This window comes from Fervidobacterium gondwanense DSM 13020 (assembly GCF_900143265.1).
Lineage (GTDB): Bacteria > Thermotogota > Thermotogae > Thermotogales > Fervidobacteriaceae > Fervidobacterium > Fervidobacterium gondwanense.
Genome location: NZ_FRDJ01000012.1, coordinates 1 through 45,719, shown reverse-complemented (window position 1 = coordinate 45,719; position 45,719 = coordinate 1). Strand labels below are relative to the sequence as shown.

The 45,719-nt window shown below is 37.7% G+C and carries 46 protein-coding genes, 3 pseudogenes and 3 riboswitches; of the genes and pseudogenes, 15 read left to right on the top strand and 34 right to left on the bottom strand.

Going from position 1 to position 45,719, the window contains the following annotated elements:
- Positions 1–237: pseudogene (locus tag BUA11_RS08905) on the bottom strand (IS110 family transposase); the annotation flags it as partial.
- A 335-nt stretch (positions 238–572) separates the two neighbouring features.
- Positions 573–701: riboswitch (FMN riboswitch) on the top strand.
- 117 nt (positions 702–818) lie between these two features.
- Here BUA11_RS08905 and ribD point away from each other — a divergent pair.
- From ribD to ribH, 4 genes are read left to right on the top strand one after another with little or no spacing between them, the layout of a single operon-like run.
- Positions 819–1,964, top strand: coding sequence for a bifunctional diaminohydroxyphosphoribosylaminopyrimidine deaminase/5-amino-6-(5-phosphoribosylamino)uracil reductase RibD (ribD, locus tag BUA11_RS08900; protein WP_072760688.1), 1,146 nt, complete (start codon positions 819–821; stop codon positions 1,962–1,964).
- A complete protein-coding gene (locus tag BUA11_RS08895; RefSeq protein WP_072760686.1) occupies positions 1,946–2,533 on the top strand; it encodes a riboflavin synthase in 588 nt (195 codons plus the stop codon). The genes ribD and BUA11_RS08895 overlap by 19 nt, the downstream gene beginning before the upstream one ends.
- A complete protein-coding gene (locus BUA11_RS08890; protein WP_245789658.1) occupies positions 2,494–3,705 on the top strand; it encodes a bifunctional 3,4-dihydroxy-2-butanone-4-phosphate synthase/GTP cyclohydrolase II in 1,212 nt (403 codons plus the stop codon). The genes BUA11_RS08895 and BUA11_RS08890 overlap by 40 nt, the downstream gene beginning before the upstream one ends.
- A gap of 24 nt (positions 3,706–3,729) precedes the next feature.
- Positions 3,730–4,203: a 6,7-dimethyl-8-ribityllumazine synthase gene (gene ribH, locus BUA11_RS08885; RefSeq protein WP_072760684.1), complete on the top strand. Its 474-nt coding sequence runs from the start codon at positions 3,730–3,732 to the stop codon at positions 4,201–4,203.
- Positions 4,204–4,294: 91 nt separating this feature from the next.
- On the opposite strand, the gene BUA11_RS08880 is transcribed toward ribH, so the two are convergent.
- The 11 genes and pseudogenes from BUA11_RS08880 to cobT all read right to left on the bottom strand — a co-directional run bounded on the left by BUA11_RS08880 (position 4,295) and on the right by cobT (position 14,272).
- Entirely contained in the window at positions 4,295–5,545 is a 1,251-nt protein-coding gene (locus BUA11_RS08880; protein WP_072760671.1) for a thiamine-phosphate synthase family protein, read from the bottom strand.
- Positions 5,545–6,321 (bottom strand): sugar phosphate isomerase/epimerase family protein, encoded by a 777-nt coding sequence (locus tag BUA11_RS08875; protein ID WP_342742947.1) that lies wholly within the window; start codon positions 6,319–6,321, stop codon positions 5,545–5,547. Before BUA11_RS08875 ends, BUA11_RS08880 begins: the two co-directional genes overlap by 1 nt.
- Positions 6,322–6,342: 21 nt before the next feature.
- Positions 6,343–7,626, bottom strand: a complete 1,284-nt coding sequence (gene thiC / locus BUA11_RS08870) for a phosphomethylpyrimidine synthase ThiC (protein ID WP_072760669.1) — start codon at positions 7,624–7,626, stop codon at positions 6,343–6,345.
- 30 nt (positions 7,627–7,656) lie between these two features.
- Positions 7,657–8,475: a sulfide-dependent adenosine diphosphate thiazole synthase gene (locus BUA11_RS08865; protein WP_072760667.1), complete on the bottom strand. Its 819-nt coding sequence runs from the start codon at positions 8,473–8,475 to the stop codon at positions 7,657–7,659.
- Between the two features lie 98 nt (positions 8,476–8,573).
- Positions 8,574–8,686, bottom strand: a riboswitch (TPP riboswitch).
- Positions 8,687–8,775: 89 nt separating this feature from the next.
- On the bottom strand, positions 8,776–9,285 hold the full coding sequence (gene cobO, locus BUA11_RS08860) for a cob(I)yrinic acid a,c-diamide adenosyltransferase (protein ID WP_072760665.1): 510 nt from the start codon (positions 9,283–9,285) through the stop codon (positions 8,776–8,778).
- Positions 9,286–9,299: 14 nt separating this feature from the next.
- Complete coding sequence (locus BUA11_RS08855) at positions 9,300–10,325, bottom strand: aminotransferase class I/II-fold pyridoxal phosphate-dependent enzyme (RefSeq protein ID WP_072760663.1); 1,026 nt, start codon at positions 10,323–10,325, stop codon at positions 9,300–9,302.
- A complete protein-coding gene (gene cbiB / locus BUA11_RS08850; RefSeq protein WP_072760661.1) occupies positions 10,322–11,248 on the bottom strand; it encodes an adenosylcobinamide-phosphate synthase CbiB in 927 nt (308 codons plus the stop codon). Before cbiB ends, BUA11_RS08855 begins: the two co-directional genes overlap by 4 nt.
- 43 nt (positions 11,249–11,291) lie before the next feature.
- Complete coding sequence (locus tag BUA11_RS08845; protein WP_072760659.1) at positions 11,292–12,026, bottom strand: adenosylcobinamide-GDP ribazoletransferase; 735 nt, start codon at positions 12,024–12,026, stop codon at positions 11,292–11,294.
- Between the two features lie 20 nt (positions 12,027–12,046).
- The gene (gene cbiR / locus BUA11_RS08840; protein ID WP_072760657.1) at positions 12,047–12,697 is read right to left on the bottom strand and encodes a cobamide remodeling phosphodiesterase CbiR; all 651 of its coding nucleotides are present in this window, start codon (positions 12,695–12,697) and stop codon (positions 12,047–12,049) included.
- Positions 12,694–13,200: a bifunctional adenosylcobinamide kinase/adenosylcobinamide-phosphate guanylyltransferase gene (gene cobU, locus BUA11_RS08835; protein ID WP_072760655.1), complete on the bottom strand. Its 507-nt coding sequence runs from the start codon at positions 13,198–13,200 to the stop codon at positions 12,694–12,696. The genes cbiR and cobU overlap by 4 nt, the downstream gene beginning before the upstream one ends.
- Positions 13,197–14,272, bottom strand: a pseudogene (gene cobT, locus BUA11_RS08830) (nicotinate-nucleotide--dimethylbenzimidazole phosphoribosyltransferase). Before cobT ends, cobU begins: the two are co-directional and overlap by 4 nt.
- A gap of 70 nt (positions 14,273–14,342) precedes the next feature.
- Positions 14,343–14,534: riboswitch (cobalamin riboswitch) on the bottom strand.
- 180 nt (positions 14,535–14,714) lie between these two features.
- On the opposite strand from cobT, the gene BUA11_RS08825 reads away from it, so the two are divergent.
- From BUA11_RS08825 to BUA11_RS08805, 5 genes are read left to right on the top strand one after another with little or no spacing between them, the layout of a single operon-like run.
- Positions 14,715–15,365: a Dph6-related ATP pyrophosphatase gene (locus tag BUA11_RS08825; RefSeq protein WP_072760652.1), complete on the top strand. Its 651-nt coding sequence runs from the start codon at positions 14,715–14,717 to the stop codon at positions 15,363–15,365.
- Between the two features lie 13 nt (positions 15,366–15,378).
- The gene (locus BUA11_RS08820) at positions 15,379–16,251 is read left to right on the top strand and encodes a cobyric acid synthase (RefSeq protein WP_072760650.1); all 873 of its coding nucleotides are present in this window, start codon (positions 15,379–15,381) and stop codon (positions 16,249–16,251) included.
- Positions 16,242–18,101, top strand: a complete 1,860-nt coding sequence (locus tag BUA11_RS08815; protein ID WP_072760647.1) for a beta-N-acetylhexosaminidase — start codon at positions 16,242–16,244, stop codon at positions 18,099–18,101. The genes BUA11_RS08820 and BUA11_RS08815 overlap by 10 nt, the downstream gene beginning before the upstream one ends.
- A 15-nt stretch (positions 18,102–18,116) precedes the next feature.
- A complete protein-coding gene (locus BUA11_RS08810) occupies positions 18,117–19,661 on the top strand; it encodes an ABC transporter permease (RefSeq protein WP_072760645.1) in 1,545 nt (514 codons plus the stop codon).
- Positions 19,661–21,109 (top strand): phospho-sugar mutase, encoded by a 1,449-nt coding sequence (locus BUA11_RS08805; RefSeq protein ID WP_072760643.1) that lies wholly within the window; start codon positions 19,661–19,663, stop codon positions 21,107–21,109. Before BUA11_RS08810 ends, BUA11_RS08805 begins: the two co-directional genes overlap by 1 nt.
- 43 nt (positions 21,110–21,152) lie before the next feature.
- Here the strand turns inward: BUA11_RS08805 and BUA11_RS08800 are convergent, their stop codons facing one another.
- A complete protein-coding gene (locus tag BUA11_RS08800; RefSeq protein WP_072760640.1) occupies positions 21,153–22,034 on the bottom strand; it encodes a PhzF family phenazine biosynthesis protein in 882 nt (293 codons plus the stop codon).
- 154 nt (positions 22,035–22,188) lie between these two features.
- Here BUA11_RS08800 and BUA11_RS08795 point away from each other — a divergent pair, with 154 nt between their 5' ends.
- From BUA11_RS08795 to BUA11_RS08785, 3 genes are all read left to right on the top strand, one after another.
- On the top strand, positions 22,189–22,977 hold the full coding sequence (locus tag BUA11_RS08795) for a metallophosphoesterase family protein (protein ID WP_072760638.1): 789 nt from the start codon (positions 22,189–22,191) through the stop codon (positions 22,975–22,977).
- A 110-nt stretch (positions 22,978–23,087) separates the two neighbouring features.
- Complete coding sequence (locus tag BUA11_RS08790) at positions 23,088–23,804, top strand: DUF3298 and DUF4163 domain-containing protein (RefSeq protein WP_072760636.1); 717 nt, start codon at positions 23,088–23,090, stop codon at positions 23,802–23,804.
- Between the two features lie 1,637 nt (positions 23,805–25,441).
- A complete protein-coding gene (locus BUA11_RS08785; protein ID WP_072760634.1) occupies positions 25,442–26,227 on the top strand; it encodes an MBL fold metallo-hydrolase in 786 nt (261 codons plus the stop codon).
- 128 nt (positions 26,228–26,355) lie between these two features.
- Here the strand turns inward: BUA11_RS08785 and BUA11_RS08780 are convergent, their stop codons facing one another.
- From BUA11_RS08780 to BUA11_RS08735, 10 genes are all read right to left on the bottom strand, one after another.
- Entirely contained in the window at positions 26,356–26,922 is a 567-nt protein-coding gene (locus BUA11_RS08780; protein ID WP_072760632.1) for a DUF7424 family protein, read from the bottom strand.
- Between the two features lie 97 nt (positions 26,923–27,019).
- A complete protein-coding gene (locus BUA11_RS08775) occupies positions 27,020–27,718 on the bottom strand; it encodes a macro domain-containing protein (RefSeq protein ID WP_084634429.1) in 699 nt (232 codons plus the stop codon).
- A gap of 5 nt (positions 27,719–27,723) precedes the next feature.
- Positions 27,724–28,329: a DarT ssDNA thymidine ADP-ribosyltransferase family protein gene (locus tag BUA11_RS08770; RefSeq protein ID WP_245789660.1), complete on the bottom strand. Its 606-nt coding sequence runs from the start codon at positions 28,327–28,329 to the stop codon at positions 27,724–27,726.
- Positions 28,330–28,504: 175 nt separating this feature from the next.
- Positions 28,505–28,978 (bottom strand): tetratricopeptide repeat protein, encoded by a 474-nt coding sequence (locus tag BUA11_RS10285; RefSeq protein WP_143145317.1) that lies wholly within the window; start codon positions 28,976–28,978, stop codon positions 28,505–28,507.
- Entirely contained in the window at positions 28,941–29,042 is a 102-nt protein-coding gene (locus tag BUA11_RS10585; protein ID WP_072760623.1) for a DUF4236 domain-containing protein, read from the bottom strand. The genes BUA11_RS10285 and BUA11_RS10585 overlap by 38 nt, the downstream gene beginning before the upstream one ends.
- Positions 29,043–29,151: 109 nt before the next feature.
- Positions 29,152–29,391, bottom strand: a complete 240-nt coding sequence (locus tag BUA11_RS08755; RefSeq protein WP_072760620.1) for a thioredoxin family protein — start codon at positions 29,389–29,391, stop codon at positions 29,152–29,154.
- Positions 29,392–29,423: 32 nt separating this feature from the next.
- Entirely contained in the window at positions 29,424–30,524 is a 1,101-nt protein-coding gene (locus BUA11_RS08750) for a permease (RefSeq protein WP_072760618.1), read from the bottom strand.
- A gap of 1 nt (position 30,525) precedes the next feature.
- Positions 30,526–30,819: an ArsR/SmtB family transcription factor gene (locus tag BUA11_RS08745; RefSeq protein ID WP_072760616.1), complete on the bottom strand. Its 294-nt coding sequence runs from the start codon at positions 30,817–30,819 to the stop codon at positions 30,526–30,528.
- Between the two features lie 145 nt (positions 30,820–30,964).
- Positions 30,965–32,020 (bottom strand): SpoIIE family protein phosphatase, encoded by a 1,056-nt coding sequence (locus BUA11_RS08740; RefSeq protein WP_072760614.1) that lies wholly within the window; start codon positions 32,018–32,020, stop codon positions 30,965–30,967.
- A 13-nt stretch (positions 32,021–32,033) separates the two neighbouring features.
- Positions 32,034–33,314: a S41 family peptidase gene (locus BUA11_RS08735; RefSeq protein ID WP_072760612.1), complete on the bottom strand. Its 1,281-nt coding sequence runs from the start codon at positions 33,312–33,314 to the stop codon at positions 32,034–32,036.
- A 139-nt stretch (positions 33,315–33,453) separates the two neighbouring features.
- On the opposite strand from BUA11_RS08735, the gene BUA11_RS08730 reads away from it, so the two are divergent.
- Positions 33,454–34,080 (top strand): phosphatase PAP2 family protein, encoded by a 627-nt coding sequence (locus BUA11_RS08730; protein WP_072760610.1) that lies wholly within the window; start codon positions 33,454–33,456, stop codon positions 34,078–34,080.
- 24 nt (positions 34,081–34,104) lie between these two features.
- On the top strand, positions 34,105–35,079 hold the full coding sequence (locus tag BUA11_RS08725; RefSeq protein WP_084634427.1) for an alpha/beta hydrolase: 975 nt from the start codon (positions 34,105–34,107) through the stop codon (positions 35,077–35,079).
- Positions 35,080–35,094: 15 nt separating this feature from the next.
- Here BUA11_RS08725 and BUA11_RS10345 read toward each other — a convergent pair whose 3' ends face one another.
- The 8 genes from BUA11_RS10345 to BUA11_RS08690 all read right to left on the bottom strand — a co-directional run bounded on the left by BUA11_RS10345 (position 35,095) and on the right by BUA11_RS08690 (position 41,536).
- Positions 35,095–35,232, bottom strand: coding sequence for a hypothetical protein (locus tag BUA11_RS10345; RefSeq protein WP_178137764.1), 138 nt, complete (start codon positions 35,230–35,232; stop codon positions 35,095–35,097).
- A gap of 122 nt (positions 35,233–35,354) precedes the next feature.
- A complete protein-coding gene (locus BUA11_RS08720; protein ID WP_072760608.1) occupies positions 35,355–36,710 on the bottom strand; it encodes an NCS2 family permease in 1,356 nt (451 codons plus the stop codon).
- Between the two features lie 60 nt (positions 36,711–36,770).
- Positions 36,771–37,004 carry a hypothetical protein gene (locus tag BUA11_RS08715; protein ID WP_072760606.1) on the bottom strand — a complete coding sequence of 78 codons (234 nt, stop codon included), beginning with the start codon at positions 37,002–37,004 and terminating at the stop codon, positions 36,771–36,773.
- Positions 37,005–38,135, bottom strand: a complete 1,131-nt coding sequence (locus tag BUA11_RS08710) for a DegT/DnrJ/EryC1/StrS family aminotransferase (protein WP_072760604.1) — start codon at positions 38,133–38,135, stop codon at positions 37,005–37,007. It abuts the gene before it with no gap.
- Between the two features lie 13 nt (positions 38,136–38,148).
- Positions 38,149–39,333: a hypothetical protein gene (locus BUA11_RS08705; protein ID WP_143145316.1), complete on the bottom strand. Its 1,185-nt coding sequence runs from the start codon at positions 39,331–39,333 to the stop codon at positions 38,149–38,151.
- A gap of 13 nt (positions 39,334–39,346) precedes the next feature.
- On the bottom strand, positions 39,347–40,009 hold the full coding sequence (gene radC / locus BUA11_RS08700; RefSeq protein ID WP_072760599.1) for a RadC family protein: 663 nt from the start codon (positions 40,007–40,009) through the stop codon (positions 39,347–39,349).
- Positions 39,969–40,589 carry a Maf family protein gene (locus tag BUA11_RS08695; RefSeq protein WP_072760597.1) on the bottom strand — a complete coding sequence of 207 codons (621 nt, stop codon included), beginning with the start codon at positions 40,587–40,589 and terminating at the stop codon, positions 39,969–39,971. Before BUA11_RS08695 ends, radC begins: the two co-directional genes overlap by 41 nt.
- A gap of 17 nt (positions 40,590–40,606) precedes the next feature.
- Positions 40,607–41,536 (bottom strand): ribonuclease, encoded by a 930-nt coding sequence (locus BUA11_RS08690; RefSeq protein WP_072760595.1) that lies wholly within the window; start codon positions 41,534–41,536, stop codon positions 40,607–40,609.
- A gap of 274 nt (positions 41,537–41,810) precedes the next feature.
- Here BUA11_RS08690 and BUA11_RS08685 point away from each other — a divergent pair, with 274 nt between their 5' ends.
- A complete protein-coding gene (locus tag BUA11_RS08685) occupies positions 41,811–43,337 on the top strand; it encodes a GGDEF domain-containing protein (protein ID WP_072760593.1) in 1,527 nt (508 codons plus the stop codon).
- Positions 43,338–43,382: 45 nt separating this feature from the next.
- On the opposite strand, the gene BUA11_RS08680 is transcribed toward BUA11_RS08685, so the two are convergent.
- The 3 genes and pseudogenes from BUA11_RS08680 to BUA11_RS08670 form a co-directional block, all read right to left on the bottom strand.
- On the bottom strand, positions 43,383–43,988 hold the full coding sequence (locus tag BUA11_RS08680; protein ID WP_072760591.1) for an MBL fold metallo-hydrolase: 606 nt from the start codon (positions 43,986–43,988) through the stop codon (positions 43,383–43,385).
- Between the two features lie 53 nt (positions 43,989–44,041).
- On the bottom strand, positions 44,042–45,178 hold the full coding sequence (locus BUA11_RS08675) for a CD0519/CD1768 family membrane protein (protein WP_072760589.1): 1,137 nt from the start codon (positions 45,176–45,178) through the stop codon (positions 44,042–44,044).
- Positions 45,179–45,492: 314 nt separating this feature from the next.
- A pseudogene (locus BUA11_RS08670) lies at positions 45,493–45,719 on the bottom strand (IS110 family transposase); the annotation flags it as partial.

Below are 45,719 nucleotides of genomic sequence, written 5' to 3'. Positions count from 1 at the left end.
TGGTTCCATGCCTAAGATTACGTTGTTTAACCCTTCCTTTTGCTTAATAATTCTTATTTTTTCCTCTAACATTTTAATACCATCTATGGTATTATTAATCTTGAAAGGGCTAATCAAATCAATTCCACGATAATCAGTCATCCTAACCCAATGATTTCTTTTAGCAACATCAATACCGACAATTAGAGTGTCTTGAGAAATTCTTGAAACTTTTGGATTAACATACTTTTGTTCCATGGTATCGCCTCCTGATTTTAGTGTGATGGGGTAATTATATATTATCAGGAGGCGATACTTTTTTCAAAATCTATTTTTCCTTACAGGAATGCTCGTTTAAGCACTCTGTTTATAATGGACTTATTTTGATTACCATTATAATTAACTACAACAAATGCTGTAATTAAACTAAATTTGGAAAGAAAAGAAGAATAGAAATTCTAAAATAGTATCCATAATTATACTTATCCAAAAGGATAAGACATATTACATTCTATTTTTCATTTTCCCTAAATGAATAAATTTTGAGCTCGCAAAGAAGTTATGGTATAATGAAGTTACTATACACATATCAAGAGTACTCTCGGGGCAGGGTGAAATTCCCGACCGGCGGTAAAGCCCGCGAGCCTCTTAGAATGTTTTAAGAGGTTGATCCGGTGAAATTCCGGAGCCGACGGTGAAAGTCCGGATGGGAGAGAGTGCTCTAATAGGCACAAGAAACTTATGTGTTTCTTTAACCTATTAGAACGTAATTTAAATAACCCCGAGAGTCATCTCGGGGTTTTATTTTTTACTAAAACCTTCGGAAGGTGGTGAGCAAGTTGGGACAGTATGGTGAATTTACAAAAGCAGACTATTATTACATAAAAAGAGCCTTATCTCTTGCCAGGAAAGGTGTTGGATATGTTAACCCGAATCCACCTGTTGGGGCTGTGATTGTAAAGGGTGGCGAAATCATAGGTTCAGGATACCACAGAGCATACGGGCAATACCACGCAGAAAGAATTGCAATAATGGATGCAAAGAGCAATGGCGCAGACCTTCGAGGTGCAACGATGTACGTGACATTGGAGCCGTGCGATCACTATGGTAAAACACCACCATGTACCGATGCAATAATCGAGGCCGGTATTTCAAAGGTCATAATAGCAACGCGTGATCCTAATCCTGTAAGTGGTGATGGTATAACAAAACTTAGGAACGCTGGGATTGATGTACAAATTGGACTCATGGAAGAAGAAGCTAAGGATATCATGAGATTCTTCATTAAATCTGTGACAAAGAAGATACCATATGTAACACTTAAGTACGCTGCAACGTTAGATGGAAAGATAGCAGACTTGGAAGGTAACTCGAAATGGATCACGAATAACATGAAGAATATCGTTCACAAACTAAGGCATGAACACATGGCTATACTTGTTGGTGCGAATACTATTTTGAAAGATAATCCTTACTTAAACACAAGAGTATCCGGAAATACAAAATACCTGAATCCAATAAAGGTAGTCTTAGACCGTGAAGGTAGGATTTTAAAATTGAAGAATCTTCATGACCTGAACATATTCAAAACAGTTGATAACCATGGTTTTGGTAAAGTAATATTGTTTACATCAAGCAAAGACAAATTCTGTTTGAAAGTATCTGAAGATAAACTTCAAATTATACATTCCGAAGAAATCACACCCGAATTTGTTCTCGAAACTCTGCACAATCTTAAGATTAACTCACTACTTGTTGAAGGAGGCTCAGAGATTTTCTCGCAATTCTTAGACTTTGCAGACGAGATATACGCCTTCTATGCTTTGAAAGTACTTGGGAAAGGTTTATATGTATTTTCATGTATTAGCAACTCATTGGAAGATTCAGGTAAACAATTCAAAGATTTTGAAATATCAAAGCTTAATGTCTCTCAAGACAAGAAAGAGTTCATGGTGGTGATTAAAAGATGTTCACTGGAATTGTAGAGAGAGTTGAGCAGGGAGAATTCTTAGGAGATGTTATAAGATTAAGAAAATGTTGGGATGATGTTATCTTGGGCGAAAGCATTTCGGTAAATGGTGTTTGCTTGACAGTAAGTAAGATAGATTCTCAATATCTATACTTTGATGTTGGAAAAGAAACTCAAATATTGACAAATCTTCGCAAATCAAGATACTACAACCTTGAAAGAGCGATAAGAGTCGGTGATAGGTTGTCGGGCCACTATGTAACTGGGCACGTTGACGGAATGGTTAGATTCGTCTTAAAGAATAGAGTTTCTAACACGATTTATATGTATTTTTCTTTACCTAAGGAGTACTGGGGAATTGTGAATAAGGGGGCGATAACGTTGAACGGGATAAGTTTGACAATTGCATCTGTTTCCATTGACACGTTCAGTATCCAAGTTATACCCCACACATATGAAAATACTAATCTCAAATATCTGAAATCAGGCGAAGAAGTCAATTATGAAATCGATATCTTGGCGAAATACACTTGGAGGTGTTTAGAGTGGAAGAAAGAACTCTACAAAGACAATTTAGAACTTTAGAAGAATTGCTCTCAAAAGTTAGGGACCAATTCTTACAAGGCAAGCCAGTAATTTTGATAGACAGTGAAAGAGAGATCGAAGGAGATTTTATCTTTCCTGCTGAGATATGCACCACTGAAGTTATGAATTTCATAACTACCGTCGGTAAAGGATTGCTTTGTGTCGTTGGACCAGAAGAAGCATTACTCAAGAGAGGATTCTTTAGATTACCGTCGAATTTCGGTGGTAATTACTTCATACCTATCGATTATATTGATTCATCAAGTAGGTATAAAACTGGTATTCCAGCTTGTGAAAGAGCTCTAAGTTGTAGAATGTTCTCAGATGAAAAATTAGATCTTTCAGAATTCAAGTATCCAGGTCATGTGACGGTTATAGGAGCAAAGGAGTTTCCGATTAGAAAAGGACATAGTGAAGCATCTGTAGAGCTTGTGAGACTTTCAGGGTTTAAGCCATATTCAGTCATAATCGAGATTTTAGACTTAGACGGTGAATCACATAATATAGATTATCTGTATACACTATCCGAAAAATACGGGTTGCTCGTGCTAGATATCCAGGATGTATGGGAAATGTATGTGAAAAATACGCAGTTAATTAATCCACTTGCACGAGCAAAGCTACCTACAAAATATGGAATCTTCGAAATTATTTCTTTCAACAACACACTTGATCACAAAGAACACTTTGCTATTATCAAAGACTGGCGTGATAGAACCCCGCTTGTCAGAATCCATTCAGAGTGTGTAACAGGTGATTGTTTAAGCTCTTTAAGATGTGACTGCGGTTCGCAATTGGAAAAGGCTTTAAAAGCTATTGCTGATAATGGCGGAGTACTAATATACTTACGCCAAGAAGGACGAGGAATTGGCATTTCGAGAAAGATAGAAGCTTACCGACTTCAAGATACCGGACTTGATACATACGATGCGAATGTTGAAATCGGTAGGAAACCAGATGAACGTGAATACAGCGCAGCGTATCAGATATTAAAGAGTCTCCATATCGATAGATTAAAGCTTCTGACCAACAATCCTCGTAAGAAGCAAGAATTAGAAAGATATGGAATTATTGTCGAAGATGTGATCAATCTATATGGAGAGGTAAACGAGTTCAATATCAAATATCTCTTAACTAAGAAAGTTAGATTTAAGCACGATATAAAACTGTGATATTCATTCGAAAGGGGTGTTACTATGACACTAAAAACATTTGAAGGTCACTACGATGGTAAAGGTCTCAAATTTGGAATAGTGGTTTCGAGATTCAATTCGACGGTAACAGAAAGATTATTGGAAGGTGCACTTGACTGCCTTTTGCGTCACGGTGTAGACGAGAACGACATTGAAGTGGTAAGAGTTCCTGGAAGTCTGGAAGTTATATACACTCTAAACTTGCTTACAAAGAGTGATAAATATGATGCAATCATTGTTCTTGCGGCTGTTATTCAGGGCGACACATATCACTTCAATATCGTTGCAAACGAAATAGGAAAAGCAGTAGCTCAGTTCAATATGAATTCTAACATGCCCATAACCTTTGGAGTCATCACAACAGAAACTGTTGAGCAAGCACTTAATAGAGCTGGTATAAAAAGTGGCAATAAAGGGTTTGAAGCTGCGATGGCAGCTCTTGAAATGGCTAATTTGAGACGCAAGATATGTGTTTGAAATCCCCTCCCCTCTCGGAGGGGATTTAGCAAGAAAATCATTATTACTATTGTTTCTGTCAATATTAGTCATTTTAATTTTCCAAATTTACTCATTGATCATGACATAGCATTTTCATAATCTTATGAATAACATCCTTTGGGTTTCTTCCAAAAATTCTTATCATCGCTTCCTTTCCATACCAACCTTCATCGTAAATTATGTCAGGAACTTTCCCTAATGCTTCGATAGCACTTTTTATCATATGCTGCATCGATTTTCCGTCTTCATTTCTCACTTCTTCAGGTTCGCTATTTCTGTCATATTTGAAGACATTGAGACCAGCTCTGAGAGCATTTTCGATATATTTCGGTTCGTACCTTATATTGCTCGCACATCTAATGTGCGGAGCAAATTCCTTAATTGTCAAAACCATCCTTGCAGTATGAGACTTATCCTTGAATGAAGGTCCTGAAACAAATGTTGGTTTCCCTTCTTTTAAACGTATTCTGCCAGGAAACTTAGCAACTTCGTATTCACTTTTAGACCATGGGAGAGCATAAGAAATATTCTGCCCAACTTCAGGTACGGTCTTACTTCCTATTTCTTCGACTTCTTTTACAACAGCTTCGAGTTCTTCCAAAATTTCGTACTTCATCCATTCCCTCGAGAGTTTTTCGCTTTGGACTTGTTTTGGATATCCTGATTGTGCACTCCGGCTAAGTATCTTATTCATAACTTTCATTGATTCATTGATAGCCGTTTCAACCGGATATTTAAGATACAAAAAACCTGCGAATAGACTGCTAAAAGCACAGCCTGTGCCATGAAATTGAGAATTACCATCAACAATTACTTTTTCCTCCTCAAAATATCTACCAGAATAAAAGAGTTTAATTTTCTCACAATCATCTTCTGAGTGTCCGAATGTTATTATGTATTTTTCATTTCCACCTTCGAACGACAAATTAAGCTTTTGAGCTTCAATGTTGTTTAGTATTATATAGTCAGCGTATTTTAAATGCTCCTTGACAACTTCTTCTGACTCAAAGAAATAACCAGAGCTTGAACTAAGAATGATGTTCCATACTATCTTTGAATTGGGAAACTTCTCTCTTATAAGTCTGACAAACTCCGGAGAGATAAGCCCAATTTTTACAACTTCCGGTTCAGGCAGAACAGAAAGCTCTCTATCAATCTCTTCCCATTTTCTGAATGTGACAGAATACACCCTTTCTGAATTTTGCACTGTGTGACAACTGACAACTCCGAATGCTGTAATCCCAAGTAATGAGAGTGATTTAATATCTTGTAAAATACCAGCCCCAGCAGAAGGGTCAAAGCCGGATATGACTAAGAACATCATAATCCCTCCCAGTATTCGAAAAGTTTCTCGAGTCCAGATTTGCAATCATTTGAAGCCTCTATTGTGAAATCACAGTCTAAGTACCTTATTCTGTCGAGAAGTCTTAGAAATTCTTTTGAATCCCCCCACGGTGCATGGTGGCATTTTTGGTATGTTTCAATATCAGCATAGTATATATGAACTTCTGAAATATACTCTTCGAGAGTGTCTATAAACTTAACAACATCAAATTCGTACTGTTCACTATCTAAGAGCAAGTGCCCTATATCTAAGCAAAGTGTAGCGTTTGACTCTTTAAGCAACCATGAAAAATCTTCTGCTGAGTGGAAGCTATCGTTGAAGTATACGTTCTCAATCCGAATGTCTATAATCTCTCTCAGCTCGGTTAAGTGTTTAGTGGAACTATCTACAACCTTTTTCTCGGCTCTCCAGTCTTCTTTTTGCATTGCGTTTGGATAATGGATGACAATGTATTGCGCTCCCATGTTTTTCGCAAGATGAGCACATTCGATATTCTTCTTGAATGTATCATCTCTTAGTTCATCATTTAGAGAAGTTGGATTTGGGTGAATTTCTTTGTACCGGAATATAAATGGTGCATGTATACCAAATGTTGAGTTACGTTCATTCAAGAATCTTTGGATGATTTCTATATCCTCACTTTTGAAAAATGTGAGCTCGTAGTGCTTCGCATATGGCAACGTGTAAATCAATTCTTTATTCGCCCTGATCAAGCTTGTAGATATACATTTTCTTTTCATTTTCTTCTTCAATAAGCCCACTACCTCTTTTCTTTACTGATTCGCAAATTCTTTTGTTATCTTTATTGCACAAAACGGTCCACACATTGAACAACCATCAGACTCATATGGTCTACTTTCAAGTTTTTTCTTTGCATCTTCTGGGTGTATCGCAATTTCAAACATCTTATTCCAGTCAAAGTTTGCTCTGGCAAGTGCCATATTGTATTCAAGTTCCAATGCCTTCTTATTTCCCTTCGCAACATCTGCAATTACTGCAGCTATTCTTGAAGCGATCACGCCATACTTTACATCATTTTCGTCAGGCAAAGCAACGTGTTCTGCTGGTGTTACGTAGCAAATGAAATCACAGCCATGATAAGCGGCTAAAGCAGCGCCTACTGCACTGACTATGTGGTCGTGTCCAACGCCTCTATCTGTTGGAAGTGGACCAAGCAAGAATACAGGAGCACCTTTACCAATTTTCTTCATCAGTTTGACATTCATTTCGATTTCATTTAGAGGCACATGACCAGGTCCTTCGAGCATAACCTGGACACCTTTTTTTCTTGCCATGTCAACCAACTCTGCCATAACAAATAATTCCTCAAGCTGTTGAGGGTCAGTTGCATCTACCACAGTTCCTGGTCTCATACCATCGCCAAGACTAAGAGTTACATCAAACTCCGCAGCGATGTCCAGAATCTCGTCAAAATGTTCGTAAAATGGGTTTTCCTTTCTATTTTGTATCATCCAACCAGCAATGATAGATCCCCCACGGCTAACTATTCTTAGTACTCTTTTGCTCTTCTTGAGTTTTTCTAAAACATTTTGTGTTATGCCAACGTGGATTGTCATAAAATCTATACCATCCTTGGCATGAGCGTATACCATATCAATAAAATCTTTTTCCGTAAAATCTACCACGTTCTTACAACTTTCGTATGCTTTGACCGCAGAATCGTATATCGGAACAGAACCAACAGGAACTGGAGAATGTTCAACAATTGTTTGCCGAATCTTTGAAAGGTCTCCCCAAGTAGAGAGCGTCATAACAGCATCAGTACCTGCTGAAATTGCGATTTCAAGCTTTCTCAGTTCTTCTTCTAAGGACGAGTATCCCGCAGAAGTTCCTATATTTGCATTAACCTTTACAGAAAAGTCTTCTCCAACTATCATTGGTTTGGAAACGTTATGAAGCTTGTTTTTTGGAATAACTGCCTTTCCTTCTGAAAGTTTTTTCAAAACATATTCAACGGAAAGTCCCTCGTTTTCGGCACACTTTCTAATTTCATCTGTAACTATACCATTTATAGCATTTTGCATTTGAGTAGGCATGTTCTTCACCACCTTTTCTTAGTCAAATTCTTAGTCCAACCTTTTCAATTCAGACAATATTAACTCTGCTGCACGGATACCTGAAAAAATCATCCCTCCGAATATTGGTCCCATTCTTGGTCCACCACCAACGCTCACGGCAGCCATTCCCATCACGTAAAGTCCGGGATAAATCTCTCTTGTATTTTCAACAACGAACTTTTCACCATTTTCTGCATCCATTGGAAATTCGTAATCGACAGTACCACAGCTGCAAAGATTTTCCGTTGAACCTGTGACACTCATCATAATCCCGCGTTTTGATAGTAACCTAACAAGATTAGCCGGATGCCCGGTACCGTCTACGGTGAATTTAGCAACAACGGTAATCGGATCGACATGAAGCCTTTCTTTGACTGTTGGAAGCCAGTTTATAACCACACCACAAACGCGTTTATCGTACATGACCAAATCTTCGACAAAAACGTTATTGAAAAGAACAGCGCCGTTAAGGGTTGCATGATACAGCAGTGCGGACGCAAAGTGCACGGAATCAACGGTTATCAAATCGCCGTGCTTGACATATTTTATAGAATACTCTTTGAGAAAACCCTCTAACTCGCTTTCTAAAACCAATTCGTTGAACATCATTCCGCCACCCCAAATTCCACCGCCGGGCTCGTTCTTGGCTTCAAAGATTGCAACTTTCTTCCCCGCTTTAGACAGTTCGATAGCGAGTGCTAACGCGCTTGGTCCCGCACCTGCAATAGCAACGTCTACCTCGAGGTTTGCTTTTAATTTCTGAAAATACCTTTCCACAATGAGCTCTGAAATTCGATAATCTTTTTTGCTGCTTAATTCCTTCAACATATCAGTAACCTCCCTTAGTTTGTTTGAAAATAAAGAAAGTCCCTCCGAAATTCTTCGGAGGGACCCATTCTGCTTTTTTTACACTAATTAAAATTCTTTAGAATCTTTCTCCCGAATCCCTCCGCCGGTATTACCCGGATCAGGTTCATAGGGTCGAAGGATTGCCTCCTTCCTCTCAGCCCCGCTGTATGGAGCTCCCCTTCGGGAAATTATTCACTTTTCTAATTTGATAATAATACACTTTTAGAAAAAGTCAAGCATTTAAGAAATTGAAAAAATCAAGAATTTGGTCTGTTTGTATTAAAATTCTATACCTTTCCTTGCCATGATACCTTTTGTATAATAATGCTTAACCTCTCTCATCTGAGTAACCAGATCAGCGTATTCCAAAAGTTCATTTGGAGCATATCTTCCCGTAATTATAATCTCGACGTCTTTATCGCGTTTTTCCAACAGTTCAAGCACTTGGCTAACTGGGATGAGACCATAATAAATTGCTACGTTTAACTCGTCAAGAATAACTAAATCGTATGTTCCATTGAGAATGAAATTTTTTACTTTTTCAAACCCTTTTTGAGCAAGTTCTATATCGATTTTATCAGGATTTCTTTTGATAAAGCAATCTCGTCCGAACTGTTCGATAGTAATGTTTGGGATATATCTTTCTACGTCAAGTTCGGTGTATTTCATACCCTTTATAAATTGCCCGATAAAAACATTCATACCTGCACATGCGGCTCTAAGTGCCTGGCCAAATGCTGCTGTTGTCTTACCTTTACCATTACCTGTATAAACATGCACAAACCCCATCATTATGCCTCCCATCATTCTTTTCTACATTCCACAAGTTTTTGAATTAGTTTTGCATTTTCATTAGCGTTCTTTAGTCCGATCCTTACAAAAGATTCCATTCCAAAATCGTACATAGTCCGCACGTGCATTCCATTATTGTTGATGAAATTCAAAAACTCTTTGGTATTATCAAAGCTGTTTCCAACCTTAATAACAAAGTAGTTTACACTTGAAGGAAAGTAAGCGTACCTTTGAAACCGTTCACGTTCTTGAGAGATATATCTCTGGGTTAATACCTTGAATTCAAGGAATTTGCTGTAATTCTTAATAATCTCTTGAATTGCAAGGTAACCAAGAGAACCAACGCCCCACGGACTTCGGTATTGTTTAAGAAATTCAGAAAATTTCTTGCTTTTGGCATATCCAATCCTTATTCCCGGATACCCGAGAATTTTCGTAAATGTTCTTATACGAATAACATTTTCAAAGTTGTCTAAATTATATTTTCCCTTTAACTCTTCGGATACAAAGTCTATAAAGGATTCATCAATTATGCATGTCACACCATAGTTTTCTAATTCCCGAACTAAATCATCGAGTTCTGCATAAATGCCCGTTGGATTGTTCGGGTTGCTCAACATGACATACATCTTTTTTCTACTCTTTGTTCTAATCTTTTTTGACAGCCGAAGGATTCGTTCGTAATCTAATCGACGGTTGTCAAAATCGACTATACTAACTTTATATATTTTGTTTTCATTAAATTGTGCAACGCGTTCGTATTCTCCGTAATTTGGAGTTGGAATGATTACCTCAGCATCTTCAAGCGATTTGAAGCCGATAATTTGCAAAACCTCAGTAGCTCCGGCGAAGATTTCGCAATCTTCACCAAAGACATTTTTAAAATCCTCTTCAAGCCATTCTATATAAGTGTATTTCGATGAGTACTCCTCACCAAGTTTAAATATACCCTTCAAAAAATCGGGTTTTAAAGGATTGATTGAAACTGAAAAATCAATTATAGTTTCTTTGTTTATTCCACCATGAAAAACGCTCATATGACGCCCCCAGCGTTGAGTAATATTCTCACTGCATAAGAAAGAAAGACTATGAATAACCATAATGAGCAAATGTTTTTATACAGCTTCAATCCACGCTTCAAATCACTCTTTTCTGGAAGTTTCCCTTCAAATCTATACATACCGATTTTTTCAAATCCAACGCTCAGTACGCCGGCAAACGCACTCATCGGATAAGTGCCGTTTATTTTCAATCTCCCGTAGAGCTTGATGTATTTGAGAGCATTACGAAAATTGAACAGTGAAATAATCAGTGCACTTAATCTTGCGGGAATGTAGTTTGCAACATCATCAAGCCTTGCTGGAAGTTTCCCAAACCATTCATACGTTTGATTTCTGTACCCAAACAGCGCATCGTATGTGTTAATTATTCTATAGACCACAGCACCAGGCAAACCGAATAGCAAAAAATAGAAAATGGGCGCTACAACTGAATCATTGAAATTCTCTGCTAAGCTTTCGAGTGCTGCCGAGTAGAGATGCTGCTTTGATAAGTTTCTTGTATCTCTGCTAACAATCATGGAAACATTTTGCCTTAAGATTTTTTCATCTTCTACATTACATCTTTCAACATGCGTATAAAGGCTCTTAATTGCAAAGGTTGATTTAGTAAGGTAAGAACACAGTACTATGTAGATAAGGTAATAATTAGATCTTAAACCAAGAACAAAAAATATTATGCTCAGCCAAAACGAAATTTCGAAAATTTCTGAGACCATTCCTAAAACAAATCTTTCGGAAGCGCTACTGCATCTTTGAGTGTGCTTGTCAAAAAACTTACTTAGAAATCCAAAGTATACAACCGGATGAATGGCTGTTGGATATTCTCCGAAAATTATGTCAAATGTGACAGCAATAGTTAGTGAAATTACATTATCAATTGTATTATCCCAAAGGAACATATAAGCACTCCCACATTGTTAGAAAATTTATTCACTATGTTTGTTAATCAAAAATTGAGAAAGCAAGTAAAATGAATAACTGTGCAATCAAACAAGTACCCCCAATGACATCGCCCGTAACTCCACCGATTTTTCTTTCGGATATTGAATTAACCACGATTGCTACACTGATAGCAATTAACAATGACAAAACGTATCCCACGTAGCTCAAAAAAATTAAAGGAAGCGTAAATAGGATTCCAACGAGATTTCTTTTGCTCGTTGGATAAAGTAATGCACCAAGCCCTTTGTTCTTTGCAGGTTTAGAGAAAAGAATTAAAAGAGTCATCGTTAATCGTCCAAAGACAGAAGAAAATAACAGAGCGTATGGTGGAACAAGAGAAAATAGTTGATAAAAGACGATAACGTATAACGTGCCATAAAAAACAGCAAAAGGTCCAACATTTCCTTTCGACATTATTTCGAGTCTTCTTTCAGCATTCGACTGGTTCAAAAAACCGTCGAACATGTCGAGAAGTCCATCAAAGTGAAAAAGATCGAAAAGATAAAAACCTGCTGCAATTGAAATTACTTTGACTAATAAACTTCCACCTACGTTGGGAATAAGCCTGCTTAATGTCGCCCCCGATAGATAGATACTTCCAATGAGGTATCCAACAATAGAGAAATATTTTGGTACTTTCCGAATATCTCCAGCGTCTAACTGATATCCCTTCATGTTAACGGGTATACGAGATATAAAGCTCAAAGCTATCATAAACTCTCTCACGAACACCATGAGAAGATTGCCCCCTGCAGCTATTTTGTTTTAAGAACAGTTCGCTCAAATAGTGTTATAGAGTCTATTAAGTCATCTAAATTGAAAATCTCAAAGCATATAAGACTGATTTCAGAGATTCTCCTTCTTCCTAAAAAGTTGATAACATCTTCAAGCGTTTTTTTATCAAGCTTTTCGTGGTCTTTTCCACTGTGCACACCCATCATGTGAATTTCGTTTATTTTATCAATCAACTCCATTGGGAATCTTTCACCAAGAAAATGGTGCCCAACATCAAAAGTCATCTTTTCGTAGGGCAAGACCTTTTCCTTCAAGTTCTCAACCGAAACATCTTTGCTTGCAACTTTAATAAACTCACTTATGCCATCTATTGGATGCACTACATAATTCAGAATTTCCAAATCTGATTTCCTCAGAAAATTGTAAGCACTAATCATGTTTTCTACATTGTTTGTTGGCAAGTGGACAGTATATTTCAGACCATACTTCCCGGTTAGTTTTGCTAAATATTTAGCTTCCTTTTCTAAAAGCTCCTTGGTTTCATCGTCCCATGTATAGACCAACAGTTCAACAAAGTCAACTAAATGTGCCAAAATCCTTGCATTCTCGTAGTATGTTCCAGGTATGACCCAAGAGGTGCTACCAATAAGTTGCTTGTTCGCTGTGCTCATCTTATCCTTACCTCAATCCCACTGAAGAGTACGTAAACCTCGTTTGATATGCCTGCAAGTCTCGAATTGAGCTTTCCAAGTGTTTCTGCGTACTGTCTTGCAAGTTTGTTTTCAGGTACTATTCCGAAGCCAACTTCATTTGTGACTATAACAACATCATAATCGACAGTCTCTAAGATATTGATCAGATTTTCAGTGTAGTTTTCCACGTCGTAATTGTAATGGAATAAATTGCCGAGATAAGTCGTAATGCATTCAATTAGTGCAACGTCATAACCTCCACTGAGCTTTTTTAATACTTTGTGTACTTCCACAGGTTCTTCGAATGCATCAAACAATGTTCCGCGTTCTTTTTTGTGCCGTTCTATGCGCTCTCTCATCTCATCGTCAAATGGTACACTTGTTGCTATATATGCCCTCTTAGAGTAGGGCTTTTTCAATATGTAATTTTGTGCAAACGTGCTCTTGCCAGATTTTACCCCGCCGGTTATCAATGTAATCATACAGGTTGGTCTTCTCCTTTCGAAACGTTCGCACTTTCAAAAGTCGCCATTTCTCGAATCATTTTGATCGCAGCTTCTATGATTGAAATGGAAAGCACAGCACCTGTTCCTTCGCCGAGTCTCATATCAAGATCCAGAATTGGTCTCAAACCAAGTTTATCAAGAATCACTTTGTGTCCCTTGACTTTTGATTTGTGTCCTGCGAATACGTAGTTCAAAACTTGCGAATTTATCTTCCACGCGATTAAAAGCCCTGCTGTTGTTGGGAAACCATCGATGATTACGGGAACCCTTCCTCAGCTGCTTTGAGTATAAACCCAGCCATCTGTCCAATACAATATCCACCAACCTTCTGCAGAACATCAATCGGATCATTAGCGTCTGGGTCATTAACTTCTAAGGCATATTTTATCGCTTCTTTCTTTTTTCTTAATCCTTCTTCATTCAACGGTGTTCCAATATCTAAGATTTCGTCAAGCCCAAAGCCTAAAGCCACTGCTACTGCAGAAGCGGTTGTTGTGTTTCCGATTCCCATATCACCGACAACAAGTAATTCTGCTCCTTTTTCTATTGCTTTGTCGGCGATTTCAGCACCTTTCTCGATACATGCATAAGCTTGCTCTTTTGTCATCGCAGGTCCTTTAGTAAAATCTTTCGTACCGTAGCCTATCTTAGCTTTTATTAACCTTTTGTGCTCAATGTCTACGTCTACTTTGACACCTGAGTCAACCACAAAGACATCTGCACCAACGTGTCGAGAAAAGACGTTAATTGCAGCACCACCGTTGAGAAAATTTAGAATCATCTGATATGTGACCTCTTGCGGATATGCGGAAACACCATTTTCTGCTACTCCATGATCTGCCGTAAACACGTAAACTTCTTTCCTTTTTGGGAGCTCAGGGATAACCTTTCCTTGGATTAATCCCATCTTCAGGGCGATTTCTTCGAGATAACCTAAGCTTCCGACGGGTTTTGTGAGGTTGTTAAGTCGGTTCACTATAGCACTTTTCAGTTCATTTGAGAAGGTTGCATTAATGTTGAAATTCAAGCCTTTCCTTGTGATTTCCATAAACTTTTCCCCCTTTATATACTTTAGAAATTAAAAACAAATTTTCCCGTAAAGCCCGAGCTTTCGGGAAAAACAATCCCCATTTGCAAAGGTATCCCGGCTTGCGGATCACCCTACTCACCACGCCTTCCCAAAAGCTAAGCTTTCAGTGGCATATTGTGGTTTTCGTCCCCGCTTACGGTTGCTGGGCAGCCTCGGATTCTCACCGAAGTTCCCTTTGCAAAAGAGTGAAATCTATTTACTTTCAAAAAGCATTATACAATATTTTCAGAAATGAACAATCTTGACAATCGCACGATAACGAACATTAGAATCGAAAATTTGACAATAACTGTATTTCTCTATATTCAGCACTAAATATTGTACATATTTGCTTTTGACAATACTACATTTTGTTAACTATAATCTTTATAAGCAAAATTCTACGAATGGGGTGATAGTTTTGTTTGTATTTGCATCGTGGAGTGGAGGAAAAGATTCTGCCTTAGCATTGTACTATGGTATGAAAAAGTACGGTAAAGTTGATTGCCTTTTTACTATGCTTGATGAAGACTGTTCTTCTTCAAGAGCACATGGTTTTGGCAAAGATATACTTGAAAAACAAGCTTTATTAATAGGGACAAAATTGATAACAAGATGCAGCAGCTGGGAAAGTTATGAAGAGAACTTTCTTGATTTTTTAAGTAACCACGCAAAAGGAGGAATCGGAATTTTCGGTGATATTGACTTACAAGAGCATCTTGATTGGGTAAAAAGAGTTTGCAGCGTTCATAATGTTACTGTAGAAGAGCCTCTCTGGAAGAGGAAAAGAGAAGTGATTTTAGAAGAGTTCTCAAACTTGGGATTTAGAGCTCTGATTGTATCTGTAAAGAAAAACTTAGGTATTGATGAAATCCTTGGTAATGAACTAACGAACAGAGAGACACATAGAATTCTTGAAAAATCCGGTGTCGATATCTGTGGTGAGAATGGTGAATACCATACGCTTGTCTATGACGGACCAATATTCAGCTCTCCCCTTAATTTCTACGTTGAAGGGCTCTACGAAGACGACAATGCAAAGCGACTAAAAGTTAGAGCGAAACAACTTTAATGGAGATGATAATATGAAAAAAGGTTCATTAATGATTCAAGGTACATCTTCAGCGGTTGGTAAATCTATAATCACACTTGCGCTATGTAGATATTTTTCGAATAATGGTTACAAAGTCGCACCGTTTAAGTCTCAAAACCTCTCCTCTGTGTCGTTTACTTCCAACAGCGGTCAAATCTTTGCATGGGCTCAAGCGCTCCAAGCTTTTGGAGCTAAAACTAAACCAATTGAGGAGATGAATCCTGTATTAATCAAGCCGGTCGGCGGAGGATACAGTGAGGTATTTTTGCTTGGCAAGAGCTTGGGAAGATTACATTATACGGACTACAATCGGAGAAAAACATTTTTGTGGAGAAAGATTAGAGAGGCGTATAACACTCTTTTAGAGAAACATGATATAGTTATTGTGGAAGGTGCAGGAAGTCCCGTCGAGCTTAACCTTAAAAAAGGTGATATTGTAAACATGAAAGTAGCTAAGAGTTTTAATATACCAGTGCTAATCGTTGGAAATATACATCTTGGCGGAGTTTTTGCTTCACTATATGGAACATACAAACTACTATCAAGAGCTGAACAAAAGCTTGTCAAAGGATTCATCATAAACAAATTCAAAGGCAGTAAAGAACACTTAGGCGATGGACTGAAGACTCTTGAAAAATTGACTAAAGTTAGGACTGTTGGTATTGTTCCATTTATCGATCACCATCTTGAAGACGAAGACGATGCTGGAAAGAGTTCAAAAAACATTGAGAAAAACATGGACTCATCATCTTTCACAGATGAACTTGATAGTGAAATAGAATGTATATCAAAGATCATTTGCGATAATTTAGACATGGTTTATATAAAAGAACTTCTATTTAGGGGGGATAGAATATGGAATTAATTCTCATACCTTATCCAAAAGTTGTGAAACAATGTAGCGGTTATGTTGGGCTTGGTACAAGGATTGCAACGACTTTTTATCAGGTTGCTCCAAACAGTGTTGATAAGTTAACAAAATTCTTAGGACAAGAACTAAGAAGATTAGGATTCGAATTATCAATGGATAGAACTGAAGCTTTGATACTTAATTTGTCAGTAAATCCAGACGTAGTTGTAGATCAACAAGGGTACAAGATGTTTGTGGAAGAGGAAATAAGCATTTACGCTAACGATGATGTTGGGCTTTTTTATGGCGTCCAGACACTCTTACAACTCTTCAGAAATGTGGCAGAGACTAAACAATTACCAAAGTTGTACATCCATGATTATCCTGACATACTGAACCGCGGTGTAATGCTCGACATCAGCCGAGATAGAATACCAAAAATGGATACGTTGAAAGTTTTAGTTGACAAATTATCTCATTTGAAAATAAACCAACTACAGCTCTACATGGAACACACATTTGCATACAAGAACCACAGAGTTGTTTGGGAAGAATATTCTCCATTAACCGCCGAAGAAGTAAGAGAATTAGATGAATATTGTAAAGAAAGACACATAGAGCTCGTGCCGAACCAGAATACTTTTGGCCATATGGCAAAGTGGCTCATACACGACGAATACAAATATTTAGCTGAAGCACCAGATGGTTTTGAAACACCATGGGACACTAAATTTCTCCAACCATTTTCGCTTTCTCCCGCTGTTCCCGAATCTATCAAACTTGTTGATGAGATTTTGCAGGAACTCTTACCAAATTTCTCGAGCAACAAAGTCAATATTGGTTGTGATGAGACATTTGACTTATGTCAAGGTAAATCTAAAGAACTTTGCGAAAAGATAGGTAAGGGACGTGTGTATCTTGACTTTCTCTTGAAAGTATATAATATAGCGAAAAAGCACAAACAGACAGTTATGTTCTGGGGAGATATCATTGAAAACCACCCAGAATTGATTGAAGAATTACCGAAAGACATGATAGCTATGGTTTGGGGATATGAGGCTGACCACCCATTTGATGAAAAGTGCAAATTGTACGAGCAAAGCAACATTTCGTTCTATGTGTGCCCAGGTACTTCAACTTGGAATTCATTTATCGGCAGGAGCAAGAATTGTATAGAGAACATCAAAAATGCGATATCGGCTGCTAAGAAATATCATGCTAACGGTGTTTTAGTAACAGATTGGGGAGACCATGGTCATTCTCAGCACCTACCATTTTCGTGGATAGGTTTTGCGTATATGGCTGCACTGAGCTGGAACTATACATTGGATGACAGCATAGAGAAAGTTCTTAGAGCAATAGACATACATGTATTTGAAACAAAAGAGGAAATAAGTAATGTAATTTTTGAACTTGGGGAAATTTGCGATAGATTACCATACACTCCTAATGGCACTCCATTCTTCTACACATTCTTGTATCCTGAAAATGTGATGAATTATGCTCAGAAATTCCGACAAAAGACGATAGAAGATGTGAAAAGTAGCTTAAACAAATCTCTTCTTAAATTAGAGAAGCTTAAGGAAAACAATAATCTTAAGGAAGTTGTCGAACAAATAGCCAATAATGTGAAGCTCGCAATCATGGGAATTAGAACTATTGAATTACTTATCAAGTACGGTACAATAGAGAACGTTGAGGACAAAGAATGGGAAAGATTTGAAAAGGATCTTGAAGACATACTTGAAGAGTATTCAAGAATATGGTTAAGATTAAATCGGACTGGTGGATTGAAACAAAGTTTGGAAAAATTGCGTAGAATAGAAAGAGTAAGAAGAGGGGAACGACCATATTTAGTTTTCTGATTGAGGCTATTTCATATGATTAAGAGAAGACACGTTATATACATACTTCCTATTGCTTACATAATATTTTCACTTTTTATTCCTTTCATCCTCAACCTCCATTTTTCAGGAGGTTTTTCGCTCGATGCACTGATAGACAACGCTTCAAAGATCCGATTTACTATATTTCAGGCTCTTCTTTCCTCAGTTTTGACTGCTTTACTCGGACTTCCAGGAGCTTACCTTGTCGGTAGAACGAAGATACATCCGGTTATAAGGCGCACATTCAGAGTGATGTCAAGCATTCCATTTGTCCTTCCCGGTATAACAATGGCAATAGGATTTTTCTTAGTGTTTGGGAAAAACGGCGTGTACACAAGATTTCTCAATACTTTTGGCTTAGATGTTAGGATACTTTATACCTTCAGCGCAGTTTTACTTGGTCATGTTTTTTATAACTTTCCACTCTTTATTCGGATTGTTGGCGAGGCTTGGGAGAATATAGACGGATACGTAATTGAAGCTGCGAAAGTTGATGGTGCAAGTGGTTGGGAAATATTTTCTAAGATTGAAATTCCGATGTTGTTGCCATCTATTCTCAGAGCTTTCTTTTTAACTTATATATACACTTTTACAAGCTTTTCCGTTGTGCTTATCCTTGGTGGAATTCAGTTCTCAACATTAGAAGTTGCGATTTACATGTACTCGCGAGTAACGTTTGATTTTAGAGCAGCAGCAACGTTGATGATTTTCCAAATTATACTTATATCTTTTATCGGTTATTTTACATCGCTTAAGCGTGAGGTTCATGAGAAGCACCACTATAGACACTTGGACAATTTTCCGAAGTGGGGTTATGTGTTCTTTACAATCTCAGCAATCCTGATATTTATCCCTCTTGTTTACTCAGCTTTATCAGGTTTTCTCGACTATTACGGTAAGTTCTCTCTCGAGAATTTCAAACTGCTATTTTCAGAGGATATATCGTACTTAACGGGTGCGAGTTTAAGCGAAGTTGTAAAGTACACGCTTGTAATCTCTACGAGCGCATCTATTTTGAGCATTCTTGTCAGTTTATTTGCCGGTTATTTCTCAGTGCGTGGAAAGAGGTTACAATATATCGTATTGATACCTGCGGCTATGTCATCCGTATCGCTTGCTTTTTCGTATGTGCTCATAGATATTCCAGTTTTGCTCAAAATAATCCTTGTCCACTCGCTTATAAATCTTCCCATATCATTTGGCATAATAGAATCTGGCTGGAGGAATATACCGCAAAATATAATTGATTCAGCGAAAATAGATGGCGCAGGAACTTTCAGATGGTTTTCAAAAGTCGCATTCCCACTTATGAAAAATAGCATATTTACAGCCTTCGTTTACTCATTTACAATTTCTGTAGGTGAGACATCCGGAACTCTAACATTAGCTGAGCCACCAATAACCACATTCGCAGCCGTTGTTTTTCGATTAATGAGTTCAAGAAATACTGAAATTGCGATGGCATTAAATACATTTTATTTCATATTCGTCGTTACTTTGTTCATAACAATAGAAGCCTTAAGGAAGGAGGAGCATTGATGATTCTTTTTGGTACAGGTGGTATCCGCGGTATTATGAGAGAAGGAGAATTTGATGAGAAGACTGTAGCTGTTGCCTCAAAAGGCGTTGCAGAGTACATGAAAAAGGAAGGATTAAAGAAGGTACTGATTGCATATGATACAAGGAATAACTCTGAAAAGTTCGCCAAGATAAGTGCTTCCGTGTTTGCAGGCGAAGGTATGGAAGTTTACATCTTTGATGAACCTGTACCAACGCCTGTTTTGTCGTATGGGGTTCGAAAATTAAAGATGGACATGGGGGTAGTTATCACAGCGAGCCACAACCCGCCAGAATACAACGGGTACAAAGTTTACACATCAAACGGTGTGCAAGCGGTTCCTGAAGTTACCGATATACTTTCAGACTTAGTCGAACAAGCTTGGAATCAGCCAATAAATGCCATTGAAAAGTACAGTATTTTAGGAACAGACATCCTCGATGAATATATAGATGAGTTGGCTGAACTTATCAACGCGGATCTTAGAGGTCTACGGGTTGTTTACTCCGCACTTCACGGCACTGGTACAAGATTCGTTCCAAGACTTCTGAGAAAAATGGGTGCTGAAGTTATAGAGGTTCAGGAACAGATGAACCATGATGGGAATTTTCCAACTGTGAAAACACCGAACCCAGAAGACAACAGGGCTCTTGTGCTTCTGAGAAAATACATGGAAGAACACAACGTAGAACTTGGAATAGCGACAGACCCCGATGCAGACCGAGTTGGTGTTGTGTATAAGAACGTAAGGCTTACTGGAAATCAGGTTGGCGTGATACTTTCTGACATGCTAATATCAGAATACGTCAATAAAGGCAATAACAAAGGTATGTTAATAAAGACTATAGTGACTACAGACATGGTAAAGCCAATGTGCGAAGAACACGGTATAAGACTCTTTGAAGTTCCTACAGGATTCAAGTTCATCGGTGACTTAGTAGAAAAGACTCCACAGTACGATTTCATTTTTGGTTTTGAAGAAAGCTGTGGATACCTTACAGGTGATATGGCGCGTGATAAAGATGCAGTTTTGGCTTGTGGATTAGTTGCAAAGGCTGCAAAGCAATTTGACTTACTTGAAAGACTTGATGCGTTGTACAAGCAGTATGGATACTACTTCGAAAAACTCTTGAATTTTGAGTTTGCATCAGTTACACAAGCATTGGACGTTTACTCAAAACTCAAATCAGTCGAATTACCCGAAGTGAAAGAAGTAATCGACTATTCAGAAGGGTACGATGGTGTCATACCAAACGAAACTCTTCTATTGGATTTTGAAAATGGAAAGATATTTGTCAGACCATCGGGAACAGAACCCAAGATGAAAGCATATGTTATGGTACAGACTGATAGTAGTGAAAAGTCTGGAAACGAATTAGATAAGCTTGAGAAGTTTATGAAAGATCTTGTCGAGAAGATAAAGGGCTGATAATTTCCAAAAGAAGCGGGGAAATACAACCCCGCTTTTTGATTCAAATATGTAAATCACCTTTGATTATAACCCTTGCATGTCCACCAACAAAAGCTTTGTAGATACCGTCTTTGTACTTTAATGATGCAAATATATTAGACATCCTACCCATGGTCTCACCTTGGATAATTTCGTATGTAACATCAGGCTGGACTACACCATGTGTATAAAGATAATAAATCAATGCACCATTTGCAGTTCCTGTTGCAGATTCTTCCGGGATTCCATACAGTGGAGCAAAATCTCTACAATTCGCAAGTGCTCTGTGTTCATCTAACGTAAATACGTGAAAGCTTACAATGTTGTTTATTCTACAAAAGTCCTCAATTCCATCCAGATTAGGTGAAATAGTAAACAATGTATGTTTAGACCTTACAGGAATAATCATGTCCCATAATCCGGTGCTCACGATTCTCGGCTTAAGGCTATATTTATCATCACCAATCTCCCCGGCCTCTATTCCTAACAATTCAGCAAGAGTAGTCTCGTCGAAATTCATTTCTTCAGATGTTTCCATCATTTGAGGCTCTGCTTGTTCCATCATTACTTTACCATCTTCAACGGTCACTTCAATAGCTCCCGTCCTTGTATGAGCTATGTATTTTTTATTCTCTTGAATAATGCTCTCTTCTTTTAGAACATAAAACGTTGCAATTGTTGCATGACCGCAGAGGTCTATTTCAGAAACGGGGGTGAAATAAAGCAAAACAAATTCATTATCAGACCTTTGTCTCACAAATGCTGTTTCTGAAAATCTAACTTCCTTTGCTATGTTCAACATCGTTTCTTTTGATATCGCGTGATCATCGTTTAACAAGACAACACCTGCTGGATTTCCGTAAAACGGTTTTTGTGTGAAAGCATCGGCAACAAAGAAACGCATCATCGGCCCCCCTTTCCAAATGCTAAGTATTCCGACTAATCTCATTATACCAAAAATGTGCGGTAAGTTTCTCAAAATTTCTTAACACAAAGTATGTTTAGACATAGTATAATTAATATAAATAACTGTAGAATCACCAAAAGGAGTGGTTTCTGTGCGACGAATAGCTTTTATTTCTGACATTCATTCCAACCTCGAAGCTTTAGATTCAGTAATGAAAGATGTTGAGAAACAAAGTATCGATGAAATTTACTGTCTTGGCGACCTGGTTGGTTATGGTCCGAATCCTAACGAAGTTGTTGAAACAATTAGAGCTATGAACATTATCACAGTCATGGGTAATTACGACGATGCTATTGGATATGAAAAAGATAGCTGTGGATGTGCGTACAATCCTGGTAGAGAAACAGAAGTTGGTGATGAGTCGATTAGCTGGACTATAAAGAACACAACAGTTGAGAACAAAGAGTTTCTGAAAAAGCTACCACACAAATTATCATTAGATATTGAAGGAGTCAAAATACTACTTGTTCATGGAAGTCCAATCAATTACCTTATTGAATATGTAAAACCTTCAACAAGTGCGGAAAGATTGAGAGTGCTGGTGAAAAACGTAGAGGAAGACATAATAATTAACGGTCACACCCATTTGATTATGGCCAAACACATCTATGGTAAGACAATCCTCAATCCCGGTAGCGTTGGAAGGACAAAAGATGGACAACCCGGAGCAACTTACTTGATACTGAACGTAGATAACGGAGTTTACTGGTATGAATTCCGATTTGTAGAGTACGATATTAAGACAACTGTTGAGAAAATTATCAAAACTGGTTTACCAATAGAACTCGCAACTGTTTTAGCATTAGGACAGACATTTGATATGGGACCTTCAAAGGAAGAAAAGCCGGAACTGAAAGAAATTCCAGGCTTCAAGATTTGATTTCGAATAAGTAAGGCAATCTTTCCCGGCAACTGTGAATTGATTTAGTTGCTGGGATTGTTTTTTCTTAGGTGTATAATAGAATTGGAGAACATAGAGGAGGTATTCTTATGGAAGAGCAAAAGAGATTTACCAAGCAACTATCTGCACTTTCTGTACTATTCTTGATTGCATTGATCGCATACATACTTTCGATGAACACAAAACAGGTTGTGCTGGTCGAAACTAAAACCGAAGATAAACTAACGAAAATCTTTGTACAAATACCGAAGTTCCAGAATTTCAAAAATGAAAATATACAAAACGAGCTTAATAATGGAATTCAGGAGAAGGTCAAGAAAATCGTTGAAGAGGTTAAAGAAATAGCAGAAGAAGTTAATAAAGTTGAAGAGCTTCGCTATCCATATCAAGCACACATTTCAACTGAAATCACTTATGAAGGTAGAGACCTAATTAGCTTGGTTATTTACTATTACACTTTTACAGGTGGTGCTCACGGTAATACCGTATTTGAAACGTACACTATTGATGTAAAAAGCGGAAAGATTTTGACACTGGCGGATCTATTTGACGGAACATGCGATTATACCAAGGTAATAAAAGACGAAATAATCAAAGAAATCAAATCAGAAGAGCAAGACTACTACCCTGAAGCTATCGAGTATATAACCCAGGAAGATTTTTCCAATAAGGCGTTTACGATCTCAAAAGATGGAGTTCAAATTCGTTACCAAGACTACGAAATCGCACCGCATTCAACTGGACTTCCAACATTCACGATACCTTGGGACAAATTCGCAAACTGCTTGAAGTATACTATAAAATAGTATTCAAACTCCTATTGTTCTTATTGCATTCTTCTGAAGCCACGGTTATTAACGCCCTGGCTTATTTATTCCAGAAAATATGTAAGTCCTTAGGGAATTGCCTGAATTTAACTTGAAATGCATCAGTGGATTCTCGGAAATCAAAGTCCAACCTCTCGATTAGTGCACCTTCTGGATTAATTAAAAACCTGCTTAGTATTGCGCTCAAGCATGTATGAGAATAATAATTAGAAGCGAAAATCCTGCACACGATTTATATTATGTCTATCACTCTGCTCAATTTTCGCTCTCTTTAACAAATGGCGTTCATACCTACACATACAGCGTTGATAATTCTGTTAGTCTCCACTAATGCACTCACGATTTCTGAAGTACATTCTATTGTGAAATACCTTTAGCTATGCCTATAATATTATCTACTATAGATTTACTTTGGCAATAGTTTATTACTATACAAACCTATTTCACTGTGCTTTGCCTATATAACCTTTTAATACATTAGTATATATTTATACACTAAATCTTTATGTGTATGCTAATTATCATTCTTAAGATACAGCATCTTCCCACCGCTCGCCTCATCTTATGTCAACAAGTTGTAATAATTATGTACTTATAGGGTTTTAAGCAGTTTCCGAAAAGACCTAAAAATTACCATGCCGTTTATTTGACCTATAAGCGTTTTCAAACTGTCCAGATATATAAGATTGCGTTAAACCTTCTCGAAAGGGCTTATAAGCGATTTAAAACGAAAGTGTTCGAAAAGCAATAATTTGTGCGTGTTGTAGAACTTAGAATAGTTGACGGAACAAAGGTAACCAAGTCCTCAGAAAAAATGCAATATAATGTTTCTTATATTGCATTTTTATAGTACGGCAATGAGCGATTGAAAAACAGCATGAATACACTACTATTGAAACATATATGTTATGGATAAGCAGGGATATAAGAAAGATTACAATTGACGTGCCAACGAGTCTCCGAGTTATGATAGCTTAGGCGTACGGTGCGTATGAACGGTAAGTATTGCTTGAAGCAAAAGCTATCCTGCCAAGCCAAAGTCGAAAGAAGGGCATCTCAAAAGGCATTCTGAGTAAGTAGTCTCTAATCACGACACAAGAATTGTGGAAAGCAATTTATTTCCAATGGTATAATGAATAGCCACTCTAACAAATGCTTGAAGCTGAAAGCGGCACAGCAGGTTTTGAGATGAAAGACATGTAGAATGAATAAATTAGTGATATAACATGGAATAAGACAAAGCTAAGAAAAGTAAACTTTCGTTGTAACATAGTAAAGCCTTTGTAAGCACGCAGTAGAAGATACAGCAGTATAAACTAATTAAGTATATCAACTAAGCAGTACATATAATGAACTTACTAAATAACTATCATAAACTTATTATTTATTATGATATAAGTATTTGGACACTTAATAACTATGTTATAGCTTACACTGACACTTGCTGATACTATGCTATATCAAAGATATAGCATAGTATGGTTAGGAGTTGTCAAGATTATTAGTGCTCCATTGAAGCTTACCGAAAAGTAATGAAGTATAATATATTGTAGAGTTGCCTGATTTTATGGATAGACGTTTTACACTAAGCGTGTATCGTACAGAGGGGATGGAAAATGTTATTGAGAAGCATAAAAACAGAATCAACATGTCTAACAATATTGTGCGATGATGAACTTAACGAACCACTGATTCGTGAGCATGGATTTTCAGTGCTTGTTGAAAAGGACGGAGAACCACCGTTGCTCTTTGATACTGGGCATACAGATGTATTTCTCAGAAATGCTGAGATTATTGGTAAGAATCTACTTGAAGTGGGAAACGTGGTCATAAGCCACGGGCATTATGACCACGCCGGTGGGCTTAGATACCTTGCGAACCTCGGAAAAAGGTTCAACGTCTTTCTAAGAGAGGAGGCATTCTTGCCAAAGTACAGCGGTGAAAGATTTACAGGCGTTCAGTGGGAAGAGGCAAAAGATGGGTTCGACTTCATGATAGTCAAGGACAAACTGATGAGAATTTCACAATCTATGTATATCTTCGGACCAGCCAGATTGAACAACAATTTTGAAGAACCAGATTCAAAGTTTTTCGTTGAAAAGAACGGTCAAAGAATTAGAGACTTTTTTGAAGAAGAACTAAACCTTGTAGTGGATGAAGGTGATGGAATAATCCTTATAACAGGCTGTGCGCATAGAGGGATAGTAAATATAGTAAAAGACGCAACAGAACTGTTTGGGAAGCAGGTTAAACTCCTTATGGGCGGGTTTCATCTCTATAACTTGCCTGAAAGTAAGGGAAGGAGGACTATAGAAGCACTTACATTTCTTGGTGTTAAGAAAATTATTCCATACCATTGTAGCGGAGAATTGATCAAGGAGATGCTGAAAGACGCTCAGTAAACTGATTTCGTGTTTAAAAAACGGCACCATTTAAAATGGATGCCGGTATGGTACCTTAAATTATGAGCATTTGAATATTCTTCTCTTTTTCACCCATGCTACCCCTGGGCTGGCTGCCAAATTAGAACTTACCAGTAAATTTTGAAGAGCGGTGCGGAGCCTTTCTGCACTAAGTAATCCCTAAAGAGATCAGTAACTACTACAGTAAACCTACTTCGTGATTTGACATTCATCTTTTCTGGGAATGGATATGGTACCTTATCAATATATATTCCACCTTGTGGTTCTATAACAATATTCTTTTTTAGATCGTTGACTACAAGAATTGTAAAGGTAATCTCGTTTTCTGAAACTGTGTTATTGGAGTTAACGGCTGCTGATTCTTCGTTTGCTGCCTTTAACTCTTCCTTGTTAAAATTGATTGTAAACGTACCATCTTGCTTCAGACTAAAACTTATTAGTTTGCTGGTATCTGTTGTGATTTCCACGTCGGCAACATAATAGGTCCCGTCGCTATCATATCTAACATTCTCAGTAGTTTCAAATCGCTTACTCAATATTTCCGTTATCTCATCCGCGTAATCATCATGGCTGTCTCTGTCACTTACTGAAATCTTCAGGGTTGCCCAGACCGAAAGTTTATCAGCCTGCCCTGTTGCAAAGTCATAGATAGCGCTTATGTAAACTTCAGGCAAGACCTCAGCTTTACACCCGGTCAGTACAAGCAGAATTGCAGCAAGAATTGTTATTTGGACTATTATTCCGACTAATTTTTGGCTGTTTTAGCTCTTTTCAGTAGTACTTCCTAACCAATTCCGAGTATTTTTTCTTTCCAACATTTTCAATGTTCAAAAGCTCTCTAAATCTTGAGATGTTTTCTTTGTAGCTATGTTCAGTATTGTTTTCAAACAGTGTTTTTTTACTAAACAATTCCTTCATTGCACGTCTAATTCCTAATTTTTCCCTTTCGCCTGGTATTAGATCTAAAGCAATAATTATTTTTTTGTCCAATTCAGACAACTTAGTGACGATAATATCCTCAACGTTCTCCCAATTTAGTTTTCCAAGTCCAGCACCAAGTTTAGGCAAAGTAATAGAATTAATTTCGTTGCCATTTAATAAGTTCTTAATTTCGTTAACCACTGATTCAACCCATTCAATCTTTGAAGGGAATTTATAATCATCCTTTGTGGCCGCATTCAATACTTTTAGTCTTTTCGTTTTCCTAATTTCCTTTTCTGGATCTTCCCAGTATTCACTCTCTACTTCATATATCCAAACATCCCCGGCCTTTATCTTTTGTTTCTGGCATTCTTCTTTATATTTTTTCTCCATATCCGGAAACCTTAAAGCACATTCAAGGGCTAATCCCTTTCCCATGTAGCCTTTGGTGTTTATCGTATTTACAATCGCATCAACTTCAAAGATATGTTCAAAAACAGAATATGGCGAAATAAGAATCATTTTTATCCCCTTTCTATTATTTGTCATTTTCTTTAGAACTCACTTTCGAAAAATATATCTTCGATTTGTCTTGATTTAGAAAAAACGGGGATGTTCAGTTCGTACTTCCTTACTATTCCCTTAACTTCTTCAATATATTTAGACGGAGTAATAATACTCACTAAGAAATCTATTGGCACATACCCAAAAACTAATACTTCAGACTGCATTATCTTTTTTAGCTCTTCATCTCCGTTCCAAGATGAGGAAAAAATTCTTTGTATATTTTCATTGATTAAGTATGGACTCCCTGAGATAATAGCATCATCGGCTGAAGCATTTTTGAACGAATATCTTACGTATCTAAACTTGCTTAACAAATCGCCGGAAAATTCTAAGACAGCAATCTTATCCTTTTCTCTCAAATAGCGGTAAAGCATAGCGTTTCTTGGATTTATATACAAATTCACATAATCGTGAAGATTATATCTCTTTTCGCGACCTTCATAGATAATCTTGTTTGTCCGCCTTCTTTGAACATCTTTGTCAGATGGATCTTCTTTTATTAACCCTTTTCTTTCTGCATCTTTCCTGCAAAACACCTTGCGATGTTTAAAAATTCCATGCAAATTTGAGATTGGTGCTATATAATACAGCATCTTAAACAAAGTATTCCCCCCTATATTGATAATCATCAATGTTAAGTTCTACGTCTGTATCATCCAAAGAAAACTCTATATCTCTTGAGAAAACCTTTAAGATTTCGAAGCAAGGTTTCTTCTTCTAAGTCGATTATATCATAATCTCATTGACTTCACTGAATCCGTTGTGTTCCTATTCCTGACTCTCAAGCTCTTCGATAAGCTTCTCAACATCCTTAAAATTTCTATCATCCACATATATTTTCTGGAAGTGAGAGAGTGCTTTCTTTTTGTTGCCGAGTTTTAGATATGTTTGTCCCAAAAGGTAATGAAAGAGCTTGAGCTGTTCATTCGCCATTTTTCTCGAACGCACTGGACCTTTCTGGAGAACCTCTAAGGCGAGTTCTGTTTTCTCTAATTCAAGAAAGCAGTCGGCTAAAAGGTTAATCACCAAAACCTCGTTTCTTAGGAAAGCTATTCCTAAGGGCAGTGAAGCAAATAGAATGGCAACACCTATAATTAACAAAGAAATTGATAGATTTCTAAATGCTGATAAGTCCTTTATGTTTGAAGGTTTGTAGATGGTAACGACTATAGGTCCTTCGCTTATGCTATTAGGCTTCGCTTGTTCATAGTTGTGACGTTTCTTGGATAACTCCCATTCCACTTTTGCTCAAGTTTATGCGAAAGCTTTTACCAATGCTTATGCTTCTTCGAAAACACCAACGCATATTTAATTCCTTCCTTTAAGTTATCGATTATGTTCTATCACTCCGATAGCTCAAACAAAAACTTCAGTGGTTTGAATCCACTGGGGTTTCTTTTGATTTTCTTTACAAATTACTCAGCAAGCAGTTTCTTCGCTTCATCAATTGTCGGTATCTTTCCTGAAAGGACTATCTTCCCATCGATTGCTACTGCTGGGGTTGCTGCAACTCCTCTTGAAATTATTTCGTTGATGTCTTGGACTTTCTCAACTACTGCGTTGATTCCAAGTTCTTGAATCGCAGTTTCAATAATCTTGAGCGTCTGTTTGCACTTTGGACATCCTGAACCGAGTACTTCTACCTTCTTTGCCATGCAATAATCCCTCCTATGCTTGTTTAGTAGGTTTATCCAATAAGACCATAGATCATTCCAAATATTGTTGAGAAAAGAACAACCAAGCCGAAGTATGTAAATGCTTTCTTTTTTCCAAGAAGCTTTGTTATGACTATCATGCTTGGCAAACTTAGAGAGTTTCCTGCCATGAGCAATGCAAGTGTCGGTCCTTTTGCCATTCCAAGTTGTGTCAATGCTTGCACTATCGGCACTTCTGTAAGCGTTGCAAAGTACATTAACGCACCTATGATGGAAGCAACGAATGTTGAGAATATGTTGTTCTTGCCAAGTAAGAAGACCACTACATTCTGTGGAAGTAGTTTTGTTATGATTCCTGCTAAGAATACACCTACAAATAGGTATGGAAGTATCTTCTTAGCAAAATCCCACGTCTCAGCAATCCAAGATCTTGTTTCGTCTCTTTCAAATCCGAAAAGTGCCATCCCAAATACTGATAAGCCAAGTACGCCGAGTCCAGCATTTTTAATTGTTGGGTTTATTTTGAGCCCGCTGAGTACAAGGAAAAAGAGTTGCAACAGAAAAAATGTCAGTGCTTTTGCATTACTTGTGTTTGTCTCAGCTGTTTGTACAAATCCACCACTACCTTTTTCTTTGTAAATCAGCTCCATAATTAAACCTATGAGTATCGCTGCACTTAATGTTGCTATCATCCTTGCAATTCCAAGGTCCCAGCCAAGGATTCTTGCTGTTAGAAATATCGCTGCGATGTTGATAGCGGGTCCTGCGAAAAGGAATGTTGCTGCTGGACCGATTCCTGCTCCTTTCTTATATATGCCACCAAAAAGCGGGAGGATTGTACAAGAGCAAACCGCAAGTATTGCCCCGCTGATAGCTGCAATTGGGTAGGATATTATTCTTTTGGCATCAGGACCGAGAAGTTTCAGTATGGCATCTTTTTTGAGCATGACGGAAATTGTGCCAGCGATGAAGAATGCAGGGACTAAACAAAGTAGAACGTGTTCGCGGGCGTATTCGTTGAGCATAACAAAACCGTTTAAGATGCTGTCCTTAACAGCGGGTGCATCGAATGGGACAAAATAGAATACGAAGAATACGGCTAAGATTAGAAAGAATAATTTTAGTTCGCTCACCTTATTTCACCTCTGCATTAATATATTTGTCTATTAAATCCAGAAATTCTTTCAAAAATCTGTTGTCCGAAAGTTTGTAAAAGACCATGTTACCTTTCTTTTCTGTTTCGACCAGTCCACTTAGTCTCATCATGGACAGGTGTTGAGATAGGTTTGGTTGACTAATACCGATGCGTGGTAACATTTCACACACGCAGAGTTTTTCGTTATCTTTTAACATCATAAGTATTTGCAATCTTATCGGGTGTGCGATCACTTTTAATGTCTCTGCATACTTCTCTAAGTTCTCTACCATGCTTCCACTCCTTTCAAGCATAAAGTGTAATTTCTGTATTTAGTATATAAGAATATTCTAATATTTTCAAGTGACTTTTTTAACTTTCAAACAAAAAACAAAGGGCATTGAAAAATGCCCTCTGCTATGCGTTGTAGACAAATGGTTATTGTTTGATTAGTATCATTGTTATGTCGTCTTCTTGTAAGCCAGAAGCCCTAAGTGAGAGTGTTTTTAAATATATGCTTGTTGTATTATCTTCAGGCGCGAGTGTGCTGATTAGTCCTTCTGTTCCCAGCATACCAGTTTTTGTTTTCATTTCTGTAAGTCCATCTGTATAAAGGAGCAGATTGCCGTCTGAAAGCTTATGGCGATTAATAATCGATTCATCGTACTCATCACTTAACCCCCATCCAACTGGAACAACATTCTTCGTTTTAACAACCTTTTTTTGTGTTATGTTAACTGGAGATGGATGTCCCATGTTTATAAAGGTAAATTCATCTTCCTTAAGCTGTCCGAATATCGATGTTAAGTATACTCCCTGCAATTTGAATCTTTTCAGTTCATTCTCTAACAAGTATGGAAGCGCATTTAAAGGAGGGTCGAAGGCAATGACAGAGTCGAGAGAAATCCTAATCAGCATACTCACAAGCGCAGCGGCTACTCCATGACCGCTGATGTCGATGATTCCAATCCATGGTGGGTTGTAGTAAATCATGTCTCCACCAAGTCCTGTTGACGGGCGGTAGAAGAATTCTATCTTGTCGTTACTTTCAGGTACGAACCCTTCTTGAATGGTTATAGCGAGTGACATGTCAGCATCCAATTTCTCGGCATCTGTAAATAGTTCTACAGCTCCAAGTATTTCATTACCGTTTTTGATAGGTAGACCGAATACAGAAAAAGGCCTCCTTTTACCTGATTTTGTCAACCCATATACCGCAAAAGGTACTTCGACTGGAATACCATTTTTGATAGCTTGGTATAATGGGCAAAGGTCGGTTGAACAGACGGGAATGCCTGTTCTATCAACATGATTAAGCACTTGTTCAGCGCATTTCCTTCCTATGACTTCTTCTGAGTCATATCCTGTTAGACTTGTCGCTTGTCCGTTCCAGAAGACAATCTTTCTATTTTTGTCAACAACGTATGCGGAAATTTCGAGTGCTTGTAAAAAGTCCAAAACGTTCGTTCTTGAAAGATATTCCGATAGTTCCATAAATGCCACCTTCTTATTCTTCTTTGGTAGTTTCTAACATGTCAATAAAGTTTTTCAACCATTCAAAGTAGCGATTTTCATCGATCAGTTCTTCTATGGCCACATCTGGTCCGTCACCTATAACAAAGTCAATATTGGTATTGTATTCGACTCTGCCTTGAGGCATTACTATGTATGTGCGAGTATTGGGGAGTATTTTCCAAAATTCATCTGTATAGTAAACGCCTTTGTTGATACTTTCAGGAATATTCCAAGCGATGAAATTTCCAAGTTGGTGCTGATTCAGAACTGTTATGAGCGTCTTTTGTGGCTGGTAGAAACAAGAGTTGTTGACAAGAAAATAAACTTTTGCATCTATTCTATGGTCGTCTGGTTCTATTGGAATTTGTTTCTTTTCGATTTCCTTGTTTCTAAATCTGCCCGTGTATTTCGGATACAGTGCCGTTGGACTTGTAATTAGTTTTGATATTATAATCGTCGGTATTGTGCTGTCGCCGTCGTTTGCATATCTTAAGTCGAAGATTACATTCGTTGCGTCATTTAGTTCACCAAATGCTTCAAGCAAACTTGTCATTTGCTTCTTATCAAAGATCTCGAAGCTGAGTATTTTTAGAATTGCATAATCCTTTATCTTGTAAATCTTGACATTCTCGACGTCTTTTTTTATTTCAGTGTCCCATCTTTTCTTGTCCATTGCTTTGATGTACGCTGTTCTTTGTACACTGGAGTTAGGAAGATAATATGTGATGTGAATAGTTGAGCCATCAATTATGCTGGGATAAGCATACAGTAATTTATCGACAAAAGCATATTCTCTTTCAAATTCATCAAGTGTGGGGAATAAATCTCTGTATTTCTCAATTATGTCTTTTATTTGGTATCCGTTCATTGTAAGTATTCTTGAACCAACAGGAATTTCGCATTTGCTTTTGTAGACTATAACGTCTCCATCAATAAGTTTGAAGCTCATCGGGAGAACTTTGTCCGTTGATTTTAATTGAATTTCTATTCTTGTAATTCCGTCGTTTAGTTTTGACAGGATTGGTTCAAGTTTGAGTGCGAATTCATAAGTACTCAATCTTTCGGTGATTTCTACATTCTCAAAAACAATCTCATCTCTTTTCACCGGATTCCATAAATCAACGTGTCTGTCTCTTAGGTATTCTTTCGCAACTCCTACGTCAACGAGTAACGCAAACGGTGAGTATCTATAATGTTCATATATGTAAAATCCAAAAAGACCAATTATGACAATGGCTATAATAAAGATAACTGTAAAATTGAACCATTTCATAGCACCACCCCTTACATTTATACTGAGCCGCCATTCACATAATAATTATACCACTCTTTTTTAAGAACTATGTTCGGTCAGTAATAGTTGACTTAAGAGGTTCAGGGGCTATAATAATCTTTAGGAGGGGTGATTGATAATGTTGAAAAGGTCTTTAGCTATGTTCTTATTGTTACTGATTCCTTTTATAAGTTTTGGAGCTGATTATTTGGATGAATTAGTAATGGACGTACATAACTTGTCAAAGGTAATTGTTCCTGTTTTCTGTGTTCCGCTTCCATCCTTTTTGTTAGATGAACCTGTAAATAGGGGGGTGTCAAGATCGAATTTATTTGATTTTCTTAACGACTTGAATCTTGTTCATTTCACTGCGATTGCGGTTGTGAGTGCAGCCGTTGCGTATCCATTCGATGAATATACAGCATTCACAGTGATAGAGAGTTTCTTGACTACCGCTGTTTTTGTTGGATTAGTAAAGTTTGTTGTTGGAAGAGGACGCCCGTACGCTGAAAACAACCCTTTCATTTTTAAACCGTTCTCTCTCACTGAGGGTTACCAATCATTCCCATCTGGTCACAGTGCTTTGAGTTGGTCTATTTTTACGCCAATTGCAAAGCGTTTCGGAGATGTGTGGTATTCAATACCTCTGGTTTTCTCGGCGCAAAGATTGTGGTCCAATAATCATTGGTTGTCGGATGTTATGTTCGGCAGCTCGACTGGATATTATATAGCCGATGTCTTTTATTCAACAAAAAGTCCCGAATAATTTAGAAAATTGGGGGTGCAAGTAGTGTACATTTATGAGTACGATAAGAATTTGCCTTTTAATCTTAAGGTCGAAAAAGAGGACGAGAAATACGTACTTCTAAGTTTCGACACGGTCTATGAACCAGATATTCCAGAGTCAAGCAGAGTATATGTCTACAGATATAGCGCAGAAAATCCTTGGATGAGACTGATATTCTTGCATGGAATTGGGAATGGACATATTCCATATCTCATGTGGTTTGCAGAGAATTTTGCACAAAAAGGCATAGAGACGTATTTTCTTATACAACCCTACCACATGCAGCGCACAAAGCAGGAGTGGAACGGAGGAGAGCCTTTCTTCCATCATTCACCGGCACATTGTATTGTACGCTTCCACCAAGCGATCAAGGATGTGAGAAGGACGATAGACCTTTTAGAGTCAGGACTCATTCAAGGCGTAAGTAATGATTTGCCATTGGGAATTATGGGGTTCAGCTTTGGTGGGATGATAGCGACAATGAGCCTTGCACTCGATAGCAGATTGGATATCGGTGTGCTTGCTTTCACAGGTGGTGACTGGCGCTGGATTAATTGGTATTCTCCGTATGTTGAGCCAGTAAGGGAAGGATACAAGAAATTCAGCAATGAGTGGGGATGCAAAGATGAACCAAAATGTATAGAGCTAAGGTCAAGCAGTAGGCGGAAAGTTCATTCACTAAAGGAACTGAACGATATATTCACGCTAACCCCAACGTGTTTCCATTATGACCCTCTATCGTACGCAAAATTTGTCAAACAACCCGTTTTAATGTTCTCGGGTGTTTTTGACAAGGTTATACCAAAACAAGCATCAAATGGGCTTTACAGACTATTACCAAATGCAACAAAAATAACTGTGCCATCAGGACACAAATCATCTTATCTATTCAGACGTTTTATCGCAGGAAAGAGCCTCAAATTTTTCAAAAAACAGGCTCAGCGAATATACAAAAAAGCTAATCAGAATGCGGTTTAGAATGCATCAAACATATCATGGATATCCTTTAAGTCTTAACCCAAGCAGAAACCATAGCTTTGAGAGGATGATTACAACAACAATTAAAATAATTAAAACGGATACTAAAATTGCTCCGTTTCGATAACCCATTTTGTTGTTTCTCTTTCTCATATTTCCCTATCCCCCAAGTTCTTGGTGTTTCAGCCCCCTACTTTGTATTATACCATGTTGAAATAGAACAAGAAAAACAAGCCCCGGAGAAATCTCCGGGGCTTTGCTGTTAACTGTCTGTTTCATTCTCTGAAGAATGTTAAGTAAGCGACAAACAGTGCTGCAAGAATCCACGTGAACCAGTGGATTTCTTTTCTCTTGCCTGATAATGCTTTGACTATTGGGTATGTTATTATTCCGAGCGCTATACCGTTAGCAATAGAATATGTGAAGGGTATCATGGTGAGCGTCACAAACGCAGGGACTGCATCTGTTACGTCATCCCATTTTATCGACATCAAGCTCTTGACCATGAGAACGCCGACGAATATAAGCGCTGGTGCTGTTGCTGCTGCTGGTATTGTGAGAGCAAGTGGTGAGAAGAAGAGCATTGCAAGCATGAGTAATGCAACTACGACCGCTGTAAGACCTGTTCTTCCACCAACTGCAATACCTGTACTGCTCTCGATGTATGTTGTAACAGTGGATGTTCCAAACAATGCACCTGCAACTGTTCCTATCGCGTCTGCCAAGTATGCCCTGTTTGCTCTTTCCATTTCTCCGTTCTTCTTTGTAAAGCCTGTACCTTCAGCAAGACCTGTCAATGTACCAAGTGTATCGAAGAAGTCTACAAAAAAGAACGTGCCGACAACTATCCAGAATGTTGCTGATAGCAACGTCTCGGGGTTGAACTGTATTTTGAAGAAAGTTGGGGATATATCTGGTATTTTGCCTATTATCCCTTGGTAGTGTGTTACATTGAAAACTGGCATTGCACCAATGACTGTTGTGAGGATTATTCCTAAGAGTATTGACCCAGGAACGTTGAGTGCAAAAAGAACGACAGTTATGAAGAAGCCTATTACAGCGAGTAGTGTGTCTGGCTTGTTAAGATGTCCGAGTGTTACGGCTGTTATTGGGTCTGGCATGACGATACCTGCGTTCTTGAGTCCGATTAGTGCTATGAACAATCCTATACCTGCACCAGTTGCAGCCTTAACAGGTTGTGGGACAGCTTTTGCCACGAAATTCCTTGCACCGGTAATTGTGAGTATCACAAAGATTAAACCCTCGATAAATACTGCCGTTAATGCAAGCTGCCATGGAATACCAAGTTTGAGACAAACTGTATATGTAAAGTATGCATTTAGTCCCATACCCGGTGCAAGTGCGAACGGATAGTTTGCAAAAAGTCCCATAATAAGTGTTGCAATAGCACCGCCAACGATCGTAGCAACCATGAAAGCGCCGTAGTAGCTGTTGTAAAGTGCTTGGTCGAGAATCTTACCAGTTTGGTCAAATATGCCTGGTACTGCTTGCACAAGTATAGACGGGTTAACGAAGACAATGTAAGCAAGCGTTAGGAAGGTTGTTATACCCGCGATGATCTCAGTACGTACACTAGAACCTTGTTCGGTTATCTTGAAATACCTGTCCATACACTCTTCCCCCCACGTAAGGTTTTTTGTATGCCGGTTTTTCCGGATACTTTGTATTATTTACTTAAGTTTTATCTTTGTCTTGTTTTCAAATTCTACAACAGAGCCATCGACTATTATATGGTCTATATCCGTACCTTCAACCATTTGTATTATCGCGTCTTCCAAGTCCTTTTTTTCTTTGTTGAGTTCTTTTATAGTATCTCTAACTCTCAGATATCTCCTGACGAAATTTTCGAGTGTTTGAAGAAATTGTTCGTTTTGTGCTTGTTTTTCGTTCTGAAGCTCTGCCATTTAAATCACCTCGCTGATTTTCTCTACAATTGTTGCTATTTCCTCATCGGTAAGCTCAGGGAATATTGGGAGTGCGAGCGTCGTTTTAGATAGTCTTTCTGAAACAGGAAAATCACCTTCTTTGTATCCGTACTCTGCAAAGCACTTTTGCAAATGTAGTGGTAGTGGATAGTAAAGAGCTGTTCCAATATCGTTCTTCGTTAGGTACTCTTTTACTCTGTCTCTTGTCTGTTCATCTTCGAATTCGACAACGTATTGGTGGTAAACGTGTGATCTGTAACCTTTTTCTTCGACTTTCGGATACTTCAGCGGTAGTCTCTTCTCTTCAAATAGTCTCTGGTATTCTTTTGCGATGTTTATTCTTCTCTCTGTCCATTCATCAAGATACTTCAATTTAACTGAAAGTATTGCAGCATGAAGAGAGTCAAGTCTTGAATTGTATCCAACCATTTCATGAAAATACTTCTTCTTTGAGCCGTGCTGTCTCAACATTTTCGCTCTTTCTGCAAGTGTATCGTCGTTCGTAACTATTGCACCAGCATCACCGTATGCACCAAGGTTTTTGGTTGGAAAGAATGAAAAAATACCAATATTTCCGAATGTGCCTGACTTTTTAATGATATTATCAGTTTTTCCTTCGCTTCCTATAGATTGCGCAGCATCCTCTAATATTTTAACACCATATTTGACTTTTAGGAAGTGGAGTTTTTCAAAATCCACAGTTCTACCGAAAAGGTGAACTGGAATTACGGCTTTAGCGTTTTCTTTTCTTATTGCGTGTTCTACCTGTTCAAGGTCTATATTGTACGTTTCGGGATCAACGTCGACGAAAACAGGTACACCTCCGTTTCGAACAATGCATGATGCTGTTGCGAAGAATGTATATGGAGTAGTAACAACTTTGTCGCCCTTTTCTATGCCGAGAGCGTGGAGCGCTATTACGAGCGCATCACTTCCATTTGCAACTCCAATAGCATGCTTCACATCCAAATATTCTGCAAGTTCTTTTTCAAAGTTTTCCACTGCCGGTCCAAGTATGACTCTTCCATCAGAAAGGACGCTGTCAACTGTTCTGAGCACTTCTTCGCGGAGCTTGTTGTACTGTCTTGTTAAGTCAAAAAGTGGTATCATTTTGAGTCCTCCTTTATTTTGAATAATTTATTTTACAGTGCTCTTCGGAAAAGACCAAGCGAACGAATTCGAATTTGCGATATCTAACATAGATATCATAACCCGGATTTTTTGTGACGAATTCTATAATGGAGATTTTTTCTTCGACAGGTTCAAAGTCGCTCGGCAGGGCTATAAACTGCTCAATTCCCATTTTAGACTGCTTAAGATGTTTCTTGTATATTTTATAATCCCCTACTTGCTTTTCAAATGCGTTTATATACTGTTCTGCGATGGTTTTGTTTCCCTCATTGAGGTAGACAAGTCCCAAGAAGAGCTTTCCTTCAGGTGTTTTTTCGAATGGTTTCACTGCTCCAAAGTCTATTTTATAACCTGCCAAGTATCTTCTTGCTTCTATCGCAATTCTGCCAAAGGGACACCAATCGGGGGCTGAAATTGTTTCACCCCGTAAATATGATTTGTGAGCATTAAGACATGTATGGTTTTGAATTGGGAGATCCTTTGTTCTATCAATATATACAAACAACAGCATTATTAAAGATGCAAATACCTTTTCTCTCACAGCGGAAATAGCAGCTTCTTCAGAGTAAGTGTCTTTAAAAAGCTCAAAAATAAGATGCCAGAAATAAGACCTCTTAGACAATATTGACAGTATCTTTTCTATTCCATCAGCGGTACCTTTAATAATCTCTCGCTCAAGTATGAGAAGTAACGGATAAATTGAATCAGGATATGACTTCAAAAAGAGTGCGAGCTCTTGGGATACATCTTCTCCGCTGTATAAATTTGAAAGGATTTTATTATACTGAGCTTCTATTCCCTGAGCTTGTGTGAAAGAATCTTTTGCGCCTTTTACATTTCCCTCGAGCAGTTTTACCAGACCTTCAAATATTAGTTTATGGTTCATGTTTGTGGTTTTCGCGGAAAATATTCTCAGTGCTTTTATAACATCCTCAATACTTGCATCGTAGTCTTGAAGGTTGATATTGTACAGAGTAAGGCTTTCTTCAGGAACTATGTGAGAACTCTTTACAACACTTTCCTTGAGTCTTTTCATTGTTGACTCATCGACGGTAGAACTTTTTGAAGTTTCTTGCTTTTTATCTTTCAAAAGGCCTTTTTTCTTGAGATCTTTTTCCAATTCTTCTTTCAACTTCATTATGTTCTTTAATTTATCTTCCTCATTAGAACCGTACATATTTGTCATCTCCCTATTTGTCTTTTATTCTCGAGATAATACTAATATATCCAGTTCCGATAACTACATGATCATGGACAGTAATTCCTATTATTTTTCCGGCTTCTATAAGTTTCTTTGTTATCTCTATGTCATCTGTACTTGGTGTAGGGTCGCCAGACGGGTGATTGTGAGCAACGATTATTCCAGGCGCATTCTTTGTTAAGGCTTCCCTGAATATATCTCTTGGATGAGCTATAGATGTGTTTATTGTCCCCTTGGATATGTCCTTTGAACCTATCAATCTTAATTTTGAGTCAACAAACAACACTCTTACCACTTCTTGTTCAAAAGACTGCATATCAATGCAGTATTTGTAAACATCTTCTGGTGATTTCAAAGAAACGAAGGATTCTTTGTATTCTTCTTTGACAAGTCGTTTTGATATTTCAAGTGCCGAAAGTAATGTCACTATTTTTACATCGCCAAGTCCTTTTATTTCCCTTAACTCATCAATCGTCGCTTTTGAAAGTTTGTAAAGACTCCTATCGTATCTATCGAATATCTCTCTTGAAAGCGCGATAACATCTTTTTCTTTCGTGCCTGTTCTTAACAAGATAGCAATGAGTTCTTCAGTTGTCAAATTTTGAGCCCCGTCATTTAATAGCCTCTCCCTCGGACCATTTTCGAGTTGCATAACGTTTGATTACCCCCCTGTCGAACAGAAGTTTCCAAAGCTTTGGTAAAGGTAGTCCGACAACGTTAGTGTAATCCCCCTCTATTCTTTCGACAAGAACGCCTCCAAGTTCCTGAATACCATAAGCCCCGGCTTTGTCTAAAGGCTCTCCGGTGGATACATAAAAATCTATCTCTTCGTCTTCAAGCTCTCTGAACTTTACACTTGTTTCCTCGTAAAAACTGAATTCTTCGTTATCTATTTTAACACAGACACCGGTAAAAACTTTGTGCCATTTTCCAGAAAGCTCTCTGAGAATTTCTTTTGCGTTACTACTGTCTCTTGGCTTTCCAAAAATTCTGCCATCCATCCACACTATCGTATCTGCTGTAATAATTACATCAATGTCCTCGCGGTTTATAGTGTTATCACATATCTTTTGCAACTTATCTTTTGCAATTTTTATAACAACGGCTTCAGGAGTTTTGTATAGAGTTTCGTCTACTTTTTCATCGATTTGTGGTGCCAAAATCTGAAATGGAAGTTTAAAGTGCGAAAAGAGCTCGATCCTTCTTGGAGATGATGTACCAAGTATTATCATTTCTTGCCCCCTTTACTTTATATTCCCAATTCATACCATATATTCTTTATATTGTCAGCGTAATCTTTGAATCTGTCTTGTGAGCAGACTACACCTCCTAATTCTTTTGCAAGTCCTATGATCAGCTCATCAGCAGGTGAGTGGTAGTATACTCTTTTGTACTCGAAGTACTTTGTGCGGAATTTGTATTTTGCATTCTCATCAAAGACAATGAAGAAAGGAAAATATGTTTGATTGAGTCTTGCTATGTATTCGAGTAGCGAATCTATTTTCTCCGGAAACTTCAATTTTGGTGACATCAGTACATTGTTGCCATCAATTACAATCGGAATTGCGGTGCTCTTACTTATAAGAATCTTCCAAACATATGGGTGAAGTTTTTGCCTTAAATTTTCTTTTTCGATAGGAGTGAGATATTCTACAAAGTCGCGGACCCACAGATACTCTTCAAGGTTTTCTGGCCTTATTTTGAGCACGGTGCTTTTGATCTCTTTCAAAAATGTATCCCTTTCAACGCTCTCCAAAGCATATAGTTGGAGAAAATTTTCAACTCCCATTTTCTTTGCTTTTTCACGTTTTTGTTGAACAAAAGATCTATAATTAGATATTTTCTCATTAGGAAAAGGATAACTTGAAGGTTTTGACCAGAATAGTATTTCGAAAAGAACGTACCTCGATATTCTACTCTTTTCAAATTCTGCAATTTTTACTTCGAGATTTTCGCGAATATTCAGTAGACTATCAATTAGGAATGAAAAAATTAAAGGATTGATTTTTTTCAATCCTACCTTGTCTGGATGTTCTAAATTCTTAATAAGCACTTCTAACTTTTCTTTTTCTATCTTTTTATAGTTTCTGAGAATGTCCAGTATAACTTTTCTTTTTATCTCAAGGGAATGTAACCTTTGAAGATACTGTTGATCATATATATCTGGTAAATTGCTCAAAGTTCCAAACCTCCACTCTTGTCTCTTGCCTCACTTATATATTATATCATTTTTCTCTCTTTATTAAGAATTTCAGAATATTTTCTAAATTCCAACGGAAGTTTTGTCTGTGCTTTGCAAAAGCTTCAGTTCTTGAAAAGTGTTTCCGTAGCAGGGTTTTCGACATTCAATATTAGGTATTCGCTATTATCTGAACGAAATGATATAAATCGATGTCTAAAGTACCGTCAGGTATACCGCGTGAATAATGAAAATATGAGAAGAGGTCTATGATATGAAGATAAGAACAAAACTTTTTGATGTGCTTTTTGTCATTAGCGTTTTTACCGTTCTAATCGCTGTATCTTCATTCGTGACTCTCGAGATTTTTCATAAAATGAATTCAGAAAAAAGATATCTTAATACTTTATCTTCTTACTTTACGTCGAACTTAAAATATGCACTCTCGGTTTTTGAAAAGAGTTTGATGAATGCTGTCAGTGATGTCGATTTCTATTCTTTGGCAATGGACGATGAAAACATGAGCACAAGTACCAGAGCGAAATTGGAAAAGCAGATTAGTTCCTTTAAATCATACTTTCCATACGCAGAAATGTTCCAGGTAAGGTATGTTGAAAAAACGATTTTTTCTTATGGGACTGATAAGGTATCTAACGTGGATGACACTATTTTTTACCGTAGCAAAGCGTTTATCCTACTTAATAACAGCCTATACTTAGTTAGAAATTACAAACCTAATGAGGATGTAGAGGTGCTTTCTCTAATTAACTTTAGTAGATTTGTAAGAGACTTTTTCACAAACATAGTTTCAGATGATAATAGAGGAATTATGTTTAGCTTGGGGAACATGAATATTTTCTCTTTCAAGAAAGGAACAGAGACCACAACCAATGATAGTTTCATTTTTTCTGATGAGAGAATGCTTTATGATGTAAAAATATTCGCTGTGGTGTCAATCGATATGGTGTACAAGTCAATTCGTCCAATCTTAATTTTTGGAGCATTGTTATTGGCTGCACTATTTTTGATTGTTCTTATACTTTCCCGTCAACTGAGCAAAAAATTGTCTCTGTCTTTTGAAATTGTTTCAAGAGAAATCCGTGAGCACAGCAGAACGAGTTTTAAAGAAATTAAGAACTATGACAAATACAAAGATGAACTGAAAGGGTTCATAACTTCCTACAACGAAATCGGTCAAGAGCACGATAATTACGTTAAAGAAACAGATAGAATTGTAGAAGAGAAAACAGCGCAAATATATGAACAAAACGAGCTCTTAATGGAAATTTCTACAACAGACGCACTCACAGGGCTTCACAACCGAAGGCATTTTGATGAAAGTTTTCCCAAAGATTTCAACATTGCAAGAAGGGAAGGTTTTTATATAAACTTTGCAATAGTGGATATAGATAACTTCAAAGAAATAAACGATAAATATGGACATTTGTGCGGTGATGCGTGTTTAAGAGCTTTGGCAGTGATGATAAGGAAGTGTTTCCAGAGATCGTCAGATGAATTTGAAAGATTTGGAGGAGAGGAATTTACCATTTACAACGTATCTAAAGAATCCGATGACTTTGCGAAACACTTAAACTTATTTAGAGACGAAGTTGCCAAAATGAAAGTAAGATGTGAAAAAGACAACAGTAGTTTTGTTGATGTAAGCTTCACGATTAGTATTGGAGCAGTGAGCTTTGTTCCACAATATACGGATACATTTGAAAAAATAATAGATAAGGCGGATACCAACCTATACATTGCGAAACGAACAGGGAAAAATAGGGTAATTTTACTGGCATGAACTTGCCTAAGGATATATGAAAAGGATAACGAGTGAGTAGCCTGGTTATTTAAAAAATGGATTTATTTCGAATAGTCTTTTGATCGTCACCATTTCTCCATGACCAGGGCAGATGTACCAATCCTGTGGGAGTGTTTTTAGAAACTTTCTAAGCGAATATATCGTCTTCTTCATCTCTTCTCTCATTTTAACTTTATCATGCTCATCAATATATAGGTCCACTCTCCCTATAGAGTTTGAAAAAACTACATCACCTGTAAAAATCACACCGTCAAAGAGTATAATTCGAGAACCATTAGTATGGCCCGGTGCGAAGAGTGTGTTGAAGTATTCGTCTACGTTATACCAATTTACATCTAAGCTAAATGGTTCATCAAAAAGGACAGAAAGATTAACTGATGGGTCGGATAGTGCTTTACTGTCTTCAGGCGAAATGTAAATTCGTTCGTGTTTTAGCTCAGAAAGTCCAGCTATGTGGTCGTAATGGCCATGTGTTAGTATAACGTCGCATTTTACTCCGCCGAGGTATTTTCCCACCCCTATCCCTGGGTCAACTACATACGTTATGTCATCAATTGTAAAGACATATGTGTTCGTTTCAAACTCACCGGATGTCTTGTATACTTTTAACTCAGAAATGGACAATTTCATTACTACACCCCCACAGATTCTTCAGGCACTAAAATAATATGTATATTGAGATCTCAAAAGAATAAATTGTACAGTACATTAGCGCTGAAACCAGCAACAATACCACCTATTGTATGCGAAAGAATTGCCTTACTTGTTAAATATCTGTATCCAAGAGCATCCATCATACCAACATGGGTGCTCAAGTATCCGCTCCACGTCATGCCTATTGCTGTAAAGACGGCAATGTCACTTGGTTTAATAAGTCCGTGTTCTAAAAAGCGTGGAACCAGAGCTAACGCAGCTCCAGTGGAGCCAAGACACGTTATTGGAAATGCCAGAAGCTGAGAACTGTCAAAACCAAAAAGTACTTTGAATGGAAGAAAAACTATTCGGCCAAATTTGTCAAAGATAGCGATGCCTTCGTATGCTAATCCTTGATACCCCGCAGTTGGATCCTTTGGCCCAAAGGTTAACATCATGACAACTGTACTTATTACTATGACTCCTGGTATGATTCCAAGTCCTATGTCAACCCCTGTTTTTCCCCCATCGAGCATGGCTTCAAGAAATCTCTCAAACCAGTTACCTTCGCGTACATTTCTAAAATGCGGGTTTGTGTGTTCAACTTCTTTGTGTACACTTCCAAGTTTCTTTTTAGTCCATACAGAGAACAACCTTACACTTACGATGCTTCCAATAACCGTAGCAATGTTTCCAATGATTACTGCTGGAACTAAATTCATTCCCACGCGTCCACCTTGAGCTATGAAGAACGTTGAGACTATCATACCCATCCCAAATGCTGTACCGAGGTTGCACAACAAAGGTTCCTGCCATTTTTCAAAATGGTTTATGTAAGATTTATCCTTTGCAAGCGCTATTATTGCCGGATTATCCGAAAAATACGTCGAAAGTATTCCCATTGCAGCTATACCAGGGAGTCCGTAAAGCGGTCTCATTAATTTATCCAGTAGTAAGTGTATCCAGTGAACTATGCCAAATTCGTTAAGTAAGCCTGCGAACGCACCGGTGAGCACAGCCACTGCCATTATAAAGAATACAGTGTTTAGCAACAAATCGTGAGCTGTTGCCATCAGTGTCTTGAAGAAATTTGCACTTCCCATAGAGCCTATAAAAAGCCAGAAGAACAAAATAAGTACGGCTAAGAAAACAAAACTTTCAGAGGAAAAAATCTTTTTCGTCTGCACAAGGCTTCCTCCCTTTATAGTTCTTTGTCTAAATTGTCCAAAGAAAGTTTATCATCAGCATAAATGGGCGTCAAATTCTCTGAAAATGTAAAATAACTCGTATCAAAGACGAAAAATGCTCTATCGATTCGAATGTTGTCGAAATTAATTATTACTTAGGTATGGTATAATATTTATTGAGATAGAAATAAGATTTCCGGTAATAAGTCAAGAGGAGAAAAAATAGAAAAATAAAAAACCTAGTCAACACTTTGACTTTCAATAACTTAATATTTCACTTTCATTCTTCACATACTTGATTTCGTTCTTTTTACCTATTTCATCGGTACATACGGTACGTTGTTCTTTAGTAAATAATACACTAAATTTACTAATTTCCTTGCAGTTAATATTAGCGCTCTCATGTGTTTGTGTGTTGTTGCTTCTGCGTACTTTTTGCGATAATATTCTTTGTATACAGGATCGTATGTCTTTACTCCGTTCGCTGCCATTACTAGGTATGTTCTTAGATACTTGTTCCCTTTTTTCGTTAGTTGGTTGT

What these genes read in the sequence shown, in the direction of transcription:
- BUA11_RS08895 (WP_072760686.1), top strand. Translation starts at nt 1,946, where the DNA reads ATGTTCACTGGAATTGTAGAGAGAGTTGAGCAGGGAGAATTCTTAGGA.
- ribH (WP_072760684.1), top strand. Translation starts at nt 3,730, where the DNA reads ATGACACTAAAAACATTTGAAGGTCACTACGATGGTAAAGGTCTCAAA.
- BUA11_RS08880 (WP_072760671.1), bottom strand. Translation starts at nt 5,545, where the DNA reads ATGTTCTTAGTCATATCCGGCTTTGACCCTTCTGCTGGGGCTGGTATT.
- thiC (WP_072760669.1), bottom strand. Translation starts at nt 7,626, where the DNA reads ATGCCTACTCAAATGCAAAATGCTATAAATGGTATAGTTACAGATGAA.
- BUA11_RS08865 (WP_072760667.1), bottom strand. Translation starts at nt 8,475, where the DNA reads ATGTTGAAGGAATTAAGCAGCAAAAAAGATTATCGAATTTCAGAGCTC.
- cobO (WP_072760665.1), bottom strand. Translation starts at nt 9,285, where the DNA reads ATGGGGTTTGTGCATGTTTATACAGGTAATGGTAAAGGTAAGACAACA.
- BUA11_RS08855 (WP_072760663.1), bottom strand. Translation starts at nt 10,325, where the DNA reads ATGAGCGTTTTTCATGGTGGAATAAACAAAGAAACTATAATTGATTTT.
- cbiB (WP_072760661.1), bottom strand. Translation starts at nt 11,248, where the DNA reads ATGTTCCTTTGGGATAATACAATTGATAATGTAATTTCACTAACTATT.
- BUA11_RS08845 (WP_072760659.1), bottom strand. Translation starts at nt 12,026, where the DNA reads ATGGTGTTCGTGAGAGAGTTTATGATAGCTTTGAGCTTTATATCTCGT.
- cbiR (WP_072760657.1), bottom strand. Translation starts at nt 12,697, where the DNA reads ATGAGCACAGCGAACAAGCAACTTATTGGTAGCACCTCTTGGGTCATA.
- cobU (WP_072760655.1), bottom strand. Translation starts at nt 13,200, where the DNA reads ATGATTACATTGATAACCGGCGGGGTAAAATCTGGCAAGAGCACGTTT.
- BUA11_RS08820 (WP_072760650.1), top strand. Translation starts at nt 15,379, where the DNA reads ATGAAAAAAGGTTCATTAATGATTCAAGGTACATCTTCAGCGGTTGGT.
- BUA11_RS08815 (WP_072760647.1), top strand. Translation starts at nt 16,242, where the DNA reads ATGGAATTAATTCTCATACCTTATCCAAAAGTTGTGAAACAATGTAGC.
- BUA11_RS08810 (WP_072760645.1), top strand. Translation starts at nt 18,117, where the DNA reads ATGATTAAGAGAAGACACGTTATATACATACTTCCTATTGCTTACATA.
- BUA11_RS08805 (WP_072760643.1), top strand. Translation starts at nt 19,661, where the DNA reads ATGATTCTTTTTGGTACAGGTGGTATCCGCGGTATTATGAGAGAAGGA.
- BUA11_RS08800 (WP_072760640.1), bottom strand. Translation starts at nt 22,034, where the DNA reads ATGCGTTTCTTTGTTGCCGATGCTTTCACACAAAAACCGTTTTACGGA.
- BUA11_RS08790 (WP_072760636.1), top strand. Translation starts at nt 23,088, where the DNA reads ATGGAAGAGCAAAAGAGATTTACCAAGCAACTATCTGCACTTTCTGTA.
- BUA11_RS08785 (WP_072760634.1), top strand. Translation starts at nt 25,442, where the DNA reads ATGTTATTGAGAAGCATAAAAACAGAATCAACATGTCTAACAATATTG.
- BUA11_RS08775 (WP_084634429.1), bottom strand. Translation starts at nt 27,718, where the DNA reads ATGACAAATAATAGAAAGGGGATAAAAATGATTCTTATTTCGCCATAT.
- BUA11_RS08770 (WP_245789660.1), bottom strand. Translation starts at nt 28,329, where the DNA reads ATGCTGTATTATATAGCACCAATCTCAAATTTGCATGGAATTTTTAAA.
- BUA11_RS10585 (WP_072760623.1), bottom strand. Translation starts at nt 29,042, where the DNA reads ATGCGTTGGTGTTTTCGAAGAAGCATAAGCATTGGTAAAAGCTTTCGC.
- BUA11_RS08755 (WP_072760620.1), bottom strand. Translation starts at nt 29,391, where the DNA reads ATGGCAAAGAAGGTAGAAGTACTCGGTTCAGGATGTCCAAAGTGCAAA.
- BUA11_RS08745 (WP_072760616.1), bottom strand. Translation starts at nt 30,819, where the DNA reads ATGGTAGAGAACTTAGAGAAGTATGCAGAGACATTAAAAGTGATCGCA.
- BUA11_RS08740 (WP_072760614.1), bottom strand. Translation starts at nt 32,020, where the DNA reads ATGGAACTATCGGAATATCTTTCAAGAACGAACGTTTTGGACTTTTTA.
- BUA11_RS08735 (WP_072760612.1), bottom strand. Translation starts at nt 33,314, where the DNA reads ATGAAATGGTTCAATTTTACAGTTATCTTTATTATAGCCATTGTCATA.
- BUA11_RS08730 (WP_072760610.1), top strand. Translation starts at nt 33,454, where the DNA reads ATGTTGAAAAGGTCTTTAGCTATGTTCTTATTGTTACTGATTCCTTTT.
- BUA11_RS10345 (WP_178137764.1), bottom strand. Translation starts at nt 35,232, where the DNA reads ATGAGAAAGAGAAACAACAAAATGGGTTATCGAAACGGAGCAATTTTA.
- BUA11_RS08720 (WP_072760608.1), bottom strand. Translation starts at nt 36,710, where the DNA reads ATGGACAGGTATTTCAAGATAACCGAACAAGGTTCTAGTGTACGTACT.
- BUA11_RS08715 (WP_072760606.1), bottom strand. Translation starts at nt 37,004, where the DNA reads ATGGCAGAGCTTCAGAACGAAAAACAAGCACAAAACGAACAATTTCTT.
- BUA11_RS08710 (WP_072760604.1), bottom strand. Translation starts at nt 38,135, where the DNA reads ATGATACCACTTTTTGACTTAACAAGACAGTACAACAAGCTCCGCGAA.
- BUA11_RS08705 (WP_143145316.1), bottom strand. Translation starts at nt 39,333, where the DNA reads ATGTACGGTTCTAATGAGGAAGATAAATTAAAGAACATAATGAAGTTG.
- radC (WP_072760599.1), bottom strand. Translation starts at nt 40,009, where the DNA reads ATGCAACTCGAAAATGGTCCGAGGGAGAGGCTATTAAATGACGGGGCT.
- BUA11_RS08695 (WP_072760597.1), bottom strand. Translation starts at nt 40,589, where the DNA reads ATGATAATACTTGGTACATCATCTCCAAGAAGGATCGAGCTCTTTTCG.
- BUA11_RS08685 (WP_072760593.1), top strand. Translation starts at nt 41,811, where the DNA reads ATGAAGATAAGAACAAAACTTTTTGATGTGCTTTTTGTCATTAGCGTT.
- BUA11_RS08680 (WP_072760591.1), bottom strand. Translation starts at nt 43,988, where the DNA reads ATGAAATTGTCCATTTCTGAGTTAAAAGTATACAAGACATCCGGTGAG.